Source organism: Olsenella sp. Marseille-P4559, assembly GCF_900605015.1.
Classification (GTDB): Bacteria; Actinomycetota; Coriobacteriia; order Coriobacteriales; family Atopobiaceae; genus Tractidigestivibacter.
Window position 1 is genome coordinate 281419 of record NZ_LR027574.1, and the last position, 57671, is coordinate 339089.

Sequence of the window (57671 nt, forward strand, 5' to 3'; positions counted from 1 at the left end):
GGGCCTCAAGAACTACCAGATTACCGGCCGCCCCAAGCACCTCTGGTCCATCTACCAAAAGATGACCCGCAAGGGCCGGGACTTCTCGGACATCTACGACCTTATCGCCCTGCGTATCATCACGCAGACGGTGGGGGATTGCTACTCGGCGCTGGGGGCTGTCCACACGCTCTGGCACCCCATGCCCGGGCGCTTCAAGGACTACATCGCCACACCCAAGGCAAACCTCTACCAGTCGCTCCATACCACCGTAGTGGGGCCGGACGGCAAACCCATAGAGATCCAGATTCGCACGGTCGAGATGCACGAGGCCTCTGAGTACGGCGTTGCCGCCCACTGGCTCTACAAGAAGGCGGGCAACTCCCGGGGCAAGATGTCGGCCGAGGACCGCTCAATCGACTCCACAATCAACTGGATTCGCAAGAGCCTCGATTGGGCCGTCGAGGATGACATCGACGACCCCCACGAATTCCTGAACAGCCTCCGCGTGGACCTCTTCGAGCACGAGATCTTTGTCTTCACGCCAAAGGGCGAGGTCATGAGCCTGCGCCGTGACTCGACGCCGCTTGACTTTGCCTACGCCGTCCACACCGAGGTGGGCAACCACTGCGTGGGCGCCAAAGTCAACGGGTCGGTGGTCCCACTCACCTACAAGCTCAACATGGGTGACCGCGTGGAAGTCCTCACCAATAAGAACGCCAAGCCCAGCCGCGACTGGATGAACATCGTGGTCACGCCCTCGGCGCGCGCCAAGATTCGCAAGTACTTCTCGGTGGAGACGCGCGCGGACGACGCCGAGCAGGGCAGGAGCGACCTTGCCCACGAGCTGCGCCGCCGTGGCTATGGCATCTCGACGCAGCGTACCGTAAAGGCAATCGAGCGCGTGTACCCGCAGTTTGACTATCGCTCCGCTGACGACCTGTTTGCCGGCATCGGTACGGGCAAGGTCTCGTCCAAGCAGGTTGCCAACCGTATCGAGGAGGTCCTTGAGGAGGGCTCGCCCGAGCAGCTCGAGGCTGCGCGCAAGGAGGCGGAGCGCCAGGCCAGGGTCGAGCAGGCCATCAAGGAAAACAAGCCCCTCATGCAGTCCTACGCCATCACGCAGACTGCGAGGGGAGCGAGGCGTCGTAGCAACTGCGGCGTGGTCGTGAAGGGCGATGCGGACCTTCTCGTGCATCTCGCGCACTGCTGCAACCCCGTGGCCGGTGACGATATCGTGGGTTTCATCACGCGCGGCCGCGGCGTTTCGGTGCATCGCGCCAACTGCCCCAACGTGCACGACCTCATGAACCACCCCGAGCGCATGATCCCTGTCGAGTGGGACACTTCGGGTGCCACGGAGTTCCGAGTCGAGATTGTGGTCGAGGCTACGGACCGCATGGGGCTTCTCAAGGACGTCACCATCGCGATTGGCGACGCGGGCGGGAACATCCTCTCCGCTGCGACGCAGACGGGCAAGCGGGGCATCGCGCGCCTGCGCTTTATCGTGGCCATCTCGGACGCAAGCCTTCTGGACGCACTGCTCGCCAGCGTTTCTCGCGTGCCTTCCGTTTACGATGCACGGCGCATCATGCCCGGTGAGGGTGCCAGCCAGATGAAGAGAAGGGTGTAGTTCCAGCATGACGGGCTACTTCCGCGACGCGGGTTCATTTGAAGTTTCTTCTGGCGGTGACGTGGTGCGCGTCTTTGTCGTTGGGCCCATCCAGACCAACTGCTACGCTTACGTCTCTGCCGGCGAGGCCCTAATCGTCGATCCCGGTGCGGCAGGCGTGCGGGTGGCTGCGGCGCTTTCTGGCGAGAAGGTCGTCTGCGTGGTGGGGACCCACGGCCACGGAGACCATGTGGGTGGCGTAGCAGCGCTTGTCTCGGCAACAGGTGCGCCCTTCGAGCTTGCGGCACCGGACGTCGAGATGGCCGAGCACGCCAGCAACCCACGCCATTCCGGCTCGGGAGTCTCCTACGACAACGATGCCCCCGCACCTTCTCGGCTGCTTGTCGAGGGCGACGTAGTCAAGGTGGGTACGGCGCAGTTCCGCGTGATGGAGACGCCTGGTCACACGCCAGGTGGAATCTGCCTGGTGGGGGAGGGCACGGCCGACGGCATCGCCTTCGTGGGCGATACGCTCTTTCCGGGATCCTGCGGGCGCACCGACCTCGATGGTGGTGACCCAGACGCCATGCGCCAATCGCTCTCGCGCATGGGCCGCGAGATCGCTCCAAAGACGGTCTTGCTCTGCGGGCACGGCCCTGCGACCACGATGGCCGAGGAGCTTGAGAACAACCCCTTCGTGCAGTGAGGTATTTGCTGGCGCATCTGGTATAGTTCTCAGGTGCGCATGGCGCGCCCGAGTGGCGGAATGGCAGACGCGGAGGTCTCAAAAACCTCTGAGGGAAACCTCGTGTGGGTTCGACCCCCACCTCGGGCACCAGTTATCCTGGCGTTTCTCGGTAGCATGTTGTCTCGATGGAGACGTGCGTCTCGAAAGAGGGTCGTTGCGCTAGCTGGTTGGCTGGGGTACTATCATCCATGCGTGAACATGCGAAGCGGGGCATACTGTCCCCACCTGAACGGCGCCCACGCGGCAGCTGTCTGGTCAGACAAAGAGTTCTCACCACCCAGGCATGGGTGGCCCTTGTCTCCCGACGGCTGTGTGTCATCGGGAGTTGTTTTTTGTTCGCGGCGCCAGGCGCCGCAGAGAGAGGAAGGTGTAGAGAGATAGCCAGAAACGATGGTCCTCGCGTCAACGGGGAAATCACCTCACGCACGTGCCGCCTCATCGGTGTCGATGGCTCGCAGCTGGGCCTGTTTGGCGTGCGTGACGCCTTGCGCATCGCGCAGGAGCAGGGGCTTGACCTCGTGGAGATCGCGCCCAACGCGAACCCTCCGGTATGCAAGGTGCTCGACTACAGCAAGTACAAGTACGAGCAGGATCGTAAGGCCAAGATGGCGCGCAAGAACCAGGCGCGCATCGAGGTCAAAGAGATGAAGTTCCGCCCCAAGATCGACGTGGGTGATTACGAGACCAAGAAGGCCCACGTGATGCGCTTCCTCAAGAAGGGCGCAAAGGTCAAGATCACGATCATGTTCCGCGGTCGTGAGATGGCCCACCCCGAGCAGGGACGCATCGTGCTCGACCGTCTTGCCGAGGACCTCAAGCCTTGGGCCACCGTCGAGCAGCAGCCCCTCATGGAGGGCCGCAACATGCACATGCTCATTGCCCCCATCAAGGGTGCGTTCGATGTGACGCCCCAGGGCGGCGAAGACACGAGTGAGAAGAAGGAGAAGTAACATGCCCAAGATGAAGACGCACAAGGGTACCGCAAAGCGCTTCCGTCGCACTGGTACCGGCAAGATTATGCGTGCCAAGGCCTTCAAGAGCCACATCCTGTCCAAGAAGTCCCAGAAGCGCATTCGCAACTTCCGCAAAGAGGCGGTGCTCGCTCCCAGCGACGTCAAGGTTGTCTCCCAGCGCATGGGTTCCAAGTAGGCGCTTCGCGCGTCCCGATTTTCCCTCAACGAGGAGTTGATTAGATATGTCCCGAGTCAAGCGCGCAGTCGCTGGCCGCAAGAAGCGTCAGACCCTGGTCGAGCGTACCAAGGGTTATTACGGAACTTCCTCTCGTACCTTCCGCGGCATGAAGGAGCAGGCTCAGCACTCTGGCCAGTATCAGTATCGTGATCGCCGCAACAAGAAGCGCGACTTCCGCAGCCTGTGGATTCAGCGTATCAACGCTGCTGCCCGCATGAACGACCTTTCCTACAGCACCTTCATGCATGGCCTCAAGCTTGCCGGCGTCGAGCTGGACCGCAAGGTTCTCGCCGAGATTGCCTACGGCGACGAGGAGGCATTCGCTGACCTCGCCGGCGTTGCCAAGAAGGCCCTCGCTGACGCAGAGTAGCTCTACGGCATGCACTAGCACTAGCTCTTTGGTTTGACTGATAGCGGCAGCGGGCTTGTCCCGGTGCCGCTTTTTGAGACAAGGGGATAGCCCCCTAGTCTCATCCCATTGGTTGTGCGATGCCACTTTGCACAAAAGTGCTCTATCGCGGGGAAATTGGTGACTCGTTGCACAAAAGCGGGCTATCGCGGGGCGTTTTTGGTGCCGTATCATCAAATTATTAACTACGTTTACAGTAAAATGCATAAAATTAAACATTAATTCGAAACCATGCATTCAATATTACATATTTGATATCAGAGTGAGAAAATCACCCAGCGATAGCCCGCTTTTGTGCACAAGACTCCCAAAACCCCATCGATAGAGCCACTTTGTGCATTGTGGGACAAGGGTGTGGGACGAGGGGACTGTCCCCTTGCCTCTTGTCTCATTCTGTTAGCCTTGGCGACCGTTGCCCTTGCTGTCGGAATGGACGCCGAGAAGCTCTTCGCGTCCTTCTTCGTGGCGTTCACGCGCTCTCGCAGATTCTTCCGCAAAGGCCGGGTCATCCGGTCCTACCAGCTCGTCATCACCGGTGTGCGGATCTTTATGGTGGCGCAGTACGGGCTCAAAGAGATGCAGGTGGCTGGCGAAGGCCCCGGAAATCACGAGTAACAACAGGAAAATGCAGATGCGTGGCACCGTAGTCACCTGCGTCATGACCAGCGCACCCGCACAGAGAAGCGCCGTCCACGCGTACACCACGAGCACAGCTTGTCGTTGGTCAAAGCCCTCGGCCAGAAGGCGATGGTGGATGTGTCCACGATCCGCTCGACCGACGCTCACGTGAGCCCTGGTGCGGCGAACGATTGCGGAGAACGTGTCGATGATGGGGATGCCCGCAATCACAAGGGGCACGATGATTGTGGTAAGGCCAGCAATTCTTGTCACCGAGAGAAGCGAGATCGTCCCTAGTGCAAAACCCAAGGTAAGTGAGCCGGAATCACCCAGAAAGATACTTGCTGGGTGGAAGTTGTAGTGGAGAAAGCCAAGCGTCGAACCAGCAATTGCACAGGCAAGCGCAGCAGCGTCGAGACGCCCCGCCCAGATCGAGAGCACAAACATCGTCACAGAGGCAATGCACGAGATGCCCGAGGCAAGTCCGTCCAACCCGTCGATGAGGTTGGTGATATTCGCGTAAGCAACCAGATAGATGATGGTTGCGGGGTAGGTGAGCCAACCAAGCTCGATGAACTCCCCGGGTTCAAAGGGGTTTGCAATCACGCCGATAACTAGACCGCCCAAAGCAGCAACGGTGGCGGCAAGCACCTGCCCGGCGAGCTTCGCCTTGGGGGAGAGCGAGTATTTGTCGTCGAGAAGTCCGGTTGTGAAGATGATGACAAATGCTAGGACGAGCATCCAGTAGTTCACCGAGAGTCGCGGCGAGGGGACGAGAACAACCGGCCAGTCAAAGTAGGTGGTGCCAATGTACTGGACTGTGAAAGCGGCAACGATTCCTGCAAAGATTGCGATACCGCCCATGCGGGGGATAGGCGTCTTGTTCACGCGGCGCTTGCTGGGATAGTCGATGGCGCCAATCCTAACGGCAATCTTTCTAGCAAGGGGCGTGACTGCAAGCGCACTAGCGAGAGAGGCGGCAAACAAGCAGAAAAATGATAGCCAGTACCTGGGCACCGTCCGACACCTCTCCCTTCTCGCTACCTTCCCTCGCCAGACATCATACACAGAAACGTTCGAAAACATGCCGTTAGGCAGCTATGGGTGAAATGGGCGAAGGGATGGAACGGTTGTTTACTTGGACTTTATTCGGACCCCTCTTGAATGCTGCGCAAAAAAGCCCCAATACATCTATTGTGTATGCACCGCTCGCCGTGTCAAGACTGGTATCCAGATGCCCATTCGCCTACATTGGAACTGTCGTCCCCCTGCGGTACAAACTGGGTGAACCGACAAGCGTTACGAGGGAGTCCAACATCTCGTTCTGAAAGGGGATCCTCCGTTGCTGAGGAAGCCGGAAGGGGCGATGAGGACACCCACCTTCTGAAGGTGGGTTCATAATCGTATCCGCAGGGGGCGGCTTTCCTGTCTTCTCTCGCATGCGCCATAGCAACGGCACCGTAGGTGCGCCATGTGCTTGTCTTCCGCAATTACCGTACTTTGGCGTTGACACGGGCACCGCAAATTGCGACAATGGCTCCCGCGCATGAGCGTCTGGGGATGTAGCTCAGTTGGGAGAGCGCTGCCTTCGCAAGGCAGAGGCCGAGGGTTCGAATCCCTTCATCTCCACCAGAGACAGATAGGCGAACACCTCTATCTCGGGGTGCTCGCTTTTTTGTTCGACGCCGGGTCTCTTGCGCGCTCTGCCGACTCCGGAAGGCGCGTTTGCGCAGCAGCTCCGTCGCGAATCGGGCTTCCGGTGCCAATCCGGTGCCGAGGCAAGAGTTGCCGGACAGTGCCGCCCCTTGCCCCCGGATGACAACCGATTGGCTACGAGATAGACTAGCAGCGCATAATTCGAGTCTGATGGGAGCATGGCAGGGATGGAGGATCTCATCGCCAAGCTGGACGCATCCTCCTACGACGTCTGCGGGCTTTGCCCGCGCCGCTGCGGAGCCGCACGTTCCAAGGGCCGCGCTGGCAGCTGTGGAGCCACCTCCACCCCGCGCGCCGCCAGGGCTGCGCTTCACTTCTGGGAGGAGCCGCCCATCTCGGGCGAGGTCGGCTCGGGAGCCATCTTCTTCACGGGTTGTCCCCTCCGTTGCTGCTTCTGCCAGAACCACCTCATCTCACAGGAGGGCTTCGGCCTTGCCGTCTCCACTTCGCGCATCGCCGAGATGATGCTCGAGCTTCAGGCCCAAGGTGCTCTCAACATCAATCTTGTGACCCCTCTGCACTTTGCGCCAACCGTCCGCAAGGCGGTGCTCCTCGCTCGCGAGAATGGCCTTGCCCTGCCTATCGTCTGCAACACCTCCGGCTACGAGCTGCCCGAGGTCGTACGCGCGATGTCCGACGTCATCGACATCTGGCTCACCGACTTCAAATACGCAAGCCCCACCTTGGCAGGCAAGCTCTCCGCCGCACCAAACTACCCGAGCGTTGCGGCAGCAGCCCTGCAGGAGATGGTCGCCTCCGTGAGCGCCGCAGGCGGCCGCGAGCTGGGCGAAGACGGTGCGATGAGGCGCGGGGTCATCGTCCGCCACCTGGTGCTGCCTGGCCACGTGGATGACTCCTGCGCGGTTCTCGACTGCGTCTGGGAGGCCTGTGGCAATGCGGCTGACCTCTCGGTCATGAACCAGTACACGCCCAATGACATCTGCCGCAAGGCGGGCGGCGACCTTGCGCGCGGCGTGACGGACGAGGAGTACGAGATAGTCCTCTGCCACGCGGACGACCTCGGCTTCGAGAACATCTGGTGGCAGGAGGGCGACACCGTCTCCGAAAGCTTCGTGCCCGAGTTCGACGCCACCGGCGTCGAGGGGCCAGAGCTACAAATCGCGCAGGCATCCGCCCCCGTAGCGCCCGATGGCCGCAAAGGGGTATAGACTCTCAGACAACTGTACGCAATCGCGTGCCCGCCACGCGTCCACCATGGAGGTCCCATGCCAGAGAACACGCCACTCTCCGACGAGGAGAGGTCAGAGCTGGAGAGGCTCCGCGCCGAGAAGGCCGCCCGCGAAAGGGCCCAGGAGGCCGCCCGTGAGCGCGCAGAGTTCGAGCGCCTGAAGGCCGAGAAGGCCACCAGCGAGAAGGACGCTGCCGAGCAGCAAAGAATCGCCGTGGCGCGCGAAAAGGGCCGTCAGCTCATGGAGCCCGACGACGATGACCTCCGCATGCCCAAGGGCCAGAAGATCGTTATCGCCATCGTGGTCGTAGTGGCGGCGGTGTGGCTTCTCGCCATGGCGCTCGGCTAGGCGCGCAACCACATGGAAGTCCGGCGCAGGGCAGCCCCCATGCCCGCGCCAGCAGACGGGAGGAAGTAGCAGCAATGTCGCTCACGGACCGCACCAAGCCAACAGATGTCTCGCTCAACACCGACCTCTATGAGCTCACGATGGCTCAGGGATTCTGGGAGTCGGGCCTTGTCGACACCCAGGCAACCTTCAACGCTTTCTTCCGCGAGAACCCCTTTGGCGGTGGCTATGCGGTTGCCTGCGGTATGGGGCAGATTACGGATTTGGTCGAGAACTTCGTCTTCGACGACGAGGACATCGCCTACCTGGCCAGCATCCCGGCACCGGGTGGTGGCCACATGTTCAAGCCGGGTTTTCTCGACTACCTTCGCGACCATCGCCTTGATCTTACGATCCATGCCGTCCCCGAGGGGGACGTGGTCTTTCCGCGCGAGCCCATAGTGCGCGTTCAGGGCCCTCTCGTCGACTGCCAGCTCATCGAGACGGCCCTGCTCAACCTTGTGAACTTCCAGACCCTCGTGGCAACGAAGGCCTCGCGCGTGGTTCGCGCGGCCGAGGGGCATCCGGTGTCTGACTTTGGCCTGAGGCGTGCCCAGGGTCCCGACGGCGGCCTTGCCGTTGCTCGCGCCTCCTACATTGCCGGCGCAAGCTCCACATCGAACCTGCTTGCGGGCAAGGTCTACGGCATCCCTGTCTTTGGCACCCACGCCCACTCCTGGGTCATGGCATTCCCCACGGAGCTCGACGCCTTCCGTGCGTTTGCCAAGTCGAGTCCCAAGAACTGCGTGCTGCTCCTCGACACCTACGACGTCCACCAGGGTATCAAAAACGCAATCATAGTTGCCAAGGAGATGGAGGCCGCGGGCGAGCGCTTGGCCGCAATCCGCATCGACTCGGGCGATCTTGCCAAGCTCACCAAGGAGACGCGCGAGGCCTTTGACGACGCCGGCCTGCCCTACGTGAAGATCTCGGCCTCGAACGACCTGGACGAGTACACCATCCAGTCGCTCTACGCGCAGGGTGCGCCCATCGACTCATTTGGCGTGGGCACCAAGCTCGCTACCTGCGACCCGCAGCCCTCGCTCGGCGGCGTCTACAAGCTCTCGGCCGTTCGCGATTCGGCAGACGCCCCGTGGAACCCTGTCATCAAGCTCTCCGAGCAGGCCTACAAGCGCACGGTCCCGGGTGTCCAGCGCGTCCTGCGCTTCTTGGACGACGACCACTGCCCGGTGGGCGACATGATTCTGGATGACTCCTACGTGCGTGGGGATGCCACGGCAACCGCGAGGATGGAAGACATCCTCGATCCCTTCTCGTCCTACGAGCTTTCCGGCACGCCGCGCGAGCTTCTCGCCTGCTATGTCGAGCATGGTGAGCGTGCGGGCGAGCCGGTGGACATCGAGGAGTCGCGCTCCCGCTGTCACAACGCGCTCATGCACCTTGATCCGGCAGTGGCCCGCTTCCTCAACCCGCAGATCTACCCTGTAGGCCTGGAGCCGGGTCTTGCAGCGCTTCGTCGCGACCTCGCGGAGAAGGAGCGTAGCGAGTCATCGCGCGTCAAGCGCTAGCATCTGCGCTTCGGCGGCGCACGGCGCCTCTGTTACACTGCTCGCACACGTAGGCGTGCCAGGGGGCGCGCAGGTATCCAGGAAGGACGAGGCACATGCCCGAGAAGATTGAGGAGCTCGTCAGGAAAGCCGTCGCAGATGCGCAGGAGGCGGGAGACCTTCCTGCCTTCGAGGTGGGGGACCTTGGCCTTGAGCGCCCCGCCGACGCCGAGAACGGTGACTGGACCACCACGCTTGCCCTGCGCTCCGCACGTCTCGCACACATGGCGCCCCGCGCGATTGCCCAGGCCATTGTGGGCCACATGGCAAGTGACCCCGGCGTCCCCAAGGTCGAGGTCGCAGGTCCCGGCTTTGTGAACTTCTACCTCTCGGCGGCCGCCAACAACGAGATTTTCCGCACGGTGCGCGAGCAGGGTCATGACTTTGGCCGCTCGAACATTGGCGTTGGCGAGAAGGTCCAGGTCGAGTTCGTGTCGGCAAACCCCGTGGGCCCGCTCCACATTGGCCACGGTCGCTGGGCGGCACTGGGCGACTCGCTCTGTCGCGTGATGGAGCACGCCGGCTACGACGTTGAGCGCGAGTACTACATCAATGACCATGGCAGCCAGATGGACGTCTTTGGCAACTCTGTCGCCGAGCGCTATCTGCAGCTGGCGCAGGTGATGGGGGAGCGTGGCTGCTCGCTCGACGAGGCCGTGAAGGTGCTGCTCGATGACCGCAAGGCCTTCGTGGCAGACGAGGAGGACGCTTGTCCCGAGCTTCACCCCTTCGCTGACTCTTTCAACAGGAACCTGGGTGGCAATGCCTATGGCGGAGACTACATCGTCGACGTTGCCCGTCACTTCATGGAAGTCGACGGCACGTGTTGGGTGGACGCAGATCCCCAGGAGCGCATGCTCGAGTTCCGCGAGCGCGGCTATCGGCTCATGCTCGAGACGATCAAGAACACGCTCGACGAGTCCCGCTGCCACTTTGATATGTGGTACTCCGAGCGCTCCCTCTACGCGAAGGGCGAGGATGGCACCTCGGCCGTCGGCCGTGCCCTCGCGCGTCTGGATGAGATGGGCTACCTCTACCGCGACGAGGACGGTGCGCTGTGGTTCCGCTCAACCGCCCTTGGTGACGACAAGGACCGCGTGCTCATCAAGACCAACGGCGAGTACACCTACTTTGCCTCTGACGTGGCATATCACTGGAACAAGTTCCAGCGTGTCGACCACGTGATTGACATTTGGGGTGCCGACCACCACGGCTACATCAAGCGCGTCGACTCCGCCTGCGAGGCCCTGGGCTATCCCGGCAAGCTCGAGGTGCTGCTCGGCCAGCTCGTGAACCTGCTGCGCGACGGCGTACCGGTGCGCATGTCCAAACGCAAGGGCACCATGATTCCCTTCAAGGAGCTCATGGACGAGGTCGGTGTGGATGCAACGCGCTACACCCTCATCTCCAAGTCGAGCAACCAGATGATCGATTTTGATATCGAGAAAGTCAAGAAGCAGGACAACACCAACCCCGTCTATTATGTGCAGTATGCGCATGCGCGCATATGCTCGATCCTGCGCAAGGGCGCGGGCGTGACGGCCGAGGAGGCTGAGGGGCTCGGCATGGACGAGGTCGCCCGTCGTGCGGTGGGCGAGAACTACGACCTTGCCCTGCTTACCGATTCCACCGAGACCACGCTTGCCCGCAAGCTCTCCGAGTTCCCGGCGCTGGTAGAAGGCTGCGCACGCGACCGCGCCCCCTTCCGCCTCACGCACTATGCCGAGGAGCTGGCCGGGGACTTCCACTCCTTCTATACGGTGTGCCAGGTGCTTCCCAGCAAGGGGCGCCCGGTGGACGAAGCACTCTCGAAGGCCCGGCTCGCCGCCGTGGACGCCACGCGCAGGGTGCTTGCCCTCGCGCTTGAACTCTGCGGGGTTCACGCGCCACAGAGCATGTGACGTTAGCCTGTCCCCTTTGGTGCATTCACCCGAACAATCTCTACGTATAAGCAGTTGTTCCAGCAAGAAGTTCCATTTAATATATAATCGCTCTTTAAGGGGGCACGGGTTGGCATCAGGCGGGTTGCGTCTGGCGCTGCAATGTCGTCCCATGACGTTGGGATGCGGCTAGAGACAGAGGTGGGGGCTCGTGGACCTGCGCGAGTACATGTCGGTACGCAGAGCGTACAACCTCGTGCGCCAGTCACAGCCTGCGCGCGATAGACTCACGTTCGAGGAGTTTGCGGTTCTCTGTCGCCTTCAGGTGGCGGGTGAGCCGATGAAGACCTCGACTATTGCCGAGTACCAAGGGGCGTTGCGTCCCACCATGACGCATCGCGCGAACAACCTTGCCGAACTTGGGCTGATCTCACGAGATGAGGGTGGCAAGGACCGCCGTAACGTGGTCTGCGCCATCACGCCAGAGGGGATCCGCTATGTCGAGATGCTCTCCGAGCTCACCTGCAACGAGATTCAGCCTGGCCAGCCGCTTTCCCGTACCTTGCCCGAACGCATCGTCAAGTACGTCGATGCCATGGGTTCCACCTTTGCCAAGGCAGGAGATCTTGTGCTTCTCGCCATGTATGCTGAGGATGCTCAGCCCGTCACCGTTACGAGGCTTGTCGATGCGCTGGGGCTTTTGCAGCCCACGGTATCGATGTCGGTCTCATCGCTTGTGGCGGAGGGGCTGATTGAGCGCGGGCCTTCCCGCGCGTCTGGCCTTGTCCTCACGCCAAGCGGAACTGGGCGTGCGGCCGAGCTTGCCGCTCGTATCGCGGAGATTGTCGTAAGGCGTCGTCCCAGGGGTCAGAAGCTGGATGACCAGGCGGAGGGGTAGTAGCGCCGTCTGATCAGCTTTGGGCGCCGTCATCACCGATGTGGACATGAATGGCCGCCCGCCCCCAGCGGCTCAGGGGAAGGCTAATCCGGATCTCTAGTGCATACTACTAACCCCCAAAGGCCTACCTCGTCGTTTTTATGGCTCCGACGTGCACTCTTGCGCATGTCGTGCTATAGTGTCCCAGACGCAATGCACCGCGTGCGTGTTCGTACGGCATGCGTGCGTATCGCAACAACCCCCTCCCTGCATGTGATGGACGGTTCTCTCGTAGCTGTTCCGAAGTCGCGTCGAGGGGTCGCATCGGGCACCACGGCCTCGACGAAGCCTATCAATTAGTTAATTTGCATGACGACTTGGCGCGACACGCGTCTTGCGTGAGAGTGAAAGGTAATACAGCATGGCAGATGAGACACCCGCGGGTTCTCAGGACGCTAGTTCTGAGCAGGCCCCTGAGGAGACGCCCAAACCCAGGCGGCGCCGCCGTACTCGAGCCGAGATTGAGGCCGATAAGCTCGCGAAGGCGGCTGTGGCTGCGGTCGAGCCGGTGCCCGCTGAGGGCCAGCCTGCGGCAGAGGAGGCGCCAAAGCCGCGCCGTCGCCGGGCGGCCAGGAAGAAGGGCGAGGAAGCCGGTGCTGAGCAGGGTGAGCTTCCCATCGCTGCTGCCTCCGCGGCACCCGAAGCCGCTCCTGAGGAGGCGCCAAAGCCGCGCCGCCATCGTCGTACCCGCGCCCAGATAGAGGCTGACGAGCGTGCGAAGGCAGAGGCCGCTGCCCAGGCAGAGGTCGCAGCAGCAATGGCAGAGCCCCCCGCGCCTGGCTCGGAGGAGCCTGCTCCCAAGCCCCGACGTCGGCGTCGCACACGTGCGCAGATAGAGGCTGACGAGCGCACCAAGGCGGAGGCCGCCAAGGGACGCGCCGGCAGTGAGGCTAGCGAGCCTGCCGAGAGCGTACCGAACGCCCCGGAGCGCCAGGAGCCCAAGGTCGCAGGGACTTCCCAGCATGCCGAGCATGACCAGGCAAGCTTTGCTGAGATGACGCGCGTAACGCAGGAGGCAACGCAGGCAAGCTCGATTCCTGCCCCCATGCCGGCAGCAACGCTTGCGGAGACCGATCATGCATCCGAGCAGCAGGACCGCCTCCATAGACAGCCTCGCGAGCACTACCAACGCGAGCGCGGCGAGCAGCAACAGGGCCAGCAGCAAGGTCAGCAGCAGGGCAGGCGCCGCCGCGTGAGCTACAGCAACTCCGGCCACAACCGCTTCAATAACGGTAACGGGGGAGACGGCAGTAATTTCAACCGTCGCAACCAGCAGAATCACAAGCAGCATAACCGCCATAACGGCCAGCCCACGCAGACCCAGCCATCGCTCTCTCGTGACGACCTGCAGGCCATGAAGGTGGCAGACCTTCGTACCAAGGCTGCCGAACTTGACGTCGAGTACATTGGCGTTCACAAGACCGATCTCGTCGAAGCCGTGTATCTGGCTGCGGCCGCAGCTGAGGGCTTCCGTCCCGTCGACGGTATTCTCGAGATGGGCAACACTGGTGCGGGTTATATTCGCACCAGCAATTACATGAAGGGCGACAACGACGCCTACGTGAGCCAGCAGTTCATCCGCAACTACGCCCTGCGTCCGGGCGACCGCATTGAGGGAACAGTTGGACCTGCTCGCACCAACACCAAATATCCTGCCCAATACCCACCCCTCACTGCCATCTCGCGCGTGAATGGCCGCGATCCGGAGTCTGTGAGGAACCGCCCGCGCTTCCGCGACCTCACCCCCATCTATCCCAATGAACGCCTGGTCATGGAGTGTGGCAAGGACTCCATTACCGGTCGTGCCATCGACCTCGTTGCCCCCATCGGCAAAGGCCAGCGTGGCCTTATCGTGAGTCCTCCCAAGGCCGGCAAGACTACCGTCCTCAAGAAGATCTGCCAATCCATTGCCGCCAACAACCCCGAGGTCCATCTCGTCTGCCTGCTCGTGGACGAGCGCCCCGAGGAAGTCACCGATATGCAGCGCTCCATTCATGGCGAGGTTGTGGCGTCAACGTTTGATATGCCTGCCGATAACCACACTGCCGTGTCCGAGCTTGTCATCGAGCACGCCAAGAGGCTTGTCGAGCTTGGCGAAGATGTCGTGGTGGTTCTCGACTCCATCACGCGTCTTGCTCGCGCGTACAACTTGGCGCAGCCCGCGAGCGGCCGCATCCTCTCTGGCGGCGTTGACTCTGCGGCACTCTATCCGCCCAAGAAGTTCCTGGGTGCCGCTCGCAACATCGAGAACGGCGGTTCTCTCACCATCATTGCGTCTGCACTTGTGGACACCGGATCCAAGATGGATGAGGTCATCTTCGAGGAGTTCAAGGGTACGGGCAACATGGAGCTCAAGCTTGACCGCGAGCTTGCGGACAAGCGCATCTTCCCCGCGATCGACCCGGTCTCCTCGGGCACGCGCAACGAGGACCTGCTCCTTCCCGCCGAGCTCACGCCCTTCGTATGGGGGATTCGCCGCGTGCTGGCGAATATGAACAACACCGAGCGTGCTGCGTCGGCGCTGGTCAAGGGCCTGAAGGCAACCAACTCTAACGAGGAGTTCCTTATCCGCTCGGCCAAGAAGGCCCAGCAGAGCGAGTATGTGATGTAGGTCTCGGTGCGGGACTTCTTCTCGCCTGTGGCTGTAAAGTTGCGCACCCCGGCGTGTCCGCCAGGGGTGCGCTTTTCGCCGGTTGGGGGCAGTTAACCGTTCGGAATCTACGGCTCGGGTACGGCACCGTAAGTTCCGAACGGTCGGCCTGCCCTAACCGGCGATTCTCTACGACTTGCTGCCCACGCCAAGGCTGAGAAGAGCCCCGTCCTATTCGCCAGTACGGGCCGTGAACAGCAGGTCCTGGGCACGCATGACCCAACTTGCTGGCAACACCTTGGCCGCCACGCTTGCCGCCAGCATGTCCGGCGAGGTCACGCAGGTGGAGCGGCCAAGAACCGCGGCATGCAGCGCCTTTCTCACCACGTCAGCGGGCTTCTCGTAACCGATTGTGGTCATGCGGCGAACATTACGCGCGTCGCCGGGATTGGCGAGAAAACCGGTGTCCATGAACTTGGGGCACACTGCCGTCACGTGGATGCCGGCAGGCCGGAGCTCGTAGTCAAGGGTGCGCGAAAGGTCAACCACAAAGCGCTTGGTGGCCGAGTAGGTCGAAAAGCCCGGCTGCGGAATGAGTCCGGCAATCGAAGCCATGTTCACCACGCGCGAGCCGGCAACCATGCGGGGGAGGCAGTGATAGGTGGTCTCGACCACGGCGAGGCAGTTAAGACGCACCATGTTGCCCTCGTCTGCCTCGGAAATCTGGCCAAAGTCGCCAAACTTCCCAAAGCCGGCGCTGTTCACAAGCCACTGCACCGTGGGCGCTTCATCCTCCAGGGAGTCGCGCAGGCACTCGTATGACGAGTCCTTGGTGAGGTCGAGGGCAAACGCGCGCACGGGTGTCGCGGTCTGCTCGGCAACGACCCCGAGGGCCTCGACGTTCCTGGCGACAACCCAGATCTGGTCGAGCGGGCCACCCGCCGCGCGGTCGAGTTGGCGGACGAACTCGCGCCCAACTCCCGATGACGCTCCCGTGACAACTGCGATATTGGCCATCGTACCCTCCTCAAGACAATTATCTGCTTGCATTTGGCGTGGTGGAAAGTATAGTTGACAGGTAAGTTTGATGACACGCAAGTGTCGCGACGGCAAACGCAACCAAAGACGAACCACGCCGTTGTCAACCTGCCCACACCAGCCTTTCCGGCCGGTGCTCCTCAGGCCATAGGTGAGCATCGTTCGTCTCCAGCCGCGCAGTCGCGAAGGCATCGGAGGTGTATGAGGATGACATGCAGGAGGAGTCCAGCGGTTGTTGCCGGCCTTCTCGGCGTTGTTGCCTTTGGTACGACCATGGCGGCATTTGCGGAAGAGGGTGCCTTGCCCCTTGATGCGTCCCCAAGCCTGAACCTTGCGCAGCTGGGCCTCACTGGCATCGACCTTACGAGCATCAATGCCGAAACTGCCGGAGCCCTTGGCATAAGTTGTGCGTGCGGCGCTCTCGTCTCGATGGGTACCTATGCACTTCTCCGCGCCATCTCGCGCAAGCGGGCGGTTGCGAACCCCCATGAGCCAGAATCCGCCACCGAGAAACCCGCCGAGTCGACGCAAGCAGGCGACGCCCCCCGTGCCGCACACGCGCCGCGCCACATGCGCCCCAGGGACTGGGAGCGCGCGGGTTGTCTGAGTGCTGCTGAGAAGGCCGAGGAGATTGCCGACGGACTGGCAGCTAAAGATGCTTCCGGCATGCATGCCGCTCACGGCTACGAGCAAATCGCTGAGAACTACGTGAGCAAGCAGACCTTTAGGCAGCGCATGGCAACGCGCGCGCAGGGCGTTGCTGCGACCCTTTCGGCGCGCATTGACGCCAACCGCATGGAGGGCCTTCCCGTCATCGAGCGCGCGGACGGCTCCGTGGGAGACGTTGGGACCGCGTGGTGGACCGCCGCGATGGGACCCTCGATCTCTGGCCCCATCGACGTGAGCGATGGCACCGCGGATGCCATACCCTCCGAGTTTGGCGCCGAGGGCATTAACGACCTGCAGTTCATGTCTGTAGGCCCGCGTGACATTTCTCGCCGCGTCTCGCCGGTCGAGGAGGATGCCTATCCAGAGAAGCGCAGCGTGGGGGACGCCGGGGATGACGACTGGGACCGCGCCCTCAAGGCCATGGACGAGAGGCTCGGCGTTTCTGGCGCTTTTGCGGCACAGCCGGTGGCAGCGCGGGCCGGCGCGGTCGCGCCCCTCGAGCCCTTCTCGGACTGCGTTGGCGATGAGGGCTCGATTGATGAGCCCGAAGGCATCGAGCAGGACACGGAGTTTCTTTACTTCAGGCCGCCAGCCGGACACCCCGAGGTCGTCGACACCGAGACCTACGTCGATTACCTGGTTGCTGAGGAGTTCTCGCGCAACCCATCTGCCGCTGTGCGCAAATCCTCCCGCGACTACCTGCGCATCATCGAGGGTGGGACCCAGACCGGGGGCCTGCGTGTACAAGGCCGCCACATGGCACCCAGGCGGGGCGGTGACTCTATGGGGAAGACCACCGGTTCCATTGGGAAGACTGGCAGGTACAAGCCGCGTCACTTTGCCGGCTCCGCGCCCCTTTCGCACGTCGACGCCTTGGAGGCGTGATGCGAGACGGGATGGGGGAGTCGTCCGACTCCGCAAAAGAACGACTCGGGTCGAGCGCCCGCCACAGGTGGTGGGCGCTCGGCTTCTGCCTGTGGGTTGCCTTCATTTGGGGGCACTCCCTCGTGCAGGGCCCTCAGTCCTCGGCTGAGAGTGCAGGCGTGGTTGCCCAGGTGACGCCCCTTCTCAACGCGCTTGGTATCACGAGCGAGCATGCCATGACCCTTGCCGTGCGCAAGACCGCCCACTTCCTTGAGTACGCCGTGCTGGGAGCGCTGGCCGTGCCCACGCTTGGGCTTCCTGCCCGTGGGGGAAGGGCCCCTCGCTGGTTGGGCCCGGTTGCAGTCGCCCTCATTCCTGTGGTAGACGAGACAATCCAGCACTTCGTTCCCGGACGTGAGCCCTCTCCTTGCGACGTCCTTATCGACCTCTGCGGTATCGCTGCGGGCGCGCTTGTTGCTCTGCTCGCTTCCCGACGCAGGGCAGACAGGCGGACGGTGGGTGGAGCGACGTGTCCAAAATGACGCGTGCCATCGGCGTTGCCCCAGCTTGCGCATGTTACGAAAACATGCGATGTGTTACGTCTCGAATAAGCTTTCAGGCCTAGTATGCCGCGCTCGGCCCTCGTTTCATAGAGTTGTCCACGAATCGCGTGCGGGCGACCGCGCGGCCAAGACTAGGGAGGGCACGTATGAACACCAACATTTCTAGGCGCAACTTCGTCAAGAGCACTGCCGTCGCGGGCATTGGTCTTGGCCTTGCAGCCTGCGGCGGGAACTCCGCCTCTTCTGGCTCCAGCTCCGACACCATCAAGGTTGGCCTCATAGGCCCGTATACCGGTGACGTGGCCCAGTACGGCCTCGCCTGCCGCTACGGCGCAGAGCTCTACGTCAAGCAGGTCAACAACAACGGCGGCATCAACGGCAAGCAGGTCGAGCTTGACACCCAGGACGAGAAGGGCGATGCCACCGAGGCCGTCAACGTGTACAACAAGCTTGTCGAGGACGGCGTCGTGGGCATCGTCGGCGACGTGACCTCTACTCCCACCATCGCCGTGGCGCAGGCCTCCGTTGCCGACAACATGCCGTGCGTGACGCCTTCCGCCACCGCCGCGGACGTCATCTCCTACGGCAACAACTACTTCCGCGCCTGCATCACCGACCCGTACCAGGGTAGGCTCATGGCCGACTTCGCCGCTGACCAGGGTTACAAGACCGTGGGCGTGATCTACAACCAGGGTGGCGACTACGAGCAGGGCGTTGCCGACGCCTTCGTCGAGGAGGCCGGCAAGAAGGGCATCACCATCAGCGACTCCGAGGGCTATCCCTCTGGCGCCACCGACTTCAACTCCCAGCTCACCAACATCATCGCAACCAATCCCGACGCGATCTTCTCGCCCAACTACTACCAGGACGACGGCAAGATCATCACCCAGGCAAGGAAGCTTGGCTACAAGGGCGTCTTCATGGGCGCTGACGGCTGGTCCAACATCGTGGGCGGCGATGAGGAGTACGCGAGCGCCGAGGACCTCGAGGGCTGCTACTACGACTGCTCCTTCGTGTCCGAGAACACCGACTCCAAGGTCCAGGACTTCATCAAGGCCTACAAGGACGAGTACGGCGATACGCCGTCGAACTTCTGCGCCCTTGGCTACGATGCTGCGATGATCCTCCTCAATGCCATTGAGACGGTCGAGAAGGACGGCAAGGCCACCTACGGCACCGATGACTACAGGAAGGCCGTCATCGATGCCATTGCCTCCGGCACCGCCAACGGCGTCACCGGTGACATCTCCTACTCCGGTACCGGCGACCCCGTCAAGTCCACCCTGATCATCACCTTCAAGGATGGCAAGCAGGAGGTCTTCAAGACCATCGAGGGCGAGTAAACCCGCGGTACGGTGATTTGAGGGAAGCGCCGGGTGCGCAGGATGCCCGGCGCTTCCTGAGTTTTATTGGACAGGTTCAAGAGAGAGGAAGTGTTGTGCCGTGACGATACTGACGCAGGTGCTCAATGGCCTTCAGCTGGGCAGCATCTACGCGCTCGTCGCCCTGGGCTACACGATGGTGTATGGCATCATCTTGCTGCTCAACTTTGCCCATGGCGACATCATTATGGTCGGCGCCTACATTTCGTGGATTGTCATGAGCCAGCTGGGACTGAACCCAGTGCTCGCAATAGTCCTTTCCGTTGTGGGGTGCGCCGGCTTGGGCGTGCTTATCGACAAGGTTGCCTACCAGCCGCTACGCGAGGCACCGCGCATGAGCCTGCTCATCACCGCAATCGGCGTCTCGTACTTCCTCGAGAATGGCGCCCAGCTGGTCTTTGGTGCCGACGCCAAGGTGGTTCCCGAGTACTTCGACCTGCCCAACCTGAGCATCGGCGGGGCGTCCCTCTCTGCAAACGCCATCCTCACCATCGTCGTGACGGCCGCCTCGACCATCGTGCTCAATATTCTGGTGCAGAGGACCAAGCTGGGGAAGGCCATGCGTGCCGTCTCCGAGGACATGGGCGCCGCGCGCCTCATGGGCATTAACGTGAACAACACCATTTCGTTCACGTTTGCCGTGGGCTCTGCCCTCGCGGGCATCGGTGCCGTGCTCTATAGCATGGCGTACGCGCAGGCCACACCGACCATGGGCATCATGCTGGGCACGAAGGCGTTCGTCGCGGCAGTTCTCGGCGGCATTGGCTCCATTCCGGGCGCCGTCATTGGCGGTCTGCTCGTGGGCTTTGCCGAGGTGTTTGTCTCGGCCATCGGCCTCTCTGTTTGGCAGGACGCCGTGGTGTTCTTGCTCCTGATCATCGTCCTCGTGGTGAGGCCCACCGGTATTCTGGGCCGCTCGATGACCGAGAAAGTCTAAGGGGGAGCCGTGACTGCATCTAGGGCAACAACTGCACAGGCAGGCACGCCGGCTGTCTCCGGCTATCGCAGCCTCTCCATGCCTATGCGCTACCTGATCAATGCCGTTCTCGTCGTTGCGTTCCTCGTCGTGGGCGAGCTCATGATTGACGGCGGCGTGATAAGCCGTTACCAGACGGGCGTCATCGAGCAGATCGGTATCTACATCATCCTGGCCGTCTCGCTCAACATCGCCACGGGCTACCTGGGTCAGCTCCCGCTTGGCCATGCCGGCTTCATGTCAGTGGGCGGCTACTCGTGCGCCATCTTCATCATGAGGATGATGGACGTCGTCGGCGTGACGACGCGTGACTTCGCCACTGGCAGCCCTGCTGCCGTGGGTCTCTTTGTGCTCGGCATCATCTTTGGTGGTTTTTGCGCCGCTGTCTGTGGCCTTGTCATCGGTGTTCCCGCGCTGCGCCTCAAGGGCGATTACCTGGCCATCATTACGCTTGGCTTTGCCGAGATCATCCGCGTGGTCATGCAGAACATCGACGGCGTGCTGGGCTTCACGCTTACGGGTGGCGCCAAGGGCTTGACGGGCATACCCTCGTACACGAACTTCCTGAACACCTTTGTCGTGGTGGTCATCTCGCTCTTCCTGATTCACACCATGATGAAGTCGCGCCATGGCCGCGACGTTCTCTCCATCCGCGACAACGAGATCGCGGCTGAGTCGTGTGGCGTCAACACCACGTACTACAAGGTGCTTGCCTTTGTGGCGTCCGCGTTCTTTGCCGGTGTTGCTGGCGGTCTGTACGCGGGATGCATTGGCGTTATGGCGCCTGCGAAGTTTGGCTTCATGAAGTCCATCGAGATTCTGGTCATGGTCGTTCTCGGCGGCATGGGCTCGATGCTTGGCTCCGTCATCTCCGCGACGGTCCTCACCATCCTGCCCGAGGCCCTGCGCGCCGTCTCCGACTACCGCATGGTTGTCTATGCCGTCGTGCTGGTCCTGGTCATGATCTTCCGTCCTGAGGGCCTTCTCGGCGACTATGACTTCTCGATGTCGCGCGTGATCGAGCGCGTCATGAACCACGGCAAGCGCCCGGAGGATTTCTCCCGCGCAGCGGCGTCGGCCGTCGAGACCGTCGCGGGGCCTGCTGTCGTGCCTGCGGCGGCTGCGCCAACCTCCGAGAAGGATAGCGGGAAGGAGGCCGACACCCATGAGTAACGACGAGACCAGGGTGGCCGAGGCCACCCCTGCCGGGAATGGCGCGGCTGCGTCACCCAAGCGCCGCCACCGCTCTGTGCTCGTGCAGATGGAGACCCCCAACCTCGTGCCCGAGCGCGACCTCGGCAAGATGCCCGTGCTTCAGGCGGAGCACCTCGGCATCGACTTTGGCGGACTTACCGCTGTCGATGACTTCAACATCGCCATGGGTCGTACCGAGATCTCTGGCCTTATCGGGCCCAACGGTGCAGGTAAGACCACGATCTTCAACCTGCTCACCAACGTGTACAGGCCCACGCGCGGAACCGTTCTGCTCGACGGCTACGACACCGCCGGCAAGAGCGTGGTTGAGGTCAACAAGATGGGCATCGCCCGCACCTTCCAGAACATCCGCCTCTTCAACAAGATGACGGTTGAGGAGAACGTGCTGGTTGGCCTTGGCAACTCCATGTCGACGCACCTCTTCACCGACATCTTCCGTCTTCCCAAGCACTGGAAGCAGGAGGCCGAGTTCCACGACAAGGCGATGGACCTTCTCGGCATCTTCAACATGCAGAGCCTGGCCCGCGAGCGTGCCGGCAACCTTCCGTACGGTGCCCAGCGCAGGCTTGAGATCCTGCGCGCGCTTGCGACCAACCCCAAGGTCCTGCTTCTCGACGAGCCTGCGGCCGGCATGAACCCCGCCGAGACCGAGGAGCTCATGGAGAACATCGAGAAGATCCGTGACGACTTCCAGATTGCCATCCTGCTCATCGAGCACGACATGAGCTTCGTGATGGGCATCTGCGAGGTTATCGGCGTCCTGGACTACGGACGCATCATCGCGAAGGGCACGCCCGAGGAGATCCAGAACGACCCCAAGGTCATCGAGGCCTACCTCGGCAAGCAGGGGGTGAAGTAGATGACCATGCTCTCCGTGCAGGACCTGCACGTCTCGTACGGTGCCATCAAGGCCGTCAAGGGCATCTCGTTCGACATCGACGAGGGCGAGGTCGTCACCCTTATCGGTGCGAATGGTGCCGGTAAGTCGACCACGCTTAACACCGTTGCTGGTCTTATCAAGCCGGACTCCGGCAGCATCAAGTTCAACGGCGAGGAGCTCGTGGGCATCAGGCCCCACAAGATCGTCGAGCGCGGCCTTGCCCTTTGCCCCGAGGGACGCCGTGTGTTCACGCACATGACCGTCTCCGAGAACCTCGACATGGGTGGCTACACGCGCACCGACGCGGAGAACAACGAGACGCTCGAGGTTGTCTACGAGCACTTCCCGCGTCTGAAGGAGCGCACGAACCAGATGGCCGGCACGCTTTCCGGCGGTGAGCAGCAGATGCTTGCCATGGGGCGCGCACTTATGAGCCGGCCTAAGCTCCTTATGCTGGACGAGCCCTCGATGGGCCTGGCGCCCATTCTGGTTGACGAGATCTTCGAGATCATCCAGGCGCTCAACAAGAGCGGGACCACGATTTTTCTGGTCGAGCAGAACGCCAACATGGCGCTTAAGGTTGCCGCGCGCGGCTACGTGCTCGAGACCGGCAAGATCGTGAAGACCGGTACCGGCGCCGGACTTCTCGTGGATGACGACGTCCGCAAGGCCTACCTCGGCGGATAGTTCCCCGAGAGTTCATCGCTGCTTTGGTGATGAGACAAAGGGACAGTCCCTTTGCCTCATCATCTTTGTCTCGAGTTTTTGTCGCCACCTATGGTAGATGTACGTAACAGCCGTATCTTCTAACCGTTCAAAACGACCCTTTCACCGACTGAAATTGAATTATTAGTAATAGTCCACACCATCAGGGCACATTGAAGTCGTCGGGCACTTGAAGAATGGAAGATATAATGCGTTCGAATTCACTGAGAATGTCACTCTGGGTATTGAGCCGGTGCAAGAGGACTTGAGATCAAAAGTACTTGCAAGATCCAACATCAATCTTGGCAATGGAAGTATATGCTCGTTACCAGCGTCTACTACGGTTAGGGGGATGACATGCCGGAAATTCTGATCCTTGTTGTTGTGGCAATTGTTGTTGTCGCCTTAATTTTGGGTGTGCCTCACCTTGTCCGCGCGATAGAGGAGTACAAGCGCGCTGCAAAGTGAGCGTGCTGAGAAATGCTGGTCTGTGATACGCCGATGCCCGGCAATGCTCGCGATGGTGATGCGCCACGAGCATTTTTTGTCTCGTGAGACAAAGAGACAGAGACAAAGGGACGGTCCCTATGTCTCATCACTACGCATCGGCCCCACGCCCATCGGGTACAATCGGTTGCCGTTGTCAGCCAATGAGACAAAGTGAGACAGAGAGACTGTCCCTCTGTCTCATCGTTTCGAGAGGGGGGCATCGGTGCGTTTCGCGAGCGTCGCGCTCGACATACCCACGCGCGCCCTTGAGGGCACGTTTGACTACGCCATCCCCGAAGCCCTTGAGGGCCAGGCAGTCGTTGGCACCACGGTGCTCGTGCCCTTCTCGCACAGAAGCGCCGTGGGCTACGTGATGGCCACCTCGGACGAGCCACCCGCAGACGTGGCGCCCGCACGCTTGCTCGCGGTGTCGCAGGTGCTCGCACCCGCGGCCTTTGGCCCGCACTCTGCGGCCGTTGCCCGCTGGATCGCGCACGAGTACGCTTGCCCCCTTGCCGACGCCGTCCGGCTCTTTCTCGCCCCAGGCCAGAAGGTCCGCGTGACCCGCGAGTCGCCTGACGCCCCATGGGAACTTGTTGCCGAGAAGGCCGTACCCGCCGACGCCCGCTGGGTCTCTCTGGCCCCCGGCGCAAAGGGCTTCGAGCCCGCACGCAATGCGAGTCGCCAGCGAGCGGTGCTCGAGGCCCTCTCTGCCGGGGCCATGCGCCTGGCGGAGCTCTCGGCCACCATCCCCGGCGCCTCGTCGGTTGTGAATGCTCTGGCAAGGCGCGGCATCGTGAGCGTCGAGACGCGTCGTCAGATCCGCGGGGGAGAGGCCACCACGCTCTCCTCGGCGCAGGCCACAAGACCGGAGCTCCTCACGGCCGGCCAGCTCGCGGCCGTTGCCGCCATCGACGAGGCACGCTCCCGCGCGGCTGGCGACGTGGTCCTCGTCGACGGCGTGACCGGGTCTGGCAAGACCGAGGTCTACCTCGAGGCCATCGAGAGAACCCTCGCCACTGGCAAAGGCGCGCTCGTCCTTGTGCCCGAGATCTCGCTCACGGCGCAGACCGTGGGTCGCTTTCGCTCGCGCTTTGGCGACGACGTGGCGGTTCTCCACTCGCGTCTCTCGACCGGCGAGCGCTTCGACCAATGGGACCTTGTGCGCCAGGGGGCCGTCCGCGTGGTGGTGGGCGCGCGCTCCGCGCTCTTCGCGCCGCTTGCCAACGTGGGCCTCATTATCATCGACGAGGAGCACGAGTCCTCCTACAAGCAGGACTCGAGCCCGCGCTACCACGCGCGCGAGGTCGCAGCGCGTATGGCCAAGGAGTGGGGCTGCGCGCTGGTGCTTGGCTCGGCTACGCCCTCGCTCGAGAGCCTCTATCGCTGTGAGGTGGGCTCGTGGTGCGGCGCCCACTGGACGCGCGTCGAGATGCCCGAGAGGCCCGGCGGCGCCGTGTTGCCAAAGGTCACCATCGTAGACATGGCGTCGCAGTTCAGAGGCGGATCGCGCTCGGTCTTCTCGGAGCCCCTGCGTCGTGCCCTCGAGGGAGTGGCCGTTCGGCGCGAGAAGGCCGTCTTGCTTCTCAACAGGCGAGGGTTCGCGAACTTCCTCATGTGCCGCGAGTGCGGGTGCGTGCCCGAGTGTCCACACTGCTCGACGGCCCTTACATACCACGAGCGTACGCACTCGCTCATGTGCCACTCCTGTGGCCGCAGCTGGCCCGTGCGCGCCTACCCCGACCCGTCTACGCGCTGCCCCAACTGTGGCAGCCGCTACCTCGGTGCCTATGGTGTGGGCACCCAACGCGTCGAGGACGAGCTTGCCGTGCTCTTGCCTGAGGGGGTCGAGGTCATCCGCATGGACGCAGACACCACGCGCACGAAGGGTGCCCACCAGCACCTGCTCGAGCGCTTTGATGCGGCGGAGTGCGCCGTACTTGTGGGCACGCAGATGATAGCCAAGGGCCTCGACTTCCCCGAAGTCACGCTCGTGGGGGTCATAAACGCAGACACCATGCTCAAGCTGCCGGACTTCCGCGCCGCCGAGCGCACCTATGACCTCTTGGAGCAGGTGGCCGGCCGTGCCGGCAGGGGAGGACACCCCGGAGAGGTTGTCATCCAGACATACTGGGCCACACATCCGGCAATGCGCGCGGTCCTCTCGCACCGTCGAAGCGTCTTTCTCGTGCCAGAGCTCGAGGAGCGCAAGGAGGCCTCATACCCTCCGTTCTCGCGCCTTGCTAACGTGCTCGTGTGGGGGAGAGATGCCCGTGCTGTGGGAAACGCCTCGGCCAAGATGGCGGACGCGTTGCGCGAGAAGGTCGGCGACCTTTCGGGTTGGGAGGTCTTGGGACCTGCGGACTGTGTCAAGGCGCGCGTGAAGGACAGGTCCCGCCGTCACGTCATGGTGAAGGCTCCTCTCGACGCCGACCTGGGTGGCGTGGTGTCTGAGTGCGCTGCAGGGATTGGCCGTGGGATGGGTATTAACATGGCATTGGACATTGACGCCTATGACCTCATGTAGGCAAAGACATACTCGCGCGGCGCTGTCGCGCTGTATTGGAGGAGCTATGAACCCGCTCGATGACATTGTGCTCTCGCCCGCACCCGTGCTTTCTGAGGAGTGCGCACCTATCGACAAGATCGATGACGAGATTCGTGAGCTTGCCAAGCGCATGCTGCGCGACATGTATGCTGCAGACGGATGTGGCCTTGCTGCTCCGCAGGTGGGCGTCGCAAGGCAGCTCGTCGTTATCGACGTTGAGTGGTCGGGCAAGGGCTCCAAGAAAAACCCGTACGTGCTCATCAACCCTAAAATCATCACGGCGGATGGGCCCGAGCGCACCATGGGCGAGGGTTGCCTTTCCTTCCCCGGCATCACCGTGGATGTCAAGCGCCCCAGCCATGTGGTGGTGCAGGCGCTCAGCCTCGACGGCGACCTCATGCAATACGAGGCAGCCGACAACCTGCTTGCTGTGTGCCTGCAGCACGAGATTGACCACCTGCATGGTGTGACCATGATCGATCACCTCTCGCCCTCGGTGCGCGTGCGCGCGATGTCCGAGTACCAAGACGCGCTCGAGGCCGGTGCGCGCCCCGGTGACGTGGGAGCTGGGGAGGACTAGCATGCGCATCGTCTTCATGGGCACCCCCGAGTTTGCGGTACCGTCGCTCGAGGCTCTTGCTGCCGCGCATGACGTTACGCTCGTGGTGACGCGACCGGACGCCGTTCGCTCGCGTGGGAAGAAGCTCGAGCCCTCGCCGATAAAGGCCCGTGCGCTTGGGCTGGGCCTTCCCGTGCTCGAGACAAGGCGTATGGACGCCGAGGCAATCGATGCCGTGCGGGCGGTCGCACCAGACCTCATCTGCGTGGTGGCATTTGGCTGCATCCTGCCCGACGAGCTTCTCGCCGTGGCGCCCTTGGGTGCCATCAACGTGCACGGCTCGCTTCTGCCGCGCTGGCGTGGTGCGGCCCCCATCCAGCGGGCCATTCTCGCCGGTGACGAGCGTACGGGCGTCTCGATCATGCGTGTGGCGCACAATCTGGACGCGGGCGCGTGGTGCCGCCAGGTGTCCGTGCCTGTTGGCACCAAGACGGCAAGCCAGCTCTTTGACGAGCTTGCACGGATTGGTGCCCACGAGCTGGTTGCAGCGGTGGCGCAGATTGCTGATGGTACGGCGACCTGGCACGAACAGAACCCAGCCCTGGTTACGATTGCCGAGAAGGTCAAGAAGGGCGAGATGCGCCTCGACCCGTTCGACGCATGTGCGACAAACGCCCTGCGCATCCAGGCGTCGACCGATGCTGCGCCGGCACGCTGCCAGGTTGCGGGCAAGGGTGTGCGCATCGTGCTTGCTGCCGTTGCCGGGGACGACGCACCGCACGTTGCTACGGGAGACGTCGTCCTCGGCCACGGGCGTGTGTTCCTCGGCTGCGCCGATGGTGTGCTTGAGCCGCTGCGCGTGAAGCCCGACGGCAGGCGCGAGATAGATGCCTCCGCCTGGGTCCAGGGCCTGCGTGCTACCGACGGTGCCACCTGGGGGCGTGCCTAGCGCATGGCCTCTCTTTCACCCGCCCGCATCGCAGCCGCGGACGTTCTCTCCCGCGTGAGGCGCAGAAACGCCCGTGCACGCGACCTGCTGCGTGTCTCGGCACCTGTGGCTCGCCTGACGCCTGCCGATCGTGCGCTGGCAACCAGGTTTACCCTAGGGGCCGTTCGCGCCTCAGGCGCCATCGACGCACTTCTCGACGCACACCTGCGCCGCAGCCACCTCGAGCCGCGCATGCGAGATGCGCTGCGCATCTCGGCCCTCGAGCTCCTGTGGCTCGCGACGCCCGTGCCTGTGGCGCTGAGCCAGGGGGTCGAGCTTGTGCGGCGCGTCTCTCCTCGTGGTGCGGGCCTTGCCAACGCGGTGCTTCACCGTGTAGCGGAGGAGGACGTGCCTGCGCTCGCCCAAGCCCGCAAGCGCGTGGAGAGCGGAAGCTGCACCACTTCCGATATCGCGCTTGTTGCCGCGCTCCCGGCATGGCTTGCGGGCGAACTGGTGGTCTCGCTGGGAATCGAGAGCGCGTGCCACATGGCGCTCTCTGCTATGGAGGCCCCTGGGGCCTACGTGGCCGGAAACGCCTGCCTGCACGACGATGACGAGGCCGAGCGGCTCCTCTCCGCAGCCGGCCTCATCCCGCGCGCTACCTGCCTTCCCGGGTGCCTCACGCTGTTCTCGGCTGCGGGCCTTGCCAAGTCTGGGCTGGTGGACGCGGCAGACGTTGTTCCTGCGGACATGGCGGCGCAGGTCGTGGCCTGGCTTGCCTCGCCTGCGCCTTCCACGCGCATGCTGGAAGTCGGGCAGGGGAGAGGCACCAAGTCACTACTGCTCGAGTGCTGTGCGCAGCGGCGTGGTGGGCTTGCGCAGCTCTCCGCGGTCGAGCTCGAGGCATTCAAGGTTGCCGTGTCGCGTGCACGCATGGAGCGAGCGGGCCTTGGCGCCTTTGTGACCTGCACTGCGTTTGACGGATGTCGTCTTGGCGAGCAGGACCTTCCGCAGGAGATTGCGGGTTCTTTCGACTCCGTGCTTGTTGACGCGCCCTGCTCGGGGACGGGTACGCTTCGCCGCCACCCAGAGATTGCCTGGTCACTCCAGGAGTCCGCGGTTCATGTGGAGGGCCGCTCGCTTCCGGAGCTTCAGCTGGCGATGTTCCAGGCGGCTTCCGAGCGCGTTGGGGCCGGTGGTACGCTGGCATATGCGACCTGCTCAGAGCTTCGCGAGGAGGACGAGAGCATTGTTGCGGCCTTCCTGGCAAGCCCCAAAGGCGCGCGCTTCTCGCTTGTGAGCCCGCGCGTGACACCCGCCTTCGCCGCGCTGCCGCCTGAGGCCCAGGGTCTGGTAGCCACCATGATTGGCGACGATGGCATGCTGCGCACCTCTCGCGCGGACAGTGCGGATTTGCCGCTTGATGGGCACTTTCTGGCGCTTCTCATGTGTGCGGTATAGGGGCTCGCGACGCGGCCGGACGGGCGGGAAGTTGGGTTGGTGCGTACGCTCATCCCTGCGTTTCTGCCGATTCCGCCCTTGGGAGTTATGAGCTGTCAAAAAGGCGATGGCGTGCGTACGCATGACCCCGCACTTTTGGCAAGACCCCTGCGTTTGCCCAGTTGGGCGGGAGGGACTTGGCAATAGGTGGGGGTAGTGCGTACGCACGACCCGGGTTTCTCGCCAGCGGACGGCCCTATGGGGTCCAATCTGGTAGAAGCCAGAGGTGGTGCGCGCACCTTCGGGTTTCCTGCCGCCGGAGACTCCACCAGAGGGCGAGCGCAGCCCCATCCCTCTTTATCCACAGATCTGCGATTCTCTTCATTCTCAATGGCATACTGTCTGGCTTCGGACTATTATGGCTCACGCATTGTTCGAAATCGTACTAGTTTGGGGTGCTACATGCCGGACGAGCAGTTTGGCATTGCGGAGGCGGAGGGAGTTCCCGTTCCTACGGTCCGTGATATGGATATCGCTTGCCAAGAGGTCAATCGCCTCTACTATGAGATTTCAAAGGGGTGCGGCGTCTCCGAGACCGCGTGCTGGATTCTCTTTGATGTGCTGGTCGCGGGTGGCAGCTGCCCTCAGAGCACCTTTGCCAGCATGCACTCGCTTTCGCGCCAGACGGTGAGCTCCACCATGAAGTCGCTTGTCGCACGGGGCCTGGTCTCGCTCGACTATGGCGAGGAGGACCGCAGAAGCAAGGTCGTGAGCCTCACTGCCAAAGGGCGGGCGTTTTGCGCCCGTCGCATCGAGCCTGCGCTTCGCGCCGAGCAGCGCGCCTTCGAGACCCTTTCCAAAGGCGAGCGCACCCAGTTCGTGGGCCTTGTCCGCCGCTATGCCGCGGCTGTCTCCGCCGAGGTGCGGGCCCTGCGTGACGTGACATCCGACGAGGCGAACAGAACGAAGGCATCCGATGTCAGCCGATTGTGACTACAGCAGGCGTGCGTCATGGAGGGTCTTGTCCGGTCTCATCCGCCCGCATCGCGGTCTGGCCGTGGCAGCTCTCGCGCTCTTGCTTGCCGACGTCGTAGGCATGCTGCTCGTTCCAACGCAGCTTGCAGCTCTTGTGAACGTTGCTGTGGGAAGCCACGATACCGCCGAGCTCACCTCGCACGGGCTGGCCATGCTCGCCGCCGCTGTGCTGGGTTCGGGCGGTTGCGTGGCATCGTACTGGGCTATCTCGCGCCTTGCCGCCTACGTGGGACGAGACCTGCGCATGGCCGTCTACAAGAAGTCCCTTGCGCTCTCGGGCACCGACTTCAACGCGTTTGGCACGGGCTCCATGATCACGCGCACGCTCTCCGACGCCAACGTGGTGCAGCAGACCCTGCTCATGACGTTCATGATGGCCTTTCCGGCACCTGTGACCTGCGCGGTTGCCATCATCCTGGCGTATGGCATCGATCCTGTCATGGGACGGATGCTCCTGGTTGTGACGCTGGCGATGCTTGCCATCTGCGTCCTGGCTATTGCCAAGGCCACACCGATCTTTCTTGCCATGCAGGGATTCATCGACCGCATGAACTCCCGCCTGCGCGAGGTTGTGACGGGCACCCGTGTCATCCGCGCCTTTGGCAAGGAGGAGCACGAGCGTGCCCGCCTGGACGAGACCTTCGAGGACTACGCGAGCAACGCCATCCGCGTCAACATGCTGTTCTCGGTGGCGGACTGCACGACGTTTTTCCTGATGAACATCGTGGAGGTGCTCGTGATGTGGCTGGGTGCCGATCGCGTGGGCGCGGGTGCCATGCAGATCGGCTCCATCTCTGCGCTGCTCGAGTATGCCATTCTCATCATGTTCTTCATGATGATGGCGCAGTTTGCGATCATCCAGGTGCCCCGTGCGCTCTCGTGCCTCACGCGTGCGGCCGCCGTGCTTGACTCCGTACCCACCGTGACGGAGCCCGAGAAACCAAAGCCCCTGGCGACGCCAGCGGATCCCCGACCCGGCGACGAGGTCGCACGCTTCTCGCACGCAAGCTTCCGCTTTGCGGACGCCGATGAGGACACCCTGCATGACCTCGACTTCTCCGTGAGGCGCGGCGAGGTCACGGCCATCATGGGCAACACGGGCTCGGGAAAGTCCACCGTGGCCAAGATGCTTCTGCGCTTCCACGACGTCACGAAGGGCGAGCTCGACGTGCTTGGGCGTGACGTTTGCGAAGTCACCCAACATGACCTGCGCGCCCACATTGCCTACGTCCCGCAGCAGGCCTGGCTCTTCTCGGGAACGATCGCCGAGAACCTCCGCGACGGCAATGCCGCCGCCACAGACGACGAGCTCTGGCACGCCCTCGACGTGGCCCAGACGAGCTTCGTGCGAGAACTGCCCGATGGCCTTGCCACGCGCGTCGCACAGGGAGGCTCGAACTTCTCGGGCGGCCAGCGGCAGCGGCTTGCGATTGCCCGTGCGCTTGTGCGTCGCGCCGACCTCTACGTCTTCGACGACTCCTTCTCGGCGCTCGACTACAAGACCGACGCGGCGCTGCGTCACGCCCTTGCAGGCGAGCTTGACAACGAGGCCGTGGTCATCATCGCCCAGCGCGTGAGCACGGTGCGCCATGCGGCGCAGATTGTGGTTCTGGGCGACGGGCGTGTGGTGGGCCGCGGGACCCACGAGGAGCTTATGGAGACGTGCCCGGCCTACCGCGACATTGTCGAGTCCCAGACGAGAGGAGGTGCGACTGCCAATGAGTGACGAGAAGAGCCACCGGCTCGATGGGCTCGACGAAGAGCGTCCGCATGACGCTCGGGGAGCGGCGCGGCGACTGTGGATTTCCGCTGGCAGCCAGCGCTGGCGCCTTGTGGTGGCTACCGTCTGCGCCGTCGTGTACGTTGCCGCAAGCCTGGGAGCGGCTGCCTACAGCGCCTATGTGGTCGATGTCTTGTGGGCAGACATCCAGGCGAGCCTTGGCCGCGGCGAGGCATTTCTCGTGGGTTTTGACAGCGGTGGCCAAGAAGTGCTCATCTACCTGGGCATCTGGACCTGCGCTTGGGTCTTCTACAGCGTGCAGTCGCTCGTGATGGCAAGCTTTGCCGAGCGTCTCAACCTGCTTTTGCGCAAGGAGATTGCCGCAAAGCTCGGGAGGCTTCCCCTCTCGTACTTTGACGCCCACCAGCCAGGTGACACCATCAGCCGAGCGACCAACGATCTGGACAAGGTCTCCGAGGTGCTGCAGCGAGGGCTGCTCCAGCTCATCGTTGCCTTTACCACCCTGGTGGGCGCGATTGTCCTCATGCTGCTCTCGAATGCCGCCTTGGTGCTCGTGTTCTGCGCGTTTGCCGCAGCGGCCACGGCAGTCACGAAGTTCGCTGCGCGCCGCACGCTGGACGCGGCGGCCGAGCGCCAGGATGCGCTGGGTCGTCTCACGGAGGGCGTCGAGGAGGCCTACTCGGGCCGTGTCGTCATCAAGGCGTTTGGCGTGGAGGGTGCGAGCCTTGAGGCCATCGCGGATCGCGCCGAGAAGGTGGCGGCGACAAGTGCCCGAGCAGACTTTCTCACCAACGCCATCTCGCCCGCGATCCGCTTCCTCGTGCGACTCTCGCAGGTTGGCATTGGCCTTGCTGCCGGAGTGCTTGTGGCAGGCGGACAGATGACGGTCGGCTCGTTCCAGGCGTTCTTCCAGTACGTGACCCAGGCGTCAGAGCCGCTCACGCAGCTCTCCCTTACGGTTAACATGCTGCAGGGCGCCCTCGCTGCCGCGGAGCGCGTCTTTGCGCTGCTCGACGCCACCGAGGCCAAGTCGGATCCCGAGGCGCCTCTTGCGCTCCCGCAGCCGGTGCGGGGCCGTGTTGCCTTCGAGCACGTTCGCTTTGGCTACTCGCCTGACGCGCCGCTCATGCGCGACGTCTCGCTTGTGGCCGAGCCGGGCGAGAAGATCGCCATCGTCGGCGCGACGGGTGCGGGCAAGACCACCCTCATCAACCTGCTCATGCGCTTCTATGAGGTCGGCGGCGGGCGCATCACGCTCGATGGGGTGGATACCAGGCTTCTGCGTCGAAGCGACCTACGGCGCGAGTTTGGCATGGTGCTGCAGGACGCATGGATCTTCGAGGGGACCATTGCCGAAAACATTGCCTACGGCAGGCCTGGGGCAACGTGCGAGGAGGTCGAAGCGGCTGCTCGCGCGGCGCATGTGGACTTCTTCGTGCGTACGCTCCCGCACGGTTACGACACGCTGCTCGCCGATGGTGGCGAGAACGTAAGCCAGGGCCAACGTCAGCTTCTGACCATTGCGCGCGCCATGCTCACCGACCCAGCCATGCTTATTCTGGACGAGGCAACCTCAAGTGTTGACACCCGCACCGAACAGGCCATCGTTCGTGCGATGGAGGCCATCATGGAGAATCGCACGAGCTTCGTGATCGCGCACCGGCTCTCGACCATCGTCGATGCCGACCTCATCCTCGTTATGGACCACGGCACCATCATCGAGCAAGGGACGCACGAGTCGCTTCTCGCCAAGGGTGGCGCATACGCGTCTCTCTACCATAGCCAGTTTGCGTGAGACAAGGGGACAGCCCCCTTGTCTCATTCGCCAATCTCGTCAGGCCAAACCGCGCTTTCGGGCATGGTCGCATCGCAGCTTGCGATGTCAGATGGGATGGAGTCGTCGCTTGCCAAGAGCTCGCTTATGGTAACGAAGGTGTATCCCTGTGACTGGAGCGTATCGATGATTTGAGGCAGCGCCTCGACATCCTGGTCTCGGTTGCCGCCGCCGTCGTGCATCAGGATGATGCTTCCGGGCTTTACGCCTGTGGTGGCGTTAGAGACGATCCGGCCTGCGCCTGGTAGCCGCCAGTCCTCGGTGTCGATGTCCCAGCGCACGGAGACCGTCGCCACGCCCTGCGTGGAGAGCCAGGTCTTCTGCGTGAAGCTCCCGTAGGGCGGGCGGAACGCCGTGGTCTTCACGCCCGTGGCGTTTTCGATGGACGAGAAGGATGACGTCAGCTGGTCGAGAACCGTCTGCGCGTCCGAGTTCCTGAGGTCGGGGTGGTCATAGGAGTGGCTGCAGATCTGGGAGCCGGCATCCACGATGGCCTTGGCGGCACTGGGATTTGCGTCCACCTCCTTACCCAGGCAGAAGAAGGTTGCCTTGACACCCTTCGCCTTGAGGATCTCCAGGTACTGACTGGTGTACTGGCTCGGGCCATCATCAAAGGTGAGAGCCACAAGCCTCTTGTTGCCTGCCGGCTGGACGTCCTTCACGGTGACGATGCAATCCTGGCCCTGCTGGTAGACCGTGCCGTCGGCTTGCTCGCCAGACTCCTGGCCGGTAAGCACGTCCTTTACGGTGGTAGACCCCCACTGCGAGATGTAGTTGATGGCGCCCACGTTGCCCTCCATGAGGAGCCTTGGCGCCTGGTTCACGGTCTCGGTGGTGTAGGGCTCCGTGCGGTCGCCTCCGTCACCGATGGAAATGCGCTCGCCGCCGGACACCTTGTAGACGCTTGCCTCGTCGTAGGGGGTGTCCTTGTCGTTGATGGTGACCGAGTAGGGATGGCCTCCGCCCTCGGCAAGGACGTTTCCGGAGACGCTTACGTAGTTGCCCGATGCGGTCTGGATGTTCTCGTCCTGCTTGATCTGGTCAATCGTGGTGCCTACGGTCACGCTTTGGAGCGTGCCGTTCACGGTCACTTGCACTGGGCGAAGCTTTGTCCACCAGAAGAAGCCTCCGCCCAAGATTGCTGCGAGGACCAGCAGCGGGACGAGCGTTCGTGCCACAAAGCGCCTGCCGCCTCTGTCGTGTCCGTTTTGGCTGCTGCCTTCGGACATCACGTTTGCGTTGCCAGTGGGGATAAAGCCTGCGTCCTTCCCAACAAGCCCAAAGCCCTGCTTTTGCTCGGTGCCCACTGTCCTCTTGGATGGGGTCCTCTCATCATTTGTGTCAGACATGCTGCCTCCGGAACTCACGTCCGTCTCGTGTGTCGATAGCGCCTTGCCGTGTCGAAGAGCTTAGCCCGACGTCCGCGAGAGACTACCTTAGTTTACTTTATGGCTGCCAAGCCAATATACTCTCCCCCTGATTCTAAGGGAACCCGATGCGTCATATGCACCCAAAGATGGGCTTGGGCGCAGTTGTCGGGCTGACCTGGCGCGGGCGAGCTTGACCCGTCCGCCGTGCAGCTCATCGGGGCGAGGGCGCGACACAAGCCAAGGCCCCCGTCGAGAAGCGACGGAGGCCTTGGGCTGCTGCATGTTGCCTGTAGGGTGCGGATTCTGTACCGCGAGAGCTACTTCCCTCGCTGGTCGGTGTTATAGAACCCCGATCCCTGGAAGACAATTCCCGAGGTCTCGAACACGCGCTCGGCCTCGTGGCCGCACTTGGGGCAGTTCACCTTGGGATGAGCGCTCATGGGGTGCTCGACCTCGAAAGTCGAACCGCATGAGGGGCATTTGTAATCATAACGAGCCATATTCTTCTTCCTCCGGAAGCTTGGTGCAGATGCTGTATGGTATCTCGGGCGGGCGCGACAGCGTCTAAGCCATGGGATACTTTACCCAACTGGACAGGTTGCTGCCAGCTCACGCTGGGCTCGCCTGGGGACAACACCGAATCTGCTCGCGACGTGACGGCTGTGTGCCGCAGGGAGAGACGATGGCTTTCAAGGGTGCCATTTTCGACTGTGACGGAACGCTCATTGACTCCATGCCCATGTGGGGCAGGGTCATGAAAGAGGTCGTTCAGGCCCATGGCATCCAAAGCGCCGGCGATGACTTCTTTCCCCGCATCGAGAAGGTCAGTCTCCTCGACGGCTGCCGGACAATCCACGACGAGCTGGGCGTGCCTGCGTCGCCAGAGGAACTCTACGAGGAAGTCGCAGCCATCGTTCGGCGCCATTACGCGCATGATGTCAAGCTCATGCCCAGGGCCAAGGAGTTTCTCGCGGAGCTTGACGCCGCTGGCGTCCCCATGGTCATCGCGACCTCGACGCCGCTGCGCGAGGTTCGGGTGGCGCTTGAGGTGCACGGCATTTCTCGCTTCTTCAAGGACATCGTGACAACGGAGCAGGTGGGGGAGCGCGACAAGGAATTCCCCGACGTCTATCTTGAGGCGGCTCGGCGCTTAGGCACGCCGGTGGGGGATACCTGGGTCTTTGAGGACGCGCCATTTGGTGTGCGTACCTCCAAGCGTGCGGGCTTTAACGTCGTGGGGCTTATGAATGACCACGACGGTCGAGACGAGAGGGATGTGGAGCCCTGGTGCGACATATACGTGCATGGCTTCGCCGAGCTCTCCGTGGCACTCATCAAGGACTATGCAGCGCCGACGCCGCAGACTGCAGAGGTGCCGTCCGACGCGAATCCGCTGCGTGCCCTTGTGGTGGACGGGTCGCCCACGCCAAGCTCACCGGAGCTGGTCGCGCGACTTGCCGCCGAGGCGGACTACGTTGTCGCAGCGGATTGCGGTGCCGAAACATGCCGGGCAGCCGGCGTGGCGCCAAACGCGTACTGCGGCGACCACGACTCCGTTTCCGCGGCGACAGGTGCCTGGGCGAGCGAGCAGGCTGGCCGCACAATCGAGTTTCCTTCCGAGAAGTACGCCACGGACCTCTCGCTTGCCATCGATTGCGCACGCCATGAAGCTGCGCGACAAGGGCGCCCGCTGCGCCTGACGGTGACCTGCGCGTCTGGCGGGCGTCCGGACCACGCGCTGGGAGTGGTGGGCCTTCTCGCCAGCGCTGCCGACGCCTGGCCCGCGTTGGTGGAGGACTCCTTCGAGATGCGTATTGTCGCCGCTGGGGGCGCGTCGGAGTGGCGGCTTGGCGAGAGGGCAGAGGGCCATACCTTCTCTGCAGTTGCTGTGGCGCCGGGGACGGTGATTAGCGAGTCGGGCATGAGGTGGTGTCTCGAGAAGCGTCCGCTTGGGCTTCTCAACGACCTAGGAATCTCGAACGTGGTGGTGAAGAAGGACGCCGTGGTCTTAGTGAGCTCGGGTGCCGTTGCGGCATTTTTGTTGAGGTAGGGAGTGCCGGCGTGGCTGGTGGTGGCCGATGCGGCTGGCCCTGGCGACGGCCGGCATGCCATGCTTTTCGGGCATTTAGGCTCCTCTAAACGGCGAGAGTCTGCGGAGCCGTTGTCAAGGCGTGAGAAATCGCCGTCTAAGCATTGCTAACCGTTCGGATTTTGCGGAGCCGTTATCCACCCGTAGAAAATTGCCGTTTAAGTGGGACTAAACGTTCGAGAAACTTCTAAACGGCGAAAAACAACAAGCAACTGGAAAGAAGAAGGCTCGACCAAAAAAGGGGCCGCACCAGAACGGCGCGGCTCCGCGTGTCACATGCAATCCAGAGGACTACCCGCGAACGAGGTTACCCTTCTTGAGGCACCTGGTACAGACGTTCAGCTTCTTGCGCCGGCCGTCGACAACGACGGAGACGCGCTGGATGTTTGGCTTGAACGTGCGAGCAACCGTGCGATGGGAGTGGCTGATGGAATGACCGGCAACGGCGTGCTTGCCGCAGATATCACAAACCTTCGACATGACCTTGACCTCCAAAGTGCGGCGCTCGCGCGCCCGTTAATCAACAAGCAGCCTTGCAAATATACCACTTGGGGTGTTTCTCGCAAGGGATACACACAACTTCTTGGCATTGTCCTCGTCGGCGTTGGGCTGGGACCCGTCGGGCTGAGACCCCCGTCCGCACCCCTCCGCAGGACGGTCACGCGTTTGCACGAGCCTGCGCTATAATCACATGGATTTTGTTGTTTCTATCGCCCCCGCACCCACGAGGGCTTTGAGAGGAGACCCCATGGCCGGTGTCGTTCCGGGAGCGCTCAAAGTTTCTAACGACTGCATTGCAGATCTGGCTGGCTACGCTGCGCTGGAGTGCTACGGTGTCGTTGGCATGGCGCTCATCGACGAGCAGGGCGGCGTCGCTCAGCTCCTGCCCACAAACCGCCTGCGCCGCGGCATCGACGTCAGCGTCACGCCTGATGGTCACCTCTCGGTCGACCTCCACGTCGTTGTCGAGCAGGGCGTCAATATGGCGTCAGTCGTCAACAACCTCACCAGCTCGGTCAAGTTCATCCTTAAGCAGATTGCCGAGCTTGACGACATCAAGGTCACTGTCCACATCGAGGGCCTCCGCTCCAATCGCTAGGCCGCTGAGAAAGAACCGAGGTCCAATAAGATGATTGCGTCAGTCATCCGTACGTGCTTCCCCGTGGCGGCGAACGTTGTTGCCGATCGTGCAGAGGAGATCAACAAGCTCAACGTCTTCCCCGTTCCCGACGGTGACACCGGCACCAACATGTCGCTTACCCTGGGAACCGTCGTCAAGGAGGTGGAGGCGCTTTCCCAAGACGCCACCATCGAGGACATCGCCAAGGCGATAACCCACGGCTCACTCATGGGCGCGCGTGGCAACTCGGGCGTCATTACCTCCCAGATTCTCCGTGGCCTTGCAGAAGGTCTCTGCGATGCCAAGGACCAGGACAATCCCACTTCCGCAGACATCGCGCACGCGTTCCGTCGCTCGGTCAAGGTCGCCTTTAAGGCAGTTCGCAAGCCGGTCGAGGGCACGATCCTCACCGTCCTGCGTGACATGTCTACTCGCGCCGACCAGCTCGAGAAGGCCCGTGTCTCCGCAATCGAGATGCTCGACGCACTGGTCATCGAAGCGTACGAGTCTGTCGCCCGCACGCCCGAGCTCCTGCCCGTTCTCAAGGAGAACGGCGTGGTAGACTCGGGTGCCTTTGGCTTTGCCACCTTTTTCGAGGCCTTCGTGAACGCCGTCGAGGGCAAGGCCGGCGAGATCTCGGACTTCAAGACCACCGTCGACTCCGAAGACGCCAAGGCGGCCGTCTCCTCCAAGGTCGCCATCGAGCTCAACGATGACTGGGAGGGTTCCCAGTACCGCTACTGCAACGAGTTCCTCTTCCACGCCAACAACGAGTCGTTCGACCACGACGCGGCGCTTGCCTTCCTTGCCACCATGGGCGACTGCGAGCTTCTCGTGGGTGAGTACCCTGACTACAAGGTGCACGTGCACTCCAACACGCCCGACAAGGTCCTTGCCTACATGCTCGAGTACGGCCAGATCTTTGAGGTCTTCATCCACAACATGGACCTCGAGGCTCACGAGCGCACGGCAAAGATTGCTGCGGACAAGGCCGTCGAGCAGAAGGCCCCCAAGAAGCCCCTGAGCTTTGTCGCAGTTGCCGCAGGCTCCGGTGAGGCGTCCATCCTCACCTCCCTTGGCGTCGATGTCGTTGTCTCGGGTGGTCAGACCATGAACCCCTCGACCGCCGATATCCTTGCTGCTGTCGAGAAGGCCAACGCCGAGAATGTCATCGTGCTTCCCGACAACGGCAACATCCGCATGGCCGCCGAGGCGGCGGCTTCTGCCTGCGAGGACGTCCATGTGGCCGTGGTTCCCACCAAGACCGTGCCCCAGGCCTTCTCGGCAATGTTTGTCGCCGATCCCGATGGTACCCTCGAAGACAACGTCGATGCCATGACCGAGGCCATCGCCGAGGTCCGTGGCGGCGAGGTCACCCGTGCCGTGCGCGATTCCCAGGCGGCCGACGGCTCGCCCATCCACGCCGGTGACGTCATGGGCATCGAGGACGGGGACATCATCGTCGTCGGCTCGTCGGTGAAAGACGTCACGGTCGAGCTTGTGCATCGCATGCAGGAGGCGGAAGAGGGCGACACTCTCACCATCCTCGCGGGCGCGGACCTCGATGACGCTTCGTTTGAGGATATCGTCGCAGCCATCTCGGCTTCCGAGCCCTCGCTCGAGATTGACTCCCACCGCGGCGAGCAGCCCCTCTATCCCATCGTCTTCTCTATCGAGTAGTGGCCCATGGGTGTCCCGCATCCGTCACCCGCAGCCGGTACTCCGAGCGTCGGGGCGGCTGCGGGACGCGTCGATAGGACGCTTGCCCTCACGGACGGCGTCTCGCGCCTGCGCTATGTCTCGTCGAGGGGCGCGTCATCGCGCCTCGACGCGCTGGAGCGCCTCGGCATCCACCGGGTGCGCGACCTCTTTCTCCATGTGCCACACCGCTATGTGGACTACTCCCACGTGGTGCCCATAAGCCATGCCGACCTCGGCAGCGAGGTGACAGTCGTGGGTACCGTCGACAAGGTCGAGCTCAAGCGGCCTCGTCCGCGTCTCACGGTGGTCGAGCTCTTCGTGGTTGACCAGACCGGCGTGCTCTCGGCAAGCTTTTTTGGCCAGCCATGGCTGGCTGAGCAGGTCAGGCGTGGCAACAAGATCGCGCTTTCCGGCAAGGTGGACTTCGCCTACGGCTTCAAGCAGATGCGTGCGCCCTTCCACGAGGTCCTGGAGCCAAACGCCAACGCCTCAAGCTATCGCCGGGTGCTGCCCGTGCATTCCGTGGGGGAGGGGATTACCACCTCATGGATGCGCCGCATCGTCTCGTGCGCGCTTGCCGACGTGGGCGACGTGGCAGATTGGATGCCCGCGACGCTTGTGGAGCGCCATGGGCTCATGACGCTTGCGCGCGCCGTCCGCGAGGTCCACTTCCCACAGAGCCTCGCCACGGCGGAGGAGGGGCGCCGGCGCCTTGCCTTTGATGAGCTCCTCTGCCTTCAGGTGGCCCTTCTCAGCCGTCAGGCCATCGAGCTGGGGGACGTGCGCGCAACCACGCATGCAAGCTCGGGGCCGCACATGGACGCCCTTCTCGCCGCGCTGCCCTTCTCGCTCACCGACGAGCAGCGCCACGCCGCAGATCAGATTCTTGCCGACATGGCCGCTCCCCGCGTCATGAACCGCCTGCTTTTGGGCGACGTGGGCACGGGCAAGACGGCCGTGGCCGCCGTGGCCCTGGCAGCCGTGGCAGACACCGGGACCCAGGGCGCTGTCATGGCACCCACCTCGGTTCTTGCGCGGCAGTATGCCGAGAAGCTCGGGCCCATTCTCGATGCGGCGGGCATCACGTGGGCGCTCGTCACGGGTGCGACCCCGTCCGCCGAGCGTGCCGAGGCAGCCCGCCGCACGGCCGCGGGCGAGCTCTGCGTGACCTTTGGCACCACCGCCCTGCTCTCCGATGACATCGCGTTTGCCCGTCTCACGTTTGTGGTCGTCGACGAGCAGCACCGCTTTGGCGTGGACCAGCGTGCGTCGCTGCGTCGCAAGGGTGCGGGGGCAGACCTTCTCGCCATGACGGCAACGCCCATCCCACGCACGCTTGCGCTCTCGATCTACGGCGACGTCTCGCTGTCCTGCATCCGCAATCGTCCAAGAGCCACGGCCGGTGTCACCACGCGCATCGTCACGCCCGAGAACCTCGACCTCGCCTACGGCTCCATTCGCAGCGCCGTCGAGGCGGGCCACCAGGCCTATGTGATCTGTCCCCTGGTAGACGACGCCGACTCAGGTGACGGCCTGGGAAGCGACCTCGACGACGTTCCGGAGTCGCAGCGCAGCAAGGGCACTCGCGTGCGCTCTGCCACCTCGACTCTGGCCGAGCTCTCCGAGCGGGTCTTTCCAGACCTCGCATGCGCCCTGCTCACCGGTCGCATGTCTGCTGCCGACAAGGACGCCGTCATGGAGGAGTTCCGTGCGGGCAGGGTGGATGTCCTGGTGGCCACAACGGTGGTTGAGGTCGGCGTCGACGTGCCCAACGCAACGGTCATGCTCATACACGACGCGGACCGTTTTGGTCTGGCGACCCTGCACCAGCTGCGTGGTCGCGTGGGGCGCGGCGACTGGCCGGGCGAGGTCTGGCTCTCCTGTGCCGCGAAGCAGGGGACACCGGCCCGCAAGCGGCTCTCGGCCCTTGAGAGCACGGCAGACGGCTTTGAGCTGGCGCGTCTCGACCTCAAGCTGCGGCGCGAGGGCGAGGTCCTGGGGTATCGCCAGCATGGCGGCATCACGCTGCGTGTGAGTGACCTTGCGGTGGACGAGGACCTCGTGGTTGCGGCCCACGAGGACGCGCAAGAGATCTTCGCCAAGGACCCCTCTCTTTCCGGCCCCGAGCTTCGCCCCATGGCGCTCGAGGCAAGGGACCGCTTTGGCGTCTACTTTGAGGAGCTGGACAAGGCATGAGGGTTGTTGGTGGCAAGTGGGGCGGAAGGTCCCTGGAGTCTCCCGATGGGCGTGGTGTCACCCGTCCCACGACGGACCGCACACGCGAGGCCATGGCGTCGATGATTCTCTCGGCACGTGGGCTTGACCTTGGTGGTGCCTCGGTGCTCGATGCCTTTGCAGGCTCGGGTGCCATGGGGATCGAGCTCCTCTCGCGCGGCGCCGCGCACTGCACCTTCATCGACCAGGATTCACGCGCCGTAGCCCGGGTGCGCCGCAATCTGGGACTGGTTGGTGCCGAGAAGGACGTGTTCGCCGTTCTCCGTGGCGATGCCTGTCAGCTCGCCGAGAGGGGACGCATTGCCGGAGCACCTTTTGACGTGGTGTTTCTCGATCCGCCCTATGCCCTTTCGGTGGCCCTTGTGAGTGATATGCTCAAGCATCTCTCTGCGCATGGCGCGCTCTCCCCTGGGGCAATCGTGGTCCACGAGCGCTCCGCCGAGGCCCCAGGGCTTGACGTGGCGGGGCTTGCCCCCGTGCGAACCAATCGTCACGGCATCACCTGCGTGGACCTCCTCGAGAAAGGATCGGACGTTGGCTAGCAATCTCTGCACGCATGTGGTGGTGCCTGGCACCTTTGACCCGGTGACCCTGGGCCACATGGACGTCATTCGCCGTGCCCGAAAGCTCTTCCCGCGGGTCACGGTTGCCGTAGCGGAGTCGCGGCACAAGCGTGACACCGGCACCGAGTTCACGCTCGAGGAGCGCGTTGACATGCTCAAGGGCGCCCTTCTCGACGACGGGATGGAAGACGGTGTCGAAGTGGTGCCATTCTGTGGGCTGCTCGTTGATTTTTGCAAGAAGCAGGGCGCGGGTGGCGTGGTCAAGGGCCTGCGCGCCACCACCGACTTTGAGTACGAGCTGCAGCAGGCCGACCTCAACACCTACATGGCACCCGACCTCGAGTCCATCTTCGTCATGTCAAATCCCCAGTACGGCTATGTCTCCTCCTCTGTCGTGCGCGAGATCGCGGCCATGGGGGGAGACGTTGACTTCCTCGTTCCGCCCAACGTTGCCGTGTGCCTCCGTGCGCACTATGCGTGAGCTTTAGCTCCTTTGAGGACTTGAGGCTCTTTTCTGCTACCATCAAAGTGATATGCCCCTTGGGCAGCGCACGGGCATGCCCGAGCAGTGGCCCGTATTTGAAAGGAGACCTGGATGCAGCCGGGTGAGGAAATAGAGAGCCTGGTCGACGAGCTCGAGCAGCTAGTGAACGAGGCGAAGTCCCCGCTTACCGGCGGCGGTCAGAAGAAGATCGTCGACTCGCAGGATGTGTACGAGATTCTCGACGAGATTCGCAGGGTCTTCCCGCAGGAGTTTCAGGATGCCCGTCGCATCCTGAAGGAGGAGCAGGAGACGCTCGACCGTGCCCAGCAGCAGGCCGACAGCATCATCGCTGACGCCCAGCAGCAGGCCATGATCCTCGCCGGCGACCAGGAGGTCGTGCGTCTGGCCCAGCAGCAGGCCGACAGCATCAAGGACCAGGCCGCCCAGTACGAGCGCGACACCCGCTACAACGCCGAGGAGTACGCGGACACCGTCCTCGCGCATCTCGAGGAGAACCTCAAGTCGCTTACCAACTCGGTCTCCCGCGTTCGCCAGACGCTCGACGAGAACTCCGGCCCGCGCAACACGTCGAACAACGTCCCCTGGTAAGCGTCATGCAGCCAGTCGTCTTTGCGCTTGACGCACGCCTTGGCGAGGCAGGGGACACTCTGCCCCTCAAGGGTCACCTCGACGAGAGGTCCTACTCGCTGGGCGAGCGTGACTTCTCGCTTCCCGAGGGCATCGACTACGACCTCATGCTCACCAACGCCGGCGAGGGCATTCTCGCCACCGGCATTCTCACGGCACATGTGGTTGGCCCGTGCGATCGCTGCCTGAGCGATGCGGAGTTTGACGTGAGCGGCGAGGTCGACGAGTACTACCTCTTCGAGGAGCCCGAGGATATGGGTGGTGGTGACGATGAGGACGAAATAGACTTCTCTCTTGTCTCGGCAGACAGCACCATCGACCTCTCTGGCGCGCTTCTCTCGGCCCTTGTCATGGAGACGCCCTTCGTGGTGCTGTGCCGCCCGGACTGCAGGGGTCTTTGCTCCGTCTGCGGCGCCAACCTCAACGAGGAGGGCTGCGGGCACGCCGCCCAGATGGAGGAGGAGCGCCTGAAGTCCAGTCCCTTTGCGGTTCTCGCCTCACTCGATTTGGGCCATGAGAAGCATGACCAGGACGTCGTGCCGGAGGCCGGGGGTCAGCTCCAGAACGCTCCCCAAGGCGGCGCGTCTCACGCAGAGTGAAGATATTGCCACAACTAGCGCATGTGCCGTATTGCGTGGTATAGTCATCGGCGCATGATTTTTGGTCAAGTTGCCCCGCGTCTCCACGAGGGGCGCGGCGTAAGAGCAAGAGAGGTTCAAGATGGCAGTTCCTAAGCAGAAAAAGGGCCGTGCAGCCACGCACACCCGTCGTTCGGCCAACAGCAAGGTCGCCACTCCGGCCCGGTCCGTGTGCCCGCGTTGCGGTGCCCCCAAGCTGCCGCACCACGTGTGCCCTAACTGCGGCTACTATAAGGACCGCGAGGTCGTTGTCACCGAGTAGCCTCATACCAGCAACATGGCCTGGGAGGTCGGTCCCTTCTGGGGTCGGCCTCCTTTTTTAGTCGCGCACGCGAGTGCCTCGTTGCGACCTTGGAGGATGCATGACCACAATTTGCGTTGATGTCATGGGATCGGATCGGGAACCCTCCGTGCTGCTCGAGGGCGTTTCCATGGCGCTCGAGCGCGATCCCGAGCTTAAGGTTCTCGTAGTAGGCGATGCCGTGGTGGTTGAGCCCTTCGCCCGTGACCACGAGCGTACGAGTGCCCTTGTGACCACTGGGGTCATTGGCATGGACGAGCACCCTGCAAACGCGGTGCGCAAGAAAAAGGACGCAAGCATCGTGCGCGCGGCCGCTGCGGTTCGCGCGGGCGAGGCAGACGGCCTCTTCTCGGCTGGTTCCACAGGTGCGGTGCTCACGGCAGCCACCTTCGGCATTGGCCGCATCAAGGGCATCCGCAGGCCTGCGCTCACCCTTGCCATCCCCGGCGTCACGGGCAAGAAGACGGTGTTTCTCGACTGTGGTGCCAACGCCGACGTCCATCCAGACACTCTCGTGCAGTTTGCGCATATGGGGTGCGCCTACGCGCAGGTGGTCCTTGGCATCGAGGAGCCGCGCGTGGCACTTCTCAGCAATGGCTCCGAGGACACCAAGGGCTCCGGGCTTGCGCTCCAGTACCACCAGGCACTCAGCGAGGGCAACTGCGGCTTTGTGGGCAACGCCGAGGGCAACGACCTCCTCGCCGGTACCTTTGATGTGATTGTTTCCGACGGCTTCACTGGAAACGTTGCCCTGAAGGCCGTCGAAGGCACAGCCAAGTTCATCATGTCGCGCGTTAAGGCTGCGACGGGCAACTCCAAGAGCGCGGCCCTGGGGGCCCTCATGCTCAAGCCTGCGCTCAGGTCCGTTGCAGGCGAACTCTCGGGCGACGAAATGGGTGGCGCCGTCCTTCTCGGCCTGCGCGCGCCCGTGGTCAAGGGTCACGGCAGCACCAGTGCCGAGGCCGTTGCCAACGGGACGTTGGCCTGTGCACGCGCTGCTCGAGGGCGGCTCTGTGAGCGCATTGCCAAGGTCTGCGAGACGGCCGAGTAACGGGTACCATATGCTTCGTGCGCATGGCGGCTTCGTCTTGCGCACGAGCCATCCATTCAATCCGCAAGGAGGAACCTATGGACCATGACGCCATTCTCGAGAAGGTTACCTCGGTCGTGAACGAGACCCTCGAGGTCCCCTCGGGCGTGAAGCTCACTGAAGGGACCGCCTTCAAGGACCTCGGCGCAGACTCGTTTGACCTTCTCGAGCTGGTCACCGCCCTCGAAGACGAGTTTGACCTCACCTTTGACGACGAGGCCCTCGAGAAGATCGCCACCGTGGGCGACGCCGCGAACGCCATCGAGGCCGCTCAGTAGGCAAGCAGGGGAGTTCTCTCATTTGGACACGCATGAACAGATCAGTGAGGTGGAGCGCATCTGCGGTCACCACTTCACCGACAAAAGGCTCATAACGTCTGCCATCACCCATCCTTCGGCGGTGGAGGGCAAGCCCGTCTCGGCTTCGTATGAGAGGCTCGAGTTCTTGGGTGACTCCATCCTCGGCGCCATCGTTGCCACGGAGCTCTTCGAGCGCTTTCCTGCGCTCGACGAAGGGGCCCTTACCAGACTCAAGATCTCGCTCGTCTCTGGCGAGACGCTCTCCGAGATCTCGGGTGACCTGGGCATCGCTCCGCTCATCATTGTGGGCGAGTCCGAGAAAGGCACGCATGCTCGCGGCATGCACTCCGCCCTGGAGAACGTCTACGAGTCCATCGTGGGTGCCCTGTACCTGGATGCCGGCTATGAGGATACCAGGGCATTCGTTCTGCGCACGCTCTCCTCGCACGTTACGCCCGAGCTTGTCGACAAGCTCTCCGAGCGGCCCATCAACCCCAAGTCTCGCCTTCAGGAGATTACGCAGCGCGATCTTCGCCTTGCCCCCGAGTACAAGCTTGTGGGCGAGAAGGGGCCCGCCCATGACCCCACCTTTACCTCGGTCGTGCTGGTCGACGGCAAGCGCGTGGGCAGGGGCTCCGGCCCGTCCAAGAAGAGTTCCGAGAACGCGGCCGCTGCAGATGCCCTCGAGCGCATGGGGCAGGGCGGCGACCCTGGCGCAGATGCCAGCGCCCCTGGCGACACGACCGGGTACTAGGCACAAGAAGCGAGAGGACCACCCTTGTATCTGAAGTCGCTCACCCTCAAGGGCTTCAAGTCCTTCGCCGACAGGACTGCCATGACTTTTGACTCCGGTCTCAACGTGGTCGTGGGCCCCAACGGCTCGGGAAAGTCGAACGTCTCGGACGCAATTCTTTGGGTCTTGGGTGAGCAGAGCGCCAAGATGCTCCGTGGCCAGGCCATGGAAGACGTGATCTTTTCTGGTAGCTCGGCCAGGCCCGCCGTGGGCGTGGCCGAGGTCACGCTGGTGCTCGACAACTCCGACCACACGCTGCCCATCGACTTTTCCGAGGTGGGCGTCACACGCAGGATGTATCGCTCGGGCGAGTCCGAGTACCTCATCAACGGCGCACCCGCGCGCCTCATGGACGTGCAGGATATCCTCCACGACTCGGGCTTGGGCAAGGACACCCACTCGATCATCAGCCAGGGCAAGCTCGACTCCATCCTCCAGAGCCGCCCCGAGGAGCGTCGCGAGCTCATCGAGGAGGCGGCCGACATCTCCAAGCACCGTCGCCGCAAGGAGCGAAGCCTGCGCAAGCTCTCCTCGATGGATGACAACCTTGCGCGCGCCAAGGCGATCGAACGCGAGATAAACCGCCAGCTCAAGCCCCTCGAGCGCCAGGTCGACAAGGCCAAGCGCGCACACGACATCACAGAGCGCCTCACTGAGCTGCGCACACGGCTTGCGGTGGACGACCTGCGCCAGCTGCAGGCATCCTACGGGACGCTTTCCGCCCGCGGCCGCGAGGCCGATGCAGCCGTAGAGCTTGCCCAGTACCGTCTGGACGAGAAGTCTGCCGAGCTCGAGAAGTACCAGTCGCTTCTCGAGCAGAAGGGCCTCTTCGTGGGCGACCTCGGCGAGCAGCGCCGCCGCATGCAAGACATCCTCGGCCGCATGGACTCGGACATGCGCCTTTTGGAGGAGAAGGGCAAGAACATGGTTTCTCGTCTCTCCGAGATGCGCATGCAGCTCTCCACCATGCGCAAGCAGCGTACGGACGTGACCGAGGAGTACGAGCGCGTGGCCGGTGACCTCTCGGATGCCCGCGTGCGCCAACGCGAGCTCGAGGAGGGCATGGACGCGCTCTCGAAGGCGTCGCGCGAGGCTGTGGCGCGCCGGCGCGAGCTAGAGGATACGCTCAGCAAGCGCCAGGCAGACGAGCGGCAGGCTAGGGCCGAGGCGGATAGGGAGACCCTCGCCTTCGCCAAGCTGGAGGACCAGATTTCGAACGCCGAAGTCGAGGATGGCATGTACAGGAGCCGCCTCGAGCAGGTGGCCGAGACCCTCGCCACGACCGAGGAGGCCCTGGCAGAGCGCAGGGAACGCAAGCAGCGCCTGGAGGCTCAGCTCGCCGGCGCCCGTGCCAGGGCAGAAGCGCTCAGCGGCACCATCGCGGAGGTCCAGGCTGCGCTCAAGCGCGCTCGCGACGAGGAGCGCTCTGCTCGCACGAAGCTCTCGTCCTCCGAGGCGACGCTTTCGGCACTGCGCTCGGTTGATGCCAACATCGAGAAGGCAAGCCCACTAGCCGAGGCTGTCTCGAAGGGTCGTGCGGCGGGCCTTGTCGAGTGCCGCCTGGCAGACCTCATCGATGCGGACGAGGCGACGGAGTCCCTCGTCGAGCGCCTGCTCGGCGATGACCTTGCTGCCTTCGTGGTGGCAAGCGCAGCCGACGCCGGCACGCTTGCAGCGTCTGCGCTCTCGCAGGGACGGACGGAGGGCAGGGCAACCGTGGTCTTCCGCGAGGCCATGCCTGGTGCGGGTGCGGATGATGGCGCCCCTGGCGAGCCCCTCATCGACCGCCTGCGCGTCTCTGACGCCGCACGCCCGCTGCTCTTTGCGCTGCTCGGCGATGTGAGGCTTGTGGGGAGCGTCGACGAGGCGATTCGGGCCCACCAGGCGGTGCCGGTGCTCACCTACGTCACGCACGACGGTGTGACCATGATGCCCGATGGGCGCTGCGTCATCGGCACCGCTCCTTCCACCGAGGCGGGCGCCCTCGAGCGCAAGCGCCGCATCCGCGCCCTCGAGGAAGGCATGGACGGGCTCCGGAGTGCACTTGTTGCCGCAACTCAGGAGGTCGCATCCGCCGAGGTCGCACTTGCCGAGTCCCGCGAGGGTGCGGCGTCGGCCAGGGGTGAGGTCGCGCGCCTCTCGGGAGAGCTCTCCTCCGTCACGTCTGAGATGGGCCGTCTCGATGCCCAACGCCAGCGTGCCGCAGACGAGCAGCGCCAGGTCACGCGCCAGCGCGATGCCGCCTCTGGGCGCGCTGCCGACGCCCGCTCGCACATCAAGGACCACAAGGCTGCGGCAGCTGCCGCCCGTGCCAAGGCAGAGGTGCTCTCGGCAGGCCTCAGCGACCTGCGAACGCAGCGTGACGAGGCCGTGCGGGCCCAGGGCAAGGCGTCCCACGAGCTCTCGGACGCTCGCCTCGAGCTTGCCATGGCCAAGGAGCGCGCGAGGAACCTCTCGTCTCGCGAGCGCGAGCTTGCCAACCGCAAGCATGACCTCGACGCCCGCATTGTGGCCACCGAGGGGGGCTCGCGCGCTCTCGAGGTGGTGCGCCTGCGCGTGGACCCTCTTCACGACCGCTACGATGCCATCCGTTCTCGCGCGCTTGACTGGGCAGCACGCCTCAAGGACCGAGCGTCTCTGGCAGAGGCGGACTCCGACTCCCTTAAGCGCATGATTGGCAACGCCAAGTCTGCCGTGAACGATGCCTCCGCGGAGCTCACCCGCGCCCGCGATGCGGCCTCTGCGGTCAAGGTTGACCTTGGCCGCCTGGAGGTGCAGGTCCAAAACGCCATCGAGGCCATTCAGGCAACGGGCACCGTGCTCGACGAGGCGCTTTCGCTTCCCGCGCCGGAGGATCGTGAGGCCGCCGAGCGCGAGGCGAACCAACTTGAGTCCCAGCTTGCCTCCATCGGCCCCGTGAACGAGGTCGCGATGGACGAGTACGTGCACCTGAAGCAGCGTGCGGACTACATCGGTGAGCAGGTCCAGGACCTCGAGGCGGCCCGCGTTGCCTTGAAGAAGATCAACGCCGCCATCGACCGCAAGATGCGCAACAGGTTCCTCGTGGTCTTCGACAAGGTGAACGAGAACTTCACGCAGATCTTCTCGATGCTCTTCCCGGGCGGCCATGCCCACATCGAGATGACCAACCCGGACAACCTCTCCGAAACGGGCGTCGAGATCGTGGCGCAGCCAAGGGGCAAGCGCATCACCAAGATGTCGCTCATGTCGGGCGGTGAGAAGTCGCTTACGGCGCTGGCGCTGCTCTTTGCGGTATACAGGACGCGCACGGTGCCCTTCTACGTGTTCGACGAGGTGGAGGCCGCGCTCGATGACTCCAACCTCTCTAAGTTCCTAGACGCCATCGAACAGCTCAAGGACACGACGCAGCTCATCGTCATCTCTCACCAGAGAAGGACGATGGAGCAGGCAGACGTCCTCTATGGCGTCTCCATGCAGGCCGACGGCGTGAGCCACGTCGTCTCTCAGCGCCTCGACAAGGCTACTGGAAAGGTGGTCGATGCCTGATGGGCTTCTTCGACAGGCTCAAGAGCGGCCTCTCGCGCTCGCGCGAGGCCATCAACGAGATCTTCTACATGGGCGGCGAGGTCGACGAAGACTTCTGGGAGGACCTCGAAGACACGCTCGTGATGGGCGACATGGGAGGCGAGCTTGCCATGCGCGTGGCCGATGACCTGCGAGAGCAGGCGGCACGCGAGAACCTCACGCGCTCGGATCAGCTGCGCGACGCCCTCGCCAACCGCCTTGCTCAGGAGTTCCACACCGCCGAGCGCGACCCCTTCGAGGACGTGCCGTCGTGCGTGCTGTTCGTGGGCATCAACGGTGCCGGCAAGACCACAACGGTGGGCAAGCTCGCCGGGCGCGCTCGCGGGGAGGGAAAGAGCTGCCTTATCGGTGGCGCTGACACCTTCCGTGCGGCTGCCATCGAGCAACTCGAGGTATGGGGACGTCGCGCGGGCGTGGACGTCATCACGCGCGAGCGCGGGGCGGACCCGGCAAGCGTCTGCTACGACGTGGTCGAGGAGGCCGAGAGGTGCGGCACCCAGCTGGTCCTCATCGACACCGCCGGGCGTCTGCACACCTCCTCCGACCTCATGCGCGAGCTTGCCAAGGTGGTAAACGTCACGCGTAGGCGCTGCACCTCTATGCCGGTTGCGGTTGTTCTCGTGATTGATGCTACTACCGGCCAGAATGGCCTTGCCCAGGCAAAGGAGTTCAACGATGCTCTCGACCTTGACGGGCTCGTCGTGACCAAGCTTGACGGAACCGCCAAGGGTGGCATTGCGCTTGCCATCTCCGATCAGCTGGGGCTGCCCATCTACCGCATTGGGGTGGGGGAGTCCATCGACGACCTTGAGACCTTCAATGCGCTCGACTTCTGCCGTGCGCTCGTTGGGGAAGGAAACTAGCCATGTTCAACAGTCTCTCCGACCGCCTTCAGGACACCTTCGAGAAGCTTCGCGGCAAGGGCAAGCTCACCGAGGCCGACATCAACGTTGCCATGCGCGAAATTCGCATGGCGCTGCTCGAGGCAGACGTCAACTACCGCGTGGTCAAGGACTTTGTTGCCTCCTGCAAGGAGAAGTGCCTCACGGCCGAGGTCCTCGACTCGCTCACGCCGGCGCAAAACGTTGTGCGCATCGTGCTCGACCAGCTCACCGAACTTCTCGGCACGACCGATTCCAAGCTGGTGCTGGCGCAGAACCGCACACCCAACGTGATCATGCTCGTGGGCCTGCAGGGCTCGGGCAAGACCACGGCAGCGGCCAAGCTAGCCTATCTCCTCAAGGGACAGGGCCATTCTCCGCTGCTTGCCGCCTGCGACACGCACCGTCCTGCGGCAGCCGACCAGCTGGCCACGCTTGGTGGCGAGATTGGTGTGCCGGTCTTTCGCGGAGACGGCAGGGATGCGGTCAAGGTTGCCTCCGAGTCGATTCGCCAGGCCGTCGACCACCTGAACGACATCGTGATCGTGGATACCGCTGGCCGCCTGCAGATCGACGAGGAGATGATGCAGGAGGCGGTCGCCATCAAGCAGGCCGTGAAGCCCGACCAGATCCTCATGGTGGTTGACGCCATGACCGGCCAGGACATCGTGAACGTTGTCCAGACCTTTGCGGAGCGGGTGGACTTCGATGGCGTCATCATGTCCAAGCTTGACGGTGATGCCCGTGGCGGCGGCGCGCTCTCTGTTCGTGCGGTAACGGGCAAGCCCATCAAGTTTGTCTCGATGGGCGAGAAGCCCGACTCGCTTGAGGTCTTCCACCCCGACCGCATGGCCAAGCGCATCCTGGGCATGGGCGACGTCTACGGCATCATCGAGCAAGCCCAGAAGGTGGCCGACCAGGAGCAGATCGACGCTGCAGAGCGCATGCTGCGCGAGGGCTTCACGATGGATGACCTGCTCAACCAGATGCAGCAGATCAAGCGCATGGGTGGCCTTGCCAAGATCCTCTCCGCCTTGCCTGGCGGCGACCGCGCGATGGCACAGCAGGGCGGCGTGGACGAGAACTCGCTCACGCGCATCGAGGCCATGATCCACTCCATGACCAAGGAGGAGCGTGTAAGGCCGAAGATCATCAACGGACAGCGCAGGAAGCGCATTGCCATGGGGTCTGGCCGCAGCGTGCAGGAGGTCAACCAGCTCATCAAGCAGTGGGGCGAGATGAACAAGATGATGAGCAAGATGCGTGCGGCTACCCAGGGTGGCAGCAAGAAGCAACGTCGCCAGATGCAGTCGATGATGCGCGACATGGGCATGCCCGGAGGGCGCGGCTGGAGATGAGACAGGGGGACAGTCCCTTTGTCTCATCTCACTCGAGGGACTTTTTGGCAGAAAGGCACGAATGTGCGTACGCACCACCAGTGACTTTTGACGCGGCTCCGACATTTGCCCAGTTGGCCGGGTGGGCTATGGCAGAAATGGGCGGTTGAGCGTACGCACGAAGCCAGAAATCTGACAATCGGACTCCTACGAGGAGCCATTTGGGCGGAAAGGTGCCGTCGTGCGTACGCACAAGGGGTGATAGTTGCCACTGTCGACAAAAGCTGCCATCGGGGCGATCACAGGGCGCCTGTCCTTCTCGGCGCCTGTCTGCGTCTGTTGCGTAGCCGGTGTGCGCGGCCTACTCGTGGATGATGACGACGTCACCCACGTTGCACAGCGAGTAGAGCTGCTCGCCCTTCTCGTACGAGAGGTTGATGCAGCCATGGCTGCCGTTCGTGAGGTAGATGTCGCCACCAAAGGCCGAGCGCCACGGCGCGTTGTGGAAGCCCATGAGGTTACCAACGACGCCCATCCAGAAGTCGACGTGGCTCACCCACTGCGGATTGCCCGACTCGTTGTTGGGGCCGACGAGCGTCGATGGGCTCTGCTTGTTCGTGATGGTCCACGTACCCTGCGTGGTGCTGCGGTTGAGGTTGGGCTGACCGGTCACGATGTCAGCCTCCCAGATAACGGAGCCATCGGAGTCAAAGAAGATGGCGTGCTGGTCGGAGATGTCGACGTCGATGAAGCGCGTGGGCCAGTCCTGCCCACCGGGGTTGTACGTGGCAGCAGAGTCGTAGCAGGGAAGCTCAAGCGTGGTGGGAGAGCCGGACACGATGTTTCTGTAAATGTCCTGAGCTGCCTCGATGCCGTTGATTGACCACCCGTAGACACCGCCGGCGGCAACGGACTCCTGGACGCCATCGGGGCGCGTGTAGGTGCGCGCCGTGCCAACGGAGTCGGTCTTAGCGGAGAGGTCGCCCTTTGCCCATGTGGTGATGGCATCCTGGTCGAGGGTTATCGAGAGGTCGTCTCCAATGGTCACCCACTGCGAGATGAGGTCGGCGTCAACGGTCGTGACCTCGGTGCCTCCCAGCGTGAGCGTGACGGTTGCCCCGAGCATGGCGTTTGCGGTGCTCAACGCAGCGTCGACGGACTCTCCGCCCTGAAGCGATTCGTCTCCCAACTCGATGGAGGTGGCAAGTGAGCGGACCTTCTCTGCGATGGTCTGGGTGGCGCTTGCCTGGTTGATGCGATTGGCCTGCGCCGTGCCCGATGCCACATAGGCCTTCTTCTCGGAGTCGTAGGAAATCCCTGTGGTGTTGGTCCCATCGTCCGCCGCGGCCACGGCGCTCACGGCGTTTGCAAGTGCGGTGGAGATGCCCGTTGGGTCAAGGCTCACATAGGTGGAGGCGTCTCCGGTGGAGAGGCTCTGGTCCTTGCCCTGCGCCAGCTCGACGGGCCACGCCCAAGGGCGCTGTTGGGCTATGGCGGCACGTGCGGCAGCCTCCCCATCGTAGGCGAGGGAGACGTCGGCCGCAGCAAGGTCGAACGACACTCCGTCACCGGAGACGGTCGCCTTCCAGCCGGACACCTTGGTTGTCGAGAGCGAGGTGGCTACGTCATTCACGCTCATGAGCGAGACGTCCTGGCCGTCGAGGGTGGTCGATGGCATGAAGAAGAAGCTGAAGTATGCCACACCTCCCAGGTAGATGGCGAAAATGACGGCGAATGCGATGGACAGGACAATGATGGGGCCACGGCTCGAGTGCTTCTCCGGCTTGCTTGCGAAGTGAGCGCCGTGCGTAGATTGTTCCATGGTGATGGCAGTTTCCCCTCAACATCGGGCGGTTTGCCGCCTCGGTATACTTGTCATGTTTGTCTATAGTAGCCCAAGGCGGCGTGGCGTCCGGCTGTGATAGAGAAAAGCTCCAAAGGCCACGATGGCTTGGGCGCCCGCCAAGGCGCGAGATGCTACTAGGCAGTTCGTCGAGGAGGACGGAATTCGTGGACATGCAGGTTATACGCATCGAGACCGCCGAGGATGCGCGGGTTGACGCCTACGTTAGGCTCACCGACCGCCAACTTAGAAACAGGCTTGAGCCCGAGAAGGCCGTGCTCATCGCAGAATCGCGACTCGTCGTGGAGGTTGCGCTGGATGCGGGTCTCGAACCCCTTTCGTTTCTGGTGGACGACGCAAGGCTCGAGTCATGCGCGGACCTCATTGGGCACGCGGGCTGTGTCGCATACGTCCTTCCGCACGACCAGATGGAGCTTCTCACGGGCTTCAATGTGAACCGGGGGCTGCTCTGCGCCATGCGCCGGCCTTGCCCTCGCACGGTTGACCAGGCCCTCCTCGGCGCTCGCCACGTTGCCGTCCTCGAAGACCTTGTCGACGTCACCAACGTAGGCGCGCTCTTCCGCTCGGCCGCGGCTCTCGGTGCCGATGCCGTGCTCCTCTCTCCACGCTGCGCAGACCCCTTGAGCAGACGGGCGGTGCGCGTCTCGATGGGAGCGGTCTTTCGGGTCCCATGGGCGCGCGTCGAGGGGAACGCCTGGCCGGAAGGCATCGTAGACCTCCTCGATGACCGTGGCTTTACCTGCCTCTCGATGGCGCTCGAGAAGGAGGCCGTGCCCATAGACGACCCGTCGATAGCGTCTGCCGATAAGGTCGCGCTCTTCTTTGGTTGCGAGGGCTATGGGCTCGACCGCAAAACCCTAGACGCCGCCGGGCGTTCCGTGATCATCCCGATGTCGAATGGCATCGATTCGCTCAATGTCGCCGCATCCTCGGCGGTCGCCTTTTGGGAGCTCTTTGCCCGCAGGCGCCGATAGCCTGACGCGGCCGGCGACGCCAGCCGCGCGCGTCCGTGCGTCTCGCCGAAATCACGGCGCCTCTCTTGCCTCGCCGGTACAGACTGAGACGATACAGCCGACACAGGGAGCAAACCACATGCAGGAAACAGACGCCGCACAGCTCAAGTACCTGGAGCTTCTATCCGAGAAGTTCCCCACCACCCAAGCCGCGTTTACCGAGATCATCAACCTAGAGGCCATCCTCAACCTGCCCAAGGGCACAGAGCACTTCGTCTCGGACGTCCATGGCGAGTACGAGGCGTTCGAGCACATCCTCAACAACTGCTCCGGTGTCATCCGCGAGCGCGTGGAGGGGGTCTTCAACCTCGAGCTCACGGCAAGCGAGCAGGCAGACCTCTGTACGCTTGTCTACTACCCGTCCGAGAAGCTCCGTCGCCTGCGCGAGGAGGGGGTGGCCACCAGCGAGTGGTACGCCATCACGCTCATGCGCCTCGTCCGTCTCGCCAGGCGCCTTTCCGGCTCCTACACCCGATCCAAGGTGCGCAAGGCGATGCCTGTGGCCTACGCCTACATCATCGACGAGCTCCTGCACATCTCGCCAGACGAGCGCGAGGCACGCCTTGCCTACCACCAGCGCATTATCGATACGATCATCGACACCGGCTCGGCGGACGACTTCATCTGCTCGCTCGCGGCGCTCATCAAGCGGCTGGCCGTTGACCACATGCACCTGGTGGGCGACATCTTCGATCGCGGTCCCCACGCCGACAAGATCTGCGACCGCCTCATGGGATATCACTCGATTGACGTCGAGTGGGGCAACCACGACATCGTGTGGATGGGCGCCGCCTCCGGTTCGGCTGCGTGCCTGGCGGCCGTGATTCGCAACAACATCCACTACGAGAGCCTCTCGATTCTCGAGAGCGCCTACGGTGTGAGCCTGCGCGAGCTCGCGCTCTTCTCCGAGGCGACTTACACGCAAGACGACGGCATGACGCCTATGGAGAAGGCCATCTCGGTCATCCTGTTCAAGCTTGAGGGACAGGTCATCATGCGCCATCCCAACTGGCACATGGAGGGCAGGCTCCTGCTCGAGCACGTAGACGCCGCCCGGGGTGTCCTTGAGCTTGGCGGCAACGAATACGAGATGCGTACGCGCGACTTCCCCACGCTCGACCCCGCGCACCCCTACGAGCTATCCAAAGACGAGAAGCGCGTGATGGACGGCCTCATGGATGCCGTTCGCTCCTCGGACAAGCTCCGTGCCCACATTGGCTTCCTGTACGATCATGGCGCTGCCTATCTGGTGCGCAACGGCAACGCAATCTTCCATGCGTGCGTGCCCATGAACGAGGACGGCACCTTCCGCGCCGTGCGTCACCAGGACAGATTCCTTGCCGGCCGCGCGTACTACGACTATGCCGACCGCCTTGCGCGCCAGGCGTGGCATGAGCATGACCAGGTCTCTCTCGACTGGATGTGGTACCTCTGGTGCGGGCGCTACTCGCCGCTTTCGGGGCGCGTGGTGAAGACCTTCGAGCGCACCTACCTCACCGACCGTGCCGCCTGGGAAGAGCCGAGAGACCCGTACTTCAGACTCACCGAGCGTCCAGAGGTCGCGCGGCGCATCCTCTCGGAGTTTGGGGCAGACCCGGTGCACGGCCACATCATCAACGGCCACACTCCCGTGCATGTCTCGGAAGGGGAGAGCCCCGTCAAGGCGGGAGGTCTTCTCGTTGTGATAGACGGTGGCTTCTGTCAGGCCTACCACAAGACCACGGGCATTGCGGGCTACACCCTCATCTCGGACCCCAGGGGCATGCGCATCAAGGCCCACCGTCCCTTTGGGACCATCGCTGACGTGCTCGACCTCAACGCCGACATCATGAGTGACGACGACCGCTTCGAGATACACCCTCGGCCCAAGACCATTGGTGACACCGATACGGGCACCCAGATTCGCGGGCAGGTGGCAGACCTGAGGGCGCTGCTCGAGGCGTATCGCACGGGCCTTCTGTCCGAGAGGGGATAGCCGGGGTTGACT

Annotated in this window: 48 protein-coding genes and 2 tRNA genes (1 of these 50 running past the window's edge); 44 read left to right on the forward strand and 6 right to left on the reverse strand. The window is 63.2% G+C overall.

Annotated features, from left to right (window positions below; translation table 11 throughout):
* From E0E00_RS07475 to rplT, 6 genes are all read left to right on the forward strand, one after another.
* Window positions 1–1612 carry the 3' portion of a bifunctional (p)ppGpp synthetase/guanosine-3',5'-bis(diphosphate) 3'-pyrophosphohydrolase gene (locus E0E00_RS07475; protein ID WP_130812635.1) on the forward strand. 713 nt of this gene lie to the left of the window's left edge, so 1612 of the gene's 2325 nt are visible here — the last part of the coding sequence; its start codon lies off the left edge, out of view; it ends in the stop codon at window positions 1610–1612.
* Between the two features lie 7 nt (window positions 1613–1619).
* Window positions 1620–2297 (forward strand): MBL fold metallo-hydrolase, encoded by a 678-nt coding sequence (locus E0E00_RS07480; protein ID WP_130811914.1) that lies wholly within the window; start codon window positions 1620–1622, stop codon window positions 2295–2297.
* A 46-nt stretch (window positions 2298–2343) separates the two neighbouring features.
* A tRNA-Leu gene (locus E0E00_RS07485) sits at window positions 2344–2429 on the forward strand.
* Window positions 2430–2671: 242 nt separating this feature from the next.
* Complete coding sequence (infC, locus tag E0E00_RS07490; RefSeq protein ID WP_130811915.1) at window positions 2672–3289, forward strand: translation initiation factor IF-3; 618 nt, start codon at window positions 2672–2674, stop codon at window positions 3287–3289.
* A 1-nt stretch (window position 3290) separates the two neighbouring features.
* A complete protein-coding gene (gene rpmI / locus E0E00_RS07495; protein WP_130811916.1) occupies window positions 3291–3488 on the forward strand; it encodes a 50S ribosomal protein L35 in 198 nt (65 codons plus the stop codon).
* A 46-nt stretch (window positions 3489–3534) separates the two neighbouring features.
* Entirely contained in the window at window positions 3535–3900 is a 366-nt protein-coding gene (gene rplT / locus E0E00_RS07500; protein WP_130811917.1) for a 50S ribosomal protein L20, read from the forward strand.
* 435 nt (window positions 3901–4335) lie between these two features.
* Here rplT and E0E00_RS07505 read toward each other — a convergent pair whose 3' ends face one another.
* On the reverse strand, window positions 4336–5574 hold the full coding sequence (locus E0E00_RS07505) for a glycosyltransferase family 4 protein (protein ID WP_242622186.1): 1239 nt from the start codon (window positions 5572–5574) through the stop codon (window positions 4336–4338).
* A 539-nt stretch (window positions 5575–6113) separates the two neighbouring features.
* Here E0E00_RS07505 and E0E00_RS07510 point away from each other — a divergent pair.
* From E0E00_RS07510 to rho, 7 genes are all read left to right on the forward strand, one after another.
* Window positions 6114–6189: transfer RNA gene (locus E0E00_RS07510), tRNA-Ala, on the forward strand.
* 242 nt (window positions 6190–6431) lie between these two features.
* Entirely contained in the window at window positions 6432–7442 is a 1011-nt protein-coding gene (locus E0E00_RS07515) for a radical SAM protein (RefSeq protein ID WP_242622187.1), read from the forward strand.
* 57 nt (window positions 7443–7499) lie between these two features.
* Entirely contained in the window at window positions 7500–7811 is a 312-nt protein-coding gene (locus E0E00_RS07520; RefSeq protein WP_130811919.1) for a hypothetical protein, read from the forward strand.
* A 74-nt stretch (window positions 7812–7885) separates the two neighbouring features.
* Window positions 7886–9379, forward strand: coding sequence for a nicotinate phosphoribosyltransferase (locus tag E0E00_RS07525; RefSeq protein ID WP_130811920.1), 1494 nt, complete (start codon window positions 7886–7888; stop codon window positions 9377–9379).
* A gap of 95 nt (window positions 9380–9474) precedes the next feature.
* Window positions 9475–11319: an arginine--tRNA ligase gene (gene argS / locus E0E00_RS07530; RefSeq protein WP_130811921.1), complete on the forward strand. Its 1845-nt coding sequence runs from the start codon at window positions 9475–9477 to the stop codon at window positions 11317–11319.
* A 190-nt stretch (window positions 11320–11509) separates the two neighbouring features.
* On the forward strand, window positions 11510–12196 hold the full coding sequence (locus tag E0E00_RS07535) for a MarR family transcriptional regulator (protein ID WP_130811922.1): 687 nt from the start codon (window positions 11510–11512) through the stop codon (window positions 12194–12196).
* A gap of 400 nt (window positions 12197–12596) precedes the next feature.
* The gene (rho, locus tag E0E00_RS07540) at window positions 12597–14846 is read left to right on the forward strand and encodes a transcription termination factor Rho (protein ID WP_130811923.1); all 2250 of its coding nucleotides are present in this window, start codon (window positions 12597–12599) and stop codon (window positions 14844–14846) included.
* 210 nt (window positions 14847–15056) lie between these two features.
* Here rho and E0E00_RS07545 read toward each other — a convergent pair whose 3' ends face one another.
* Window positions 15057–15842, reverse strand: coding sequence for an SDR family oxidoreductase (locus E0E00_RS07545; protein ID WP_130811924.1), 786 nt, complete (start codon window positions 15840–15842; stop codon window positions 15057–15059).
* A gap of 222 nt (window positions 15843–16064) precedes the next feature.
* Here E0E00_RS07545 and E0E00_RS07550 point away from each other — a divergent pair, with 222 nt between their 5' ends.
* From E0E00_RS07550 to E0E00_RS07615, 14 genes are all read left to right on the forward strand, one after another.
* Window positions 16065–17417 (forward strand): hypothetical protein, encoded by a 1353-nt coding sequence (locus E0E00_RS07550; protein ID WP_207302702.1) that lies wholly within the window; start codon window positions 16065–16067, stop codon window positions 17415–17417.
* Complete coding sequence (locus tag E0E00_RS07555; protein WP_130811926.1) at window positions 17417–17938, forward strand: VanZ family protein; 522 nt, start codon at window positions 17417–17419, stop codon at window positions 17936–17938. The genes E0E00_RS07550 and E0E00_RS07555 overlap by 1 nt, the downstream gene beginning before the upstream one ends.
* Before the next feature lie 167 nt (window positions 17939–18105).
* Window positions 18106–19302, forward strand: coding sequence for an ABC transporter substrate-binding protein (locus tag E0E00_RS07560; RefSeq protein WP_130811927.1), 1197 nt, complete (start codon window positions 18106–18108; stop codon window positions 19300–19302).
* Between the two features lie 100 nt (window positions 19303–19402).
* A complete protein-coding gene (locus E0E00_RS07565) occupies window positions 19403–20278 on the forward strand; it encodes a branched-chain amino acid ABC transporter permease (RefSeq protein ID WP_130811928.1) in 876 nt (291 codons plus the stop codon).
* Window positions 20279–20287: 9 nt separating this feature from the next.
* Window positions 20288–21490, forward strand: coding sequence for a branched-chain amino acid ABC transporter permease (locus E0E00_RS07570; protein ID WP_242622188.1), 1203 nt, complete (start codon window positions 20288–20290; stop codon window positions 21488–21490).
* An 88-nt stretch (window positions 21491–21578) separates the two neighbouring features.
* Window positions 21579–22391, forward strand: coding sequence for an ABC transporter ATP-binding protein (locus E0E00_RS07575; RefSeq protein ID WP_242622252.1), 813 nt, complete (start codon window positions 21579–21581; stop codon window positions 22389–22391).
* Window positions 22392–23099, forward strand: a complete 708-nt coding sequence (locus E0E00_RS07580) for an ABC transporter ATP-binding protein (protein ID WP_130811930.1) — start codon at window positions 22392–22394, stop codon at window positions 23097–23099.
* 730 nt (window positions 23100–23829) lie between these two features.
* Window positions 23830–26133 (forward strand): primosomal protein N', encoded by a 2304-nt coding sequence (gene priA / locus E0E00_RS07585; protein ID WP_130811931.1) that lies wholly within the window; start codon window positions 23830–23832, stop codon window positions 26131–26133.
* A gap of 46 nt (window positions 26134–26179) precedes the next feature.
* On the forward strand, window positions 26180–26734 hold the full coding sequence (gene def / locus E0E00_RS07590) for a peptide deformylase (RefSeq protein WP_130811932.1): 555 nt from the start codon (window positions 26180–26182) through the stop codon (window positions 26732–26734).
* A gap of 1 nt (window position 26735) precedes the next feature.
* Window positions 26736–27662 carry a methionyl-tRNA formyltransferase gene (gene fmt / locus E0E00_RS07595; RefSeq protein ID WP_130811933.1) on the forward strand — a complete coding sequence of 309 codons (927 nt, stop codon included), beginning with the start codon at window positions 26736–26738 and terminating at the stop codon, window positions 27660–27662.
* A 3-nt stretch (window positions 27663–27665) separates the two neighbouring features.
* Window positions 27666–29102, forward strand: a complete 1437-nt coding sequence (locus tag E0E00_RS07600; protein ID WP_130811934.1) for an RsmB/NOP family class I SAM-dependent RNA methyltransferase — start codon at window positions 27666–27668, stop codon at window positions 29100–29102.
* A 441-nt stretch (window positions 29103–29543) separates the two neighbouring features.
* Window positions 29544–30074 (forward strand): MarR family winged helix-turn-helix transcriptional regulator, encoded by a 531-nt coding sequence (locus E0E00_RS07605; RefSeq protein ID WP_165443613.1) that lies wholly within the window; start codon window positions 29544–29546, stop codon window positions 30072–30074.
* 28 nt (window positions 30075–30102) lie between these two features.
* Window positions 30103–31842, forward strand: a complete 1740-nt coding sequence (locus E0E00_RS07610) for an ABC transporter ATP-binding protein (protein WP_371683386.1) — start codon at window positions 30103–30105, stop codon at window positions 31840–31842.
* The gene (locus E0E00_RS07615; protein ID WP_130811937.1) at window positions 31835–33652 is read left to right on the forward strand and encodes an ABC transporter ATP-binding protein; all 1818 of its coding nucleotides are present in this window, start codon (window positions 31835–31837) and stop codon (window positions 33650–33652) included. The genes E0E00_RS07610 and E0E00_RS07615 overlap by 8 nt, the downstream gene beginning before the upstream one ends.
* Before the next feature lie 23 nt (window positions 33653–33675).
* Here the strand turns inward: E0E00_RS07615 and E0E00_RS07620 are convergent, their stop codons facing one another.
* Both E0E00_RS07620 and E0E00_RS07625 read right to left on the reverse strand, forming a co-directional pair.
* Window positions 33676–35040 carry a polysaccharide deacetylase family protein gene (locus E0E00_RS07620; protein ID WP_130811938.1) on the reverse strand — a complete coding sequence of 455 codons (1365 nt, stop codon included), beginning with the start codon at window positions 35038–35040 and terminating at the stop codon, window positions 33676–33678.
* A 338-nt stretch (window positions 35041–35378) separates the two neighbouring features.
* Window positions 35379–35561 (reverse strand): FmdB family zinc ribbon protein, encoded by a 183-nt coding sequence (locus tag E0E00_RS07625; RefSeq protein ID WP_130811939.1) that lies wholly within the window; start codon window positions 35559–35561, stop codon window positions 35379–35381.
* Window positions 35562–35743: 182 nt separating this feature from the next.
* Between E0E00_RS07625 and E0E00_RS07630 the strand changes: the two genes are divergently transcribed.
* A complete protein-coding gene (locus E0E00_RS07630; protein ID WP_165443614.1) occupies window positions 35744–37111 on the forward strand; it encodes a thiamine diphosphokinase in 1368 nt (455 codons plus the stop codon).
* Window positions 37112–37441: 330 nt separating this feature from the next.
* Here E0E00_RS07630 and rpmB read toward each other — a convergent pair whose 3' ends face one another.
* Window positions 37442–37630, reverse strand: a complete 189-nt coding sequence (rpmB, locus tag E0E00_RS07635) for a 50S ribosomal protein L28 (protein WP_130811941.1) — start codon at window positions 37628–37630, stop codon at window positions 37442–37444.
* Window positions 37631–37898: 268 nt separating this feature from the next.
* Here rpmB and E0E00_RS07640 point away from each other — a divergent pair, with 268 nt between their 5' ends.
* The 14 genes from E0E00_RS07640 (at window position 37899) to ffh (ending at window position 52828) form a co-directional block, all read left to right on the forward strand.
* The gene (locus E0E00_RS07640) at window positions 37899–38249 is read left to right on the forward strand and encodes an Asp23/Gls24 family envelope stress response protein (protein WP_130811942.1); all 351 of its coding nucleotides are present in this window, start codon (window positions 37899–37901) and stop codon (window positions 38247–38249) included.
* A 30-nt stretch (window positions 38250–38279) separates the two neighbouring features.
* Window positions 38280–39950: a DAK2 domain-containing protein gene (locus tag E0E00_RS07645; protein ID WP_130811943.1), complete on the forward strand. Its 1671-nt coding sequence runs from the start codon at window positions 38280–38282 to the stop codon at window positions 39948–39950.
* Window positions 39951–39956: 6 nt separating this feature from the next.
* A complete protein-coding gene (locus E0E00_RS07650) occupies window positions 39957–42167 on the forward strand; it encodes an ATP-dependent DNA helicase RecG (RefSeq protein WP_130811944.1) in 2211 nt (736 codons plus the stop codon).
* Complete coding sequence (gene rsmD, locus E0E00_RS07655) at window positions 42164–42748, forward strand: 16S rRNA (guanine(966)-N(2))-methyltransferase RsmD (protein WP_130811945.1); 585 nt, start codon at window positions 42164–42166, stop codon at window positions 42746–42748. The genes E0E00_RS07650 and rsmD overlap by 4 nt, the downstream gene beginning before the upstream one ends.
* Window positions 42741–43250, forward strand: coding sequence for a pantetheine-phosphate adenylyltransferase (coaD, locus tag E0E00_RS07660; RefSeq protein ID WP_256386421.1), 510 nt, complete (start codon window positions 42741–42743; stop codon window positions 43248–43250). Before rsmD ends, coaD begins: the two co-directional genes overlap by 8 nt.
* Window positions 43251–43364: 114 nt before the next feature.
* Window positions 43365–43862, forward strand: a complete 498-nt coding sequence (locus tag E0E00_RS07665) for an ATPase (protein WP_130811946.1) — start codon at window positions 43365–43367, stop codon at window positions 43860–43862.
* Between the two features lie 5 nt (window positions 43863–43867).
* Window positions 43868–44500 carry a DUF177 domain-containing protein gene (locus tag E0E00_RS07670; RefSeq protein WP_130811947.1) on the forward strand — a complete coding sequence of 211 codons (633 nt, stop codon included), beginning with the start codon at window positions 43868–43870 and terminating at the stop codon, window positions 44498–44500.
* Window positions 44501–44621: 121 nt separating this feature from the next.
* Window positions 44622–44801, forward strand: coding sequence for a 50S ribosomal protein L32 (gene rpmF / locus E0E00_RS07675; RefSeq protein ID WP_130811948.1), 180 nt, complete (start codon window positions 44622–44624; stop codon window positions 44799–44801).
* Window positions 44802–44901: 100 nt separating this feature from the next.
* The gene (gene plsX, locus E0E00_RS07680; protein ID WP_130811949.1) at window positions 44902–45891 is read left to right on the forward strand and encodes a phosphate acyltransferase PlsX; all 990 of its coding nucleotides are present in this window, start codon (window positions 44902–44904) and stop codon (window positions 45889–45891) included.
* A 77-nt stretch (window positions 45892–45968) separates the two neighbouring features.
* Complete coding sequence (gene acpP, locus E0E00_RS07685; RefSeq protein ID WP_130811950.1) at window positions 45969–46208, forward strand: acyl carrier protein; 240 nt, start codon at window positions 45969–45971, stop codon at window positions 46206–46208.
* Between the two features lie 22 nt (window positions 46209–46230).
* On the forward strand, window positions 46231–46983 hold the full coding sequence (rnc, locus tag E0E00_RS07690) for a ribonuclease III (RefSeq protein WP_130811951.1): 753 nt from the start codon (window positions 46231–46233) through the stop codon (window positions 46981–46983).
* A 24-nt stretch (window positions 46984–47007) separates the two neighbouring features.
* Window positions 47008–50550 (forward strand): chromosome segregation protein SMC, encoded by a 3543-nt coding sequence (smc, locus tag E0E00_RS07695; protein WP_130811952.1) that lies wholly within the window; start codon window positions 47008–47010, stop codon window positions 50548–50550.
* Entirely contained in the window at window positions 50550–51452 is a 903-nt protein-coding gene (gene ftsY / locus E0E00_RS07700; RefSeq protein WP_130811953.1) for a signal recognition particle-docking protein FtsY, read from the forward strand. The genes smc and ftsY overlap by 1 nt, the downstream gene beginning before the upstream one ends.
* A 2-nt stretch (window positions 51453–51454) precedes the next feature.
* The gene (gene ffh, locus E0E00_RS07705; protein ID WP_130811954.1) at window positions 51455–52828 is read left to right on the forward strand and encodes a signal recognition particle protein; all 1374 of its coding nucleotides are present in this window, start codon (window positions 51455–51457) and stop codon (window positions 52826–52828) included.
* A gap of 340 nt (window positions 52829–53168) precedes the next feature.
* Here the strand turns inward: ffh and E0E00_RS07710 are convergent, their stop codons facing one another.
* Window positions 53169–54629: a L,D-transpeptidase gene (locus E0E00_RS07710; RefSeq protein WP_130811955.1), complete on the reverse strand. Its 1461-nt coding sequence runs from the start codon at window positions 54627–54629 to the stop codon at window positions 53169–53171.
* 194 nt (window positions 54630–54823) lie between these two features.
* On the opposite strand from E0E00_RS07710, the gene E0E00_RS07715 reads away from it, so the two are divergent.
* Entirely contained in the window at window positions 54824–55645 is an 822-nt protein-coding gene (locus E0E00_RS07715) for an RNA methyltransferase (RefSeq protein ID WP_130812639.1), read from the forward strand.
* Between the two features lie 118 nt (window positions 55646–55763).
* Window positions 55764–57659: a fructose-1,6-bisphosphatase gene (locus E0E00_RS07720; protein WP_130811956.1), complete on the forward strand. Its 1896-nt coding sequence runs from the start codon at window positions 55764–55766 to the stop codon at window positions 57657–57659.
* The last annotated feature ends 12 nt before the right edge of the window (window positions 57660–57671 follow it).

Bases quoted from the DNA above. Each gene is read 5' to 3' on its own strand.
- E0E00_RS07480 (WP_130811914.1), top strand. From the start codon at position 1,620: ATGACGGGCTACTTCCGCGACGCGGGTTCATTTGAAGTTTCTTCTGGC.
- rpmI (WP_130811916.1), top strand. From the start codon at position 3,291: ATGCCCAAGATGAAGACGCACAAGGGTACCGCAAAGCGCTTCCGTCGC.
- rplT (WP_130811917.1), top strand. From the start codon at position 3,535: ATGTCCCGAGTCAAGCGCGCAGTCGCTGGCCGCAAGAAGCGTCAGACC.
- E0E00_RS07515 (WP_242622187.1), top strand. From the start codon at position 6,432: ATGGCAGGGATGGAGGATCTCATCGCCAAGCTGGACGCATCCTCCTAC.
- E0E00_RS07520 (WP_130811919.1), top strand. From the start codon at position 7,500: ATGCCAGAGAACACGCCACTCTCCGACGAGGAGAGGTCAGAGCTGGAG.
- E0E00_RS07525 (WP_130811920.1), top strand. From the start codon at position 7,886: ATGTCGCTCACGGACCGCACCAAGCCAACAGATGTCTCGCTCAACACC.
- argS (WP_130811921.1), top strand. From the start codon at position 9,475: ATGCCCGAGAAGATTGAGGAGCTCGTCAGGAAAGCCGTCGCAGATGCG.
- rho (WP_130811923.1), top strand. From the start codon at position 12,597: ATGGCAGATGAGACACCCGCGGGTTCTCAGGACGCTAGTTCTGAGCAG.
- E0E00_RS07545 (WP_130811924.1), bottom strand. From the start codon at position 15,842: ATGGCCAATATCGCAGTTGTCACGGGAGCGTCATCGGGAGTTGGGCGC.
- E0E00_RS07550 (WP_207302702.1), top strand. From the start codon at position 16,065: ATGAGGATGACATGCAGGAGGAGTCCAGCGGTTGTTGCCGGCCTTCTC.
- E0E00_RS07555 (WP_130811926.1), top strand. From the start codon at position 17,417: ATGCGAGACGGGATGGGGGAGTCGTCCGACTCCGCAAAAGAACGACTC.
- E0E00_RS07560 (WP_130811927.1), top strand. From the start codon at position 18,106: ATGAACACCAACATTTCTAGGCGCAACTTCGTCAAGAGCACTGCCGTC.
- E0E00_RS07575 (WP_242622252.1), top strand. From the start codon at position 21,579: ATGGAGACCCCCAACCTCGTGCCCGAGCGCGACCTCGGCAAGATGCCC.
- E0E00_RS07580 (WP_130811930.1), top strand. From the start codon at position 22,392: ATGACCATGCTCTCCGTGCAGGACCTGCACGTCTCGTACGGTGCCATC.
- def (WP_130811932.1), top strand. From the start codon at position 26,180: ATGAACCCGCTCGATGACATTGTGCTCTCGCCCGCACCCGTGCTTTCT.
- fmt (WP_130811933.1), top strand. From the start codon at position 26,736: ATGCGCATCGTCTTCATGGGCACCCCCGAGTTTGCGGTACCGTCGCTC.
- E0E00_RS07600 (WP_130811934.1), top strand. From the start codon at position 27,666: ATGGCCTCTCTTTCACCCGCCCGCATCGCAGCCGCGGACGTTCTCTCC.
- E0E00_RS07605 (WP_165443613.1), top strand. From the start codon at position 29,544: ATGCCGGACGAGCAGTTTGGCATTGCGGAGGCGGAGGGAGTTCCCGTT.
- E0E00_RS07615 (WP_130811937.1), top strand. From the start codon at position 31,835: ATGAGTGACGAGAAGAGCCACCGGCTCGATGGGCTCGACGAAGAGCGT.
- E0E00_RS07620 (WP_130811938.1), bottom strand. From the start codon at position 35,040: ATGTCTGACACAAATGATGAGAGGACCCCATCCAAGAGGACAGTGGGC.
- E0E00_RS07625 (WP_130811939.1), bottom strand. From the start codon at position 35,561: ATGGCTCGTTATGATTACAAATGCCCCTCATGCGGTTCGACTTTCGAG.
- E0E00_RS07630 (WP_165443614.1), top strand. From the start codon at position 35,744: ATGGCTTTCAAGGGTGCCATTTTCGACTGTGACGGAACGCTCATTGAC.
- rpmB (WP_130811941.1), bottom strand. From the start codon at position 37,630: ATGTCGAAGGTTTGTGATATCTGCGGCAAGCACGCCGTTGCCGGTCAT.
- E0E00_RS07640 (WP_130811942.1), top strand. From the start codon at position 37,899: ATGGCCGGTGTCGTTCCGGGAGCGCTCAAAGTTTCTAACGACTGCATT.
- E0E00_RS07645 (WP_130811943.1), top strand. From the start codon at position 38,280: ATGATTGCGTCAGTCATCCGTACGTGCTTCCCCGTGGCGGCGAACGTT.
- E0E00_RS07650 (WP_130811944.1), top strand. From the start codon at position 39,957: ATGGGTGTCCCGCATCCGTCACCCGCAGCCGGTACTCCGAGCGTCGGG.
- rsmD (WP_130811945.1), top strand. From the start codon at position 42,164: ATGAGGGTTGTTGGTGGCAAGTGGGGCGGAAGGTCCCTGGAGTCTCCC.
- E0E00_RS07665 (WP_130811946.1), top strand. From the start codon at position 43,365: ATGCAGCCGGGTGAGGAAATAGAGAGCCTGGTCGACGAGCTCGAGCAG.
- E0E00_RS07670 (WP_130811947.1), top strand. From the start codon at position 43,868: ATGCAGCCAGTCGTCTTTGCGCTTGACGCACGCCTTGGCGAGGCAGGG.
- rpmF (WP_130811948.1), top strand. From the start codon at position 44,622: ATGGCAGTTCCTAAGCAGAAAAAGGGCCGTGCAGCCACGCACACCCGT.
- plsX (WP_130811949.1), top strand. From the start codon at position 44,902: ATGACCACAATTTGCGTTGATGTCATGGGATCGGATCGGGAACCCTCC.
- acpP (WP_130811950.1), top strand. From the start codon at position 45,969: ATGGACCATGACGCCATTCTCGAGAAGGTTACCTCGGTCGTGAACGAG.
- ftsY (WP_130811953.1), top strand. From the start codon at position 50,550: ATGGGCTTCTTCGACAGGCTCAAGAGCGGCCTCTCGCGCTCGCGCGAG.
- ffh (WP_130811954.1), top strand. From the start codon at position 51,455: ATGTTCAACAGTCTCTCCGACCGCCTTCAGGACACCTTCGAGAAGCTT.
- E0E00_RS07710 (WP_130811955.1), bottom strand. From the start codon at position 54,629: ATGGAACAATCTACGCACGGCGCTCACTTCGCAAGCAAGCCGGAGAAG.
- E0E00_RS07715 (WP_130812639.1), top strand. From the start codon at position 54,824: ATGCAGGTTATACGCATCGAGACCGCCGAGGATGCGCGGGTTGACGCC.
- E0E00_RS07720 (WP_130811956.1), top strand. From the start codon at position 55,764: ATGCAGGAAACAGACGCCGCACAGCTCAAGTACCTGGAGCTTCTATCC.